Origin of the sequence: Streptomyces cinereospinus (assembly GCF_042430725.1) — a bacterium.
Taxonomy (GTDB): domain Bacteria; phylum Actinomycetota; class Actinomycetes; order Streptomycetales; family Streptomycetaceae; genus Streptomyces; species Streptomyces cinereospinus.
Genome location: NZ_JBHMCY010000047.1, coordinates 1 through 56948, shown reverse-complemented (window position 1 = coordinate 56948; position 56948 = coordinate 1). Strand labels below are relative to the sequence as shown.

General features: G+C 72.1%; 44 protein-coding genes and 3 pseudogenes (1 of these 47 running past the window's edge). 18 read left to right on the top strand and 29 right to left on the bottom strand.

What is annotated here, in order from left to right:
* Positions 1-350, top strand: the 3' portion of a protein-coding gene (locus ACFF45_RS23110; protein ID WP_381348348.1) for a TetR/AcrR family transcriptional regulator. It extends 217 nt beyond the left edge of the window; the window shows 350 of its 567 coding nt (coding positions 218-567); the start codon falls outside the window, past its left edge; its stop codon occupies positions 348-350.
* 29 nt (positions 351-379) lie between these two features.
* On the opposite strand, the gene ACFF45_RS23105 is transcribed toward ACFF45_RS23110, so the two are convergent.
* A complete protein-coding gene (locus tag ACFF45_RS23105; protein WP_381348347.1) occupies positions 380-916 on the bottom strand; it encodes a 2'-5' RNA ligase family protein in 537 nt (178 codons plus the stop codon).
* Positions 917-1355: 439 nt separating this feature from the next.
* On the opposite strand from ACFF45_RS23105, the gene ACFF45_RS23100 reads away from it, so the two are divergent.
* On the top strand, positions 1356-2375 hold the full coding sequence (locus ACFF45_RS23100; protein WP_381348346.1) for a LacI family DNA-binding transcriptional regulator: 1020 nt from the start codon (positions 1356-1358) through the stop codon (positions 2373-2375).
* Positions 2376-2751: 376 nt separating this feature from the next.
* Here ACFF45_RS23100 and ACFF45_RS23095 read toward each other — a convergent pair whose 3' ends face one another.
* The 6 genes from ACFF45_RS23095 to ACFF45_RS23070 all read right to left on the bottom strand — a co-directional run bounded on the left by ACFF45_RS23095 (position 2752) and on the right by ACFF45_RS23070 (position 13383).
* Positions 2752-5184, bottom strand: coding sequence for a beta-glucosidase family protein (locus tag ACFF45_RS23095; protein ID WP_381348345.1), 2433 nt, complete (start codon positions 5182-5184; stop codon positions 2752-2754).
* A gap of 176 nt (positions 5185-5360) precedes the next feature.
* Positions 5361-6449, bottom strand: coding sequence for a DUF1996 domain-containing protein (locus tag ACFF45_RS23090; protein WP_381348344.1), 1089 nt, complete (start codon positions 6447-6449; stop codon positions 5361-5363).
* 69 nt (positions 6450-6518) lie between these two features.
* On the bottom strand, positions 6519-8690 hold the full coding sequence (locus ACFF45_RS23085) for a discoidin domain-containing protein (protein ID WP_381348343.1): 2172 nt from the start codon (positions 8688-8690) through the stop codon (positions 6519-6521).
* A gap of 128 nt (positions 8691-8818) precedes the next feature.
* Positions 8819-11014, bottom strand: coding sequence for a pectate lyase-like domain-containing protein (locus ACFF45_RS23080; RefSeq protein ID WP_381348342.1), 2196 nt, complete (start codon positions 11012-11014; stop codon positions 8819-8821).
* A gap of 309 nt (positions 11015-11323) precedes the next feature.
* The gene (locus ACFF45_RS23075; protein WP_381348341.1) at positions 11324-12469 is read right to left on the bottom strand and encodes an aminotransferase; all 1146 of its coding nucleotides are present in this window, start codon (positions 12467-12469) and stop codon (positions 11324-11326) included.
* On the bottom strand, positions 12466-13383 hold the full coding sequence (locus ACFF45_RS23070) for an ornithine cyclodeaminase family protein (protein ID WP_381348340.1): 918 nt from the start codon (positions 13381-13383) through the stop codon (positions 12466-12468). The genes ACFF45_RS23075 and ACFF45_RS23070 overlap by 4 nt, the downstream gene beginning before the upstream one ends.
* Positions 13384-13445: 62 nt before the next feature.
* On the opposite strand from ACFF45_RS23070, the gene ACFF45_RS23065 reads away from it, so the two are divergent.
* Complete coding sequence (locus ACFF45_RS23065) at positions 13446-14018, top strand: helix-turn-helix domain-containing protein (protein WP_381348339.1); 573 nt, start codon at positions 13446-13448, stop codon at positions 14016-14018.
* A gap of 17 nt (positions 14019-14035) precedes the next feature.
* Here ACFF45_RS23065 and ACFF45_RS23060 read toward each other — a convergent pair whose 3' ends face one another.
* Both ACFF45_RS23060 and ACFF45_RS23055 read right to left on the bottom strand, forming a co-directional pair.
* Positions 14036-15667 (bottom strand): discoidin domain-containing protein, encoded by a 1632-nt coding sequence (locus ACFF45_RS23060; protein WP_381348338.1) that lies wholly within the window; start codon positions 15665-15667, stop codon positions 14036-14038.
* A gap of 79 nt (positions 15668-15746) precedes the next feature.
* Positions 15747-17918 (bottom strand): SGNH/GDSL hydrolase family protein, encoded by a 2172-nt coding sequence (locus tag ACFF45_RS23055; RefSeq protein WP_381348337.1) that lies wholly within the window; start codon positions 17916-17918, stop codon positions 15747-15749.
* A gap of 472 nt (positions 17919-18390) precedes the next feature.
* On the opposite strand from ACFF45_RS23055, the gene ACFF45_RS23050 reads away from it, so the two are divergent.
* The gene (locus tag ACFF45_RS23050) at positions 18391-19032 is read left to right on the top strand and encodes a TetR/AcrR family transcriptional regulator (RefSeq protein WP_381348336.1); all 642 of its coding nucleotides are present in this window, start codon (positions 18391-18393) and stop codon (positions 19030-19032) included.
* A gap of 65 nt (positions 19033-19097) precedes the next feature.
* A complete protein-coding gene (locus ACFF45_RS23045; protein ID WP_381348335.1) occupies positions 19098-20639 on the top strand; it encodes an FAD-dependent monooxygenase in 1542 nt (513 codons plus the stop codon).
* Positions 20640-20682: 43 nt separating this feature from the next.
* Here the strand turns inward: ACFF45_RS23045 and ACFF45_RS23040 are convergent, their stop codons facing one another.
* On the bottom strand, positions 20683-20970 hold the full coding sequence (locus ACFF45_RS23040) for a hypothetical protein (protein WP_381348334.1): 288 nt from the start codon (positions 20968-20970) through the stop codon (positions 20683-20685).
* A 100-nt stretch (positions 20971-21070) separates the two neighbouring features.
* Here ACFF45_RS23040 and ACFF45_RS23035 point away from each other — a divergent pair, with 100 nt between their 5' ends.
* The gene (locus ACFF45_RS23035) at positions 21071-21877 is read left to right on the top strand and encodes an alpha/beta hydrolase (RefSeq protein ID WP_381348333.1); all 807 of its coding nucleotides are present in this window, start codon (positions 21071-21073) and stop codon (positions 21875-21877) included.
* Between the two features lie 15 nt (positions 21878-21892).
* Here ACFF45_RS23035 and ACFF45_RS23030 read toward each other — a convergent pair whose 3' ends face one another.
* Complete coding sequence (locus tag ACFF45_RS23030) at positions 21893-24658, bottom strand: helix-turn-helix transcriptional regulator (RefSeq protein ID WP_381348332.1); 2766 nt, start codon at positions 24656-24658, stop codon at positions 21893-21895.
* 672 nt (positions 24659-25330) lie between these two features.
* On the opposite strand from ACFF45_RS23030, the gene ACFF45_RS23025 reads away from it, so the two are divergent.
* On the top strand, positions 25331-26167 hold the full coding sequence (locus tag ACFF45_RS23025) for a prephenate dehydratase (protein ID WP_381348331.1): 837 nt from the start codon (positions 25331-25333) through the stop codon (positions 26165-26167).
* 365 nt (positions 26168-26532) lie between these two features.
* Here the strand turns inward: ACFF45_RS23025 and ACFF45_RS23020 are convergent, their stop codons facing one another.
* Positions 26533-27021, bottom strand: a complete 489-nt coding sequence (locus ACFF45_RS23020; RefSeq protein WP_381348352.1) for a TetR/AcrR family transcriptional regulator — start codon at positions 27019-27021, stop codon at positions 26533-26535.
* A 236-nt stretch (positions 27022-27257) separates the two neighbouring features.
* Here ACFF45_RS23020 and ACFF45_RS23015 point away from each other — a divergent pair, with 236 nt between their 5' ends.
* On the top strand, positions 27258-28787 hold the full coding sequence (locus ACFF45_RS23015) for an MDR family MFS transporter (RefSeq protein ID WP_381348330.1): 1530 nt from the start codon (positions 27258-27260) through the stop codon (positions 28785-28787).
* A gap of 190 nt (positions 28788-28977) precedes the next feature.
* Here the strand turns inward: ACFF45_RS23015 and ACFF45_RS23010 are convergent, their stop codons facing one another.
* The 5 genes from ACFF45_RS23010 to ACFF45_RS22990 all read right to left on the bottom strand — a co-directional run bounded on the left by ACFF45_RS23010 (position 28978) and on the right by ACFF45_RS22990 (position 34750).
* Positions 28978-30453 (bottom strand): hypothetical protein, encoded by a 1476-nt coding sequence (locus tag ACFF45_RS23010; protein ID WP_381348329.1) that lies wholly within the window; start codon positions 30451-30453, stop codon positions 28978-28980.
* The gene (locus ACFF45_RS23005) at positions 30450-30797 is read right to left on the bottom strand and encodes a hypothetical protein (RefSeq protein WP_381348328.1); all 348 of its coding nucleotides are present in this window, start codon (positions 30795-30797) and stop codon (positions 30450-30452) included. The genes ACFF45_RS23010 and ACFF45_RS23005 overlap by 4 nt, the downstream gene beginning before the upstream one ends.
* A gap of 637 nt (positions 30798-31434) precedes the next feature.
* Complete coding sequence (locus tag ACFF45_RS23000; RefSeq protein ID WP_381348327.1) at positions 31435-32313, bottom strand: helix-turn-helix domain-containing protein; 879 nt, start codon at positions 32311-32313, stop codon at positions 31435-31437.
* A 94-nt stretch (positions 32314-32407) separates the two neighbouring features.
* Positions 32408-33259 carry an alpha/beta fold hydrolase gene (locus ACFF45_RS22995; protein WP_381348326.1) on the bottom strand — a complete coding sequence of 284 codons (852 nt, stop codon included), beginning with the start codon at positions 33257-33259 and terminating at the stop codon, positions 32408-32410.
* A 423-nt stretch (positions 33260-33682) separates the two neighbouring features.
* Complete coding sequence (locus tag ACFF45_RS22990) at positions 33683-34750, bottom strand: alpha/beta fold hydrolase (protein WP_381348325.1); 1068 nt, start codon at positions 34748-34750, stop codon at positions 33683-33685.
* A gap of 561 nt (positions 34751-35311) precedes the next feature.
* On the opposite strand from ACFF45_RS22990, the gene ACFF45_RS22985 reads away from it, so the two are divergent.
* On the top strand, positions 35312-36754 hold the full coding sequence (locus ACFF45_RS22985; RefSeq protein ID WP_381348324.1) for an aldehyde dehydrogenase: 1443 nt from the start codon (positions 35312-35314) through the stop codon (positions 36752-36754).
* A gap of 141 nt (positions 36755-36895) precedes the next feature.
* On the opposite strand, the gene ACFF45_RS22980 is transcribed toward ACFF45_RS22985, so the two are convergent.
* Positions 36896-37720, bottom strand: coding sequence for an oxidoreductase (locus ACFF45_RS22980; RefSeq protein ID WP_381348323.1), 825 nt, complete (start codon positions 37718-37720; stop codon positions 36896-36898).
* A 492-nt stretch (positions 37721-38212) separates the two neighbouring features.
* Here ACFF45_RS22980 and ACFF45_RS22975 point away from each other — a divergent pair, with 492 nt between their 5' ends.
* Both ACFF45_RS22975 and ACFF45_RS22970 read left to right on the top strand, forming a co-directional pair.
* Positions 38213-38407, top strand: coding sequence for a hypothetical protein (locus ACFF45_RS22975; RefSeq protein ID WP_381348322.1), 195 nt, complete (start codon positions 38213-38215; stop codon positions 38405-38407).
* A 433-nt stretch (positions 38408-38840) separates the two neighbouring features.
* Positions 38841-39266 carry an organic hydroperoxide resistance protein gene (locus ACFF45_RS22970; protein ID WP_381348321.1) on the top strand — a complete coding sequence of 142 codons (426 nt, stop codon included), beginning with the start codon at positions 38841-38843 and terminating at the stop codon, positions 39264-39266.
* Positions 39267-39737: 471 nt separating this feature from the next.
* On the opposite strand, the gene ACFF45_RS22965 is transcribed toward ACFF45_RS22970, so the two are convergent.
* The gene (locus ACFF45_RS22965; protein WP_381348320.1) at positions 39738-40319 is read right to left on the bottom strand and encodes a hypothetical protein; all 582 of its coding nucleotides are present in this window, start codon (positions 40317-40319) and stop codon (positions 39738-39740) included.
* A gap of 478 nt (positions 40320-40797) precedes the next feature.
* Positions 40798-41358 (bottom strand): CGNR zinc finger domain-containing protein, encoded by a 561-nt coding sequence (locus ACFF45_RS22960; RefSeq protein WP_381348319.1) that lies wholly within the window; start codon positions 41356-41358, stop codon positions 40798-40800.
* Positions 41359-41879: 521 nt separating this feature from the next.
* On the opposite strand from ACFF45_RS22960, the gene ACFF45_RS22955 reads away from it, so the two are divergent.
* The 4 genes from ACFF45_RS22955 to ACFF45_RS22940 all read left to right on the top strand — a co-directional run bounded on the left by ACFF45_RS22955 (position 41880) and on the right by ACFF45_RS22940 (position 45471).
* The gene (locus tag ACFF45_RS22955) at positions 41880-42605 is read left to right on the top strand and encodes a molybdopterin-dependent oxidoreductase (RefSeq protein WP_381348318.1); all 726 of its coding nucleotides are present in this window, start codon (positions 41880-41882) and stop codon (positions 42603-42605) included.
* Complete coding sequence (locus ACFF45_RS22950) at positions 42553-43263, top strand: cytochrome b/b6 domain-containing protein (protein ID WP_381348317.1); 711 nt, start codon at positions 42553-42555, stop codon at positions 43261-43263. Before ACFF45_RS22955 ends, ACFF45_RS22950 begins: the two co-directional genes overlap by 53 nt.
* A 398-nt stretch (positions 43264-43661) precedes the next feature.
* The gene (locus ACFF45_RS22945) at positions 43662-45281 is read left to right on the top strand and encodes a tannase/feruloyl esterase family alpha/beta hydrolase (RefSeq protein WP_381348316.1); all 1620 of its coding nucleotides are present in this window, start codon (positions 43662-43664) and stop codon (positions 45279-45281) included.
* 19 nt (positions 45282-45300) lie between these two features.
* A complete protein-coding gene (locus tag ACFF45_RS22940; RefSeq protein ID WP_381348315.1) occupies positions 45301-45471 on the top strand; it encodes a hypothetical protein in 171 nt (56 codons plus the stop codon).
* Positions 45472-45747: 276 nt separating this feature from the next.
* Here ACFF45_RS22940 and ACFF45_RS22935 read toward each other — a convergent pair whose 3' ends face one another.
* From ACFF45_RS22935 to ACFF45_RS22920, 4 genes and pseudogenes are all read right to left on the bottom strand, one after another.
* Positions 45748-46176, bottom strand: a complete 429-nt coding sequence (locus ACFF45_RS22935; RefSeq protein WP_381348314.1) for an SRPBCC family protein — start codon at positions 46174-46176, stop codon at positions 45748-45750.
* A gap of 152 nt (positions 46177-46328) precedes the next feature.
* Positions 46329-47251: pseudogene (locus tag ACFF45_RS22930) on the bottom strand (alpha/beta hydrolase).
* A 245-nt stretch (positions 47252-47496) separates the two neighbouring features.
* Positions 47497-48300 (bottom strand): DUF6585 family protein, encoded by an 804-nt coding sequence (locus tag ACFF45_RS22925; protein WP_381348313.1) that lies wholly within the window; start codon positions 48298-48300, stop codon positions 47497-47499.
* Positions 48301-48344: 44 nt separating this feature from the next.
* Positions 48345-49448 carry a M20/M25/M40 family metallo-hydrolase gene (locus ACFF45_RS22920; RefSeq protein ID WP_381348351.1) on the bottom strand — a complete coding sequence of 368 codons (1104 nt, stop codon included), beginning with the start codon at positions 49446-49448 and terminating at the stop codon, positions 48345-48347.
* Positions 49449-49705: 257 nt separating this feature from the next.
* On the opposite strand from ACFF45_RS22920, the gene ACFF45_RS22915 reads away from it, so the two are divergent.
* From ACFF45_RS22915 to ACFF45_RS22905, 3 genes are all read left to right on the top strand, one after another.
* On the top strand, positions 49706-50590 hold the full coding sequence (locus ACFF45_RS22915; RefSeq protein WP_381348312.1) for a LysR family transcriptional regulator: 885 nt from the start codon (positions 49706-49708) through the stop codon (positions 50588-50590).
* A 231-nt stretch (positions 50591-50821) separates the two neighbouring features.
* A complete protein-coding gene (locus ACFF45_RS22910) occupies positions 50822-51949 on the top strand; it encodes a DUF6183 family protein (RefSeq protein WP_381348311.1) in 1128 nt (375 codons plus the stop codon).
* Between the two features lie 310 nt (positions 51950-52259).
* Positions 52260-52574: a WhiB family transcriptional regulator gene (locus ACFF45_RS22905; protein ID WP_381348310.1), complete on the top strand. Its 315-nt coding sequence runs from the start codon at positions 52260-52262 to the stop codon at positions 52572-52574.
* A 226-nt stretch (positions 52575-52800) separates the two neighbouring features.
* Here the strand turns inward: ACFF45_RS22905 and ACFF45_RS22900 are convergent.
* From ACFF45_RS22900 to ACFF45_RS22880, 5 genes and pseudogenes are all read right to left on the bottom strand, one after another.
* Positions 52801-53247: pseudogene (locus tag ACFF45_RS22900) on the bottom strand (type 2 periplasmic-binding domain-containing protein); the annotation flags it as partial.
* 259 nt (positions 53248-53506) lie between these two features.
* Positions 53507-54292 carry an MBL fold metallo-hydrolase gene (locus ACFF45_RS22895; protein ID WP_381348309.1) on the bottom strand — a complete coding sequence of 262 codons (786 nt, stop codon included), beginning with the start codon at positions 54290-54292 and terminating at the stop codon, positions 53507-53509.
* A 288-nt stretch (positions 54293-54580) separates the two neighbouring features.
* On the bottom strand, positions 54581-55564 hold the full coding sequence (locus ACFF45_RS22890; protein WP_381348308.1) for a helix-turn-helix domain-containing protein: 984 nt from the start codon (positions 55562-55564) through the stop codon (positions 54581-54583).
* 71 nt (positions 55565-55635) lie between these two features.
* Positions 55636-55824, bottom strand: a pseudogene (locus tag ACFF45_RS22885) (IS5/IS1182 family transposase); the annotation flags it as partial.
* A 17-nt stretch (positions 55825-55841) separates the two neighbouring features.
* Entirely contained in the window at positions 55842-56645 is an 804-nt protein-coding gene (locus ACFF45_RS22880; protein WP_381348307.1) for a class I SAM-dependent methyltransferase, read from the bottom strand.
* Positions 56646-56948: the final 303 nt, after the last annotated feature.

Genomic DNA, 56948 nt, shown 5'->3' with positions numbered 1-56948 from the left:
CCACCGAGCACGCACAGCCGACCGGCGATCTGCGCGCGGATCTGGTCCGGGAGCTGCTCGACTTCGCCGGCGACCTGTCCCAGGGCCATCTGACGCGGGTGCTCGGCGGAGTCTTCGAGCGCGCCGGAAGCGACCCGGCCGTGGATGAGATGCGCCAGCAGCTCTACGCCGAGGGTTCGCGCTCGCTGGAGGCGATCCTCAGTGCCCACCTGCCGAAGGAGTCGGTCGAGCCGTGCGTGGCGCTGCTGACCGGCGGCGTACTCGTCCGGGTCGCCCTTCAGGCCTCGCCGGCGACCAGGGAGTTCGTCGAGGACCTCGTCGAGAGGGTGCTGGCCTCCGCAGGGCGGTGACCCCGGCCGGGGCAGTCAGTGTCATACCTTCACCCGGGCGGAAGCGGAGTGACGGTGCGGGTGTGCGAGTCGTAGACGCGGGCGGTGACGAAGCGGCCGCGTACGGGCGTGCCGTGCAGGCCGGGCGGCAGCAGCTGGTCGTCCGGCACGTTCCACGCCGGTCGGCGGCTGCGGCCGAGGGTGATGTGCGGCCGCCAGGTCTCCGGCAGGAGCAGGGGGTGGTCCGGCTCGCATCCCGTGGTGAGGAGCACCTCGTACACGGCGGCGTGCACGGCGAGGAGGTCGGGAACGGGCCGAACCCGCCAGGCCAGCACGTGCGTGCGGCCGGAGAAGCGCACGAGCCCGTCGAGGACGGCGGGACAGCCGAGGCCGCCCAGCCGCTCCCGCAGCTCCTCCTCCGCCGCCGCGGTCAGGGCGCCGGCCACTGCCAGTGTCAGATGGGGCCGGTTCGTCGGATGGCCGTGGTGCTTCTGGCTGGGCTCTCCCCGCGCGGCCAGATGCTCCCAGACCCGCCGGACCCTCCGTTCCGTCGCCGGGTCGAGGAGCAGCTCCACCGCGTACGTCATACCGCTCCGACGGGCCGCGCCGGGCGTCCCGGAGGGCCGCCGCACGGAGCCGGGAAAGGCCCCCACCGCGCACGCGGCGGACGTGCGGGAGCGCCGCAGGGTCCCGGGTACGTCCTCACGGCCGCCGGGTCCGGCCCCCGGGGGTCCGGAAGACGCCGGAACCGGGGACCGGCACCCCGCACCCCGTCGCGGGAGGTGACGTCGGGGTCGTGTGGGATCACGGGTGAAGCCCTTCTCCCTGTTCCGGTGGGCAGGTGTTCTCGGCCGGGCGGGCGGGGGCCCGGTCGTCTCCAGCGTGCACTGGCCGGCCGGCGAGGACCTGTCGGACCCGGCCGGCCCGGTGCTGCCGGGCCGGCCGCAGCGGCCTCATCCGCGGACGCCTGTCTCAACCAGCCTGCCTCTGACGACACCACGGCAACGAGGTCAGTAGAGTTCCGGTATGCACAGGCAGGCCCCGACGCTTGAGGATGTCGCGCGAGAGGCGGGGGTCTCCCGCGCCACCGTGTCGCGGGTCGTGAACGGCGTGCGCAACGTCGACCCCGGTATCCAGGACCTGGTCCGCAGCGCGATCGAACGGACGGGCTACACGCCGAACCGCGCCGCCCGGGCGTTGGTCACCCGACGCACCGGAACCGTGGCCCTCATCGTCTCCGGCGCGGGCGACGCCTTCGTCGGTCACGTGTTCGCCGACCCGTTCTTCGGCCGCGTCGTCAACGGCGTCGTGGGCTACCTGCGGCTGCACGCGATGCAACCGGTACTGCTGTTCGCCGAGTCGGAGGCGGCCAGGAAGCAGGTGGTCGACTACGTGCGGCAGGGCAGCGCGGACGGCGCGCTGGTGGTATCCGTGCAACCGGACGACCCGCTGCCGGACATGCTCCTCTCCGCCCGCGTCCCCACCGTGCTGTTCGCACGTCCCGCCCGGACGGTGCCGGTCAGCTGCGTCGATCTGGACCACCACGCGGGGGGACGGCTGGCCGCAGAGCACCTCGTGGCCCGCGGCCGCCGCCGTCTCGCGGTGATCGGCGCTCCGCCGGATCTCAGGGCCGGCCGGGAACGCCTCGCCGGATTCCGCGCCGCCCTGGCGCGCGCCGGGCGCGACAGCCCTCCGGTGGCCGAGGGCGCCTTCACCCTCGACAGCGGGGCGAGGGCCATGGCCGCGCTGCTCCGGGACCACCCCGCGGTGGACGGCGTGTTCGCGGCCAACGACCTGATGGCCCAGGGCGCCTGCCAGGTGTTGCGGGAACTGGGCAGGCGCATACCGGAGGACGTCGCCGTCGTCGGGTTCGACGACGCGGACATCGCCGTGACGTGCCGGCCACCGCTGACCACCGTGCGCCAGCCGGTGGAGGACATGGCGGCGGCGATGGCCAGGCTGCTCGGCGAGCAGGTCCAGGGCACCCGTACCGAACCCCGCACCCTCGTCTTCGAACCGGAACTGGTGGTCCGCCAGTCCGCCTGACCCGGCGCGCCTGGGCCGGGCGGACCCCACCCGGCCCGGCCGCCGGGCGGGCCCTCGCGGCAGCCGGCGACAGGGCACCCGGTGCGAACGCGGCCGGGCGCGGGACTCCCGGTGGGCACGGTGCGGGTCGCCGACCGCTCCCGGAGTGCGACGCCGCACGGTGCGCGCACGTCGGCGGGGGAAGCCGCGGTCGTGGACGGGACCGGGCCACCGGCACGGGCGGCCCGCCGCGCTGCGGGGCGTCGTCACGGCTCCGGCGCGGCCACCGCGGCCCTCACGGCCAGATCCCCGGACACCGGTCGAAGGCCCGGCGTCCGGGGGTGTCGCCATGGCAGCACGCGACGGCCCGGCGAACGCGCCCCCGGGCCCCCGCCCCTCAGAGGCCGCCGACCGTGACCTCCCCCTCCCACCGCGGGTCCCCGGCCGACCTGCCCACCAGGAGCCGGTAGGGGCCGGGCTCCGTGGACCAGCCGTGGTCCGCCTCCGACCAGTGCCGCAGGGCGCGCGGACCCACCACCACCTCGGCGCTCGCCGTCCGGCCCGCCTCCGCCCGGACGGCCGCGTGGCCGGCGAACCAGCGCACGGGACGCTCCACCGCCGAACCGGGCCGGGCCAGGTAGACCTGCACGACCTCGCGCCCGGCGCGGGCGCCGGTGTTGCGCACCGTCACCCGGACGGTGAACGGCTCGCCCGCCACGACGTGCGCGGGGGCATCCACGGCCACGTACTCCCACGTCGTGTAGCCGAGCCCGTGGCCGAACCAGTAGGCGGGCTCGCGTCCCGCCCGCAGCCACGCCCGGTGGCCGATGTGCAGGCCCTCGGTGTAGTCGAGCCGGCCGTCGACCGGCCGGGTGCGGGTGACGGGCGCGTCCGCCAGGGACGCGGCCCAGGTGGTGGGCAGCCGGCCGCCGGGTTCGGCGAGGCCGAACAGCACGTCGGCCAGCCCCGCGCCGGCTTCCTGGCCCGGGAACCAGGTGAGCAGGACGGCGCCCGCTTCCTCACGCCAGGGCAGCTCGACCGGGCCGCCGCTGTTGACGACCACGACCGTGCGCGGATTCGCGGCGGCCACGGCGCGGACCAGCTCGTCCTGGTGCCCGCCGAGCGACAGTCCGGCGCGGTCGTACCCTTCGGTCTCGGTGTGCTCGGTGGTGCCGACGACCACGATCGCGGCGTCGGCCCCCCGGGCCGCCCGCACCGCGTCGCCCAGCGCGGTCGCCGGGTCCGGTTCCGGCGGCGCCGCGGTGACCACGGTGGCGCGTCCTCGGCCCGGCACCAGTTCGCGCCGAGCCACCACGTGCACGGGCCGCTTGGCGGACAGCACGGCCCGCGCCGTGTGCACGGGCGGGTTCACGTGGACGACGGCCGGGTCGTCCGTGTCACCGGGGAACTCCCCGTCCACCAGCGTGCGGCCGTCGACGGTGAGCGTCATGCGCCCGAAGCCCCCGACGCCGAACGTCCACTCCCCGGCCTGACGGGGAGACAGCAGCGCGCCGATCTCCACCGTGTGGGCGCCCGGGGGCAGGTCCGGCTCCAGCAGCCGGCCCGAGAGCCGGTGCTGCGCGTACAGCTCCCGCCCCGACGCGTCCAGCACCCGCAGGAGCACGCCGGGAGCACCCGACCGCGGGTCGCTGCACCGGTCGGTGCCGAGCGGAGCCGGCGGGGCCCCCGGCGCCGGTCCCGGTGCGTACACCACACGGGCCCGGCCCCGCAGCCGGGCCCGGATGCCGGCCAGCGGGCTGACCACGTCGGAGCAGAAGACGCCCGCGCTGCCGCCGCCCTGGACGCGGGGGGACGCGGCATGCTCGCCGACGACCGCGACGGTGGACAGCTCGGCGGCATCGAGCGGCAGGACGGCGCTGTTGCGCAGGAGGACCGAACCGGCACTGACGGCGCGGCGCAGCAGCGCCCGGGTGTCGCGGGACGCCGTCGCCGGCACCCGGCGCGGGCGGTGCGGCTCCAGCGCGCCCACGCGGTCGGCGAGCCGGAGCAGCCGCCGCACCTTCTCGTCGACCGCCTCCTCGGCGACCAGGCCGTCCCGCACCGCCCGCACCAGCGACGGGCCCCAGGGGCTCTCCGGGCCCGGCATCGCCAGGTCGAGGGCGGCGCGGCCGGTCTCCTCGGTGGTGCGCACGGCCGCCCAGTCGGAGACGGCGACCCCGTCGAACCCCCACTCGCCCTTGAGGGGTTCCGCCAGCAGCGGGCTGGCCGTCATGGTCGTGCCCGCGACGGCGTTGTAGCCCGCCATGACCAGCCACACCCCGGCCTCGACGGCCGCCTCGAAGGGCGCGAGGTACACCTCCCGCAGCGTGCGCTCGGACGCCCGGACGTCCACGGTCAGCCGGTCGGTCTCGGAGTCGTTGCCGACGAAGTGCTTGGCGGTGGCCGCCACCCCGCGGGCCTGGACGCCCCGGATCAGCGCGGCCCCGGTACGGCCGGTCAGCTCCGGGTCCTCGGCGAAGCACTCGAAGTGCCGGCCGCCCAGCGGGCTCCGGTGAAGGTTGAGCGTGGGGGCCAGCACCACGTCCACCCCCTTGCGGGCCGCCTCGTCGGCGAGCAGGCCGCCGAGCCGCTCGACCAGTTCCTCGTCCCACATCGCGCCCAGGGCGGACGCGGAGGGCAGCAGTACCGAGGTGCGCCGCTCGTCCCATGCCTCGCCGCGCACCCCGGCGGGCCCGTCCGACGTCACCATCTCCCGCAGCCCGATCGCGGCCTCGCCGGCGGTGCGCCAGGTCGTCGCGCCGGTGAGCAGGCGCACCTTCTGTCCGAGGGTCAGCTTGTCGATCAGCCGATCCAGTTCCTCGTCGTCCATTCCCGCCCCACTTCCTGCCCCTCCACGACTGGAGAGCGCTCTCCCAACCGTCCGACGAGCGTCTCCTCCCCGTCAAGACCCTCCCGGCCGCCGGTGGCCGGGAGGTGCGGGCAGGCGGAAGGGGCCCGGCGGCACCCGTGCGGAACGGGTGGCCGGGCCCCTGGAGAACGGCTGGATCAGGGCAGCCGGTGATCCGCGTTCAGCACCGCACCGCGTTCCGGATGGTTCTGGTCGTAGCCGCGCGTGTCGCACTGGAGGCCGCCCACGATGCAGTGGTCGACCAGCGCCTTGAGGGTGCGCTCCTCCCAGGCGTTGAAGAAGTCGTAGTGGAAGGAGTAGCCGCGTCCGCTGGCCAGGCGGACCCCGCTCATGTCGCCGTTGACCGGGAAGGCCATCTTGAACTCGATCATCGGCAGGGCGACCGGGTGGGAGGCCGGGCACATGTTGTCGTTGGTGCCGGGCTTGACGACCGGGTAGGCCATGTGGCTCTTGTGGTCGGGGGTGTCGAGGTACTTGCCGTCCCAGCAACTGGGCGCCTGGAAGCGGATGTTGAGCTGGACGTCGGGCCGGCTCGGGCAGCTCGCCGGGAAGTCGACGTTGAAGAAGCTGTCACCGCATTCCCAGCCCTCGACGAAACCCTTGTGGCTGCGGAACTCCTGGGCGCTCTGCATGGGGTCGCCGACGACGTACCGCAGTCCCCTGGGGAAGGGCCGCACGCTGGTGTAGTCGGTGACACCGGACTTGTAGTAGATGACCTGCGGGCCGACGGGCAGGATCTTCCGGTCCCCCTTGTACAGGGACGGCATCCAGTACGCGGAGGCGTCGGCCGGTGCGTTGCAGGTGGTGTTCCCGCCGTAGAGGCTCGCCGTGGTGCTGCCCGCGTGCGTCGTCCTGTTGCCCATGAACGTGTGGTCGTGGGACTTGCCGGGCTGTCCCGGGTACAGGATCGGGTCGTCCGGCGCGGTGTGCGTGACGGAACAGTTGGCCTGGAACTCCTTGTGGTAGCGCGGCGGCGGCGTCGCGGTGGACGGCGTCACGCCGGTGACCTGGGGCACGGCCGGTATGTATCCGTCGCCGTCGGGGTCGTCGCCGGACGCCTGGGTCGACACCGCCATGGTGTGCCCGGTGTGCACGGTGTGACCGGCGGCCGAGGCAGCCGGGGCGCCGTCGGGACCGGCCGCCGTGGCGACGGTGCCGACGCCGAGCACGCTCGCGAGGAGTGCGCTGCCGAGCAGCAGCGCGGGGAGTTTCGAACGCCGTTTCATGGGGCCTCCTGCCCGCTGAAATGCCGTGTGTGGGGGGGTACGGAGGGCGCCGCCGGGCGCCCTCCGCCGTCAGCTGTAGATGCCGAACTCGTGCAGCGAGTAGCCCCAGCCGGTGCCACGCGCCGTCAAGTGCAGTCGTACGTGCCGTGCGGTCGCCGCGACGTCGACGGTGTCGATGTCGCCGTTGCCCGTGGTGGTGGAGTGGACCGTGCGCCAGGTGGAGCCGTTGTCCGACACCTGGACCTCATAGGACCTGGCGTAGGCGGGGTCCCAGACGAGCTGGAGCGTGCGGACGAGGGTGGCGGCGCCGAGGTCGACCTGGATCCACTGCGGGTCGCTCCAGTCGCTGGCCCAGCGTGTGTCGGCCCTGCCGTCGGTGGCCTTGGCGGGCTGGCACGGGCAGTCGCCGTAGGAGGCCTGGAAGGAGGACGCGGTGGTGGGCTTGTTCAGCGCCACGTTGGTGCCGTTGACCGGCGGGGCGACGACCCTGACCGACTTGGTCTCGATGCCGGCGTTGCCGCGGCCGTCCTCGGCCTGGATGTACACCTTCCACACGCCGAGCCGCTCCGGGGCCGTCACGGCGAAGGTGCCGTTGCCGGTGGCCCGCCACCGGGCCTCGACCAGGCGCTTGTCGCCGTTGGCGTAGTTGCCGCTGAGAAAGATCTTGTACGTGACCGGGTCGCCGTCGGGGTCGCGCACGTCCGCGCGCACCGTGAACTCGCCGCCCGCCGGGGCGGACGAGGCGGGGCTGACGGTCATGTTGGAGATGACGGGCGGGGTGTTGTCGCTCCCGGCCCCTCCGGTGTAGGCCCGCTTGACGGCGTAGTAGGACAGCCTCTTCAACCCGTCGGGCACGAGGTTGAACCAGATGCCGCCGAAGTCGTGCTCGACCCCGTAGTGGAAGAGGGTGGCGCCGAGCGCGACGCCCCGGTGGCCGGTGACGCAGTCCCAGGCCTTGGTGTAGCCCTCGGCCTTCTGCACGTCGGTCGGCTCGTCGGGGACGCCGTTGGCGTCGTCCGGCACCTCCCACTCACCGGCCGGTCCGCCCTCGGTGATGATGTACGGCTTGGTGTAGCCGCCCTGCTCCCAGTCCTCCTGGACACCGCAGATGTCGCCGTAGGAGTTCATCGAGTACAGGTCGAGGTCGGGCGCGTTGCGCTTGTAGTACGGCCAGGCTCCGGTCCAGGCGTCGGTCGAGGTGACGGGGTGGTCGGGGTCGATGCTGTGGATCCTCTTGGCGACGTCGTTGACGAAGCTGGTGTAGGCGTTGCGCTGCGCCTCCAGCTCCGCTCCGCTGTAGCAGTTCTGCAGGCCGAGGACCGACTCGTTGCCGACGTTCCACATGAGGGTCGCCGGGTGGCTCTTGTACGTCTCCACCCACCGGGCGAACTCGGTGAGCATGTTGTTCTTGTATGTCGTGTCGGTGACGTAGTTCACGCAGCCGCCGGAGCCGGGGCCGCCGCCGGGCTGGAGCCAGAAGCCGTTCACGACGCGGATGCCGTTCGCGGCGGCACTGTCGAGCAGCGGCCTGGTGCCGCCGTCGGTGCCCCAGGTACGGATCGTGTTGACGCCCATGGACTTCACGTCGGGCATGTACCTCGGGGCGTCCGCGATGGCCGGACCCCAGGTCAGGCCCTTCACCGTGTACGGCTGGCCGCCGACGGTCAGCTGCCAGTTCCCCTGGGAGCCGGTGACCCTGACGGCCCCTCCCTGCGCGGGAGGTGTGCCGTCCGTGGTCCCGTACACCTGGAACTCCCACAGGGAGTAGCCGTAGCCGCCGGACCGTTCGGTGCCCAGCATGCGCACGTACCGGCCGGCGCCGGAGACGGCGACCTCGTCCGTGCCTCCGTCGCCGCCGGTCACGGACCTCAGGGTCCGCCAGTCCGTGCCGTTGTCGGACGCCTGGATCTGGTAACTCCTGCCGTACGCGCCCTCCCAGGTCAGCACCACACGGCTGAGGTCCGCCCGCTGTCCGAGGTCGACCTGGAGCCACTGCGGGTCGCTCCACTGGCTGGCCCAGCGGGTGCCGGTGAGGTTGCCGTCGACGGCCGCCGAGGCGGCCAATCCGGCGCCCTCCTGGGACGAGGCGGTGGTGGGCCGGCCCTGGGAGAGCAGGGTTTCCGCGGCCTCGGCGGGCGGGGCGGTGAGGGCGAGGGACGACGCCACCAGGGCGCCGAGGACGAGGAGGGGGACGCCGGCGCGGCGGCCGGCTGGTCTGCGGTACGTAGGGACTGCGGACACATCTGCTCCTGCGGGTTGGGGAGAGCCGACGGGCGGCGCTGCTGCGGCGCCGCGTGATGGCCCTCCGGGCCGGGTCGCGGGGAAGTCATCCGGCCCGGAGGGGAGTGGGTGGCCGACGGGCGGCTCGGTCAGGGGTAGGACACGACGGTGGACGGCACGGTCGAGGTGCCGGCGGGCACCGTGGAGGCGCCGGTGTCGTTGATGACGTGGTTGTAGTGGCCCATGCCGCCGAGGGAGACCACGAGGAGGCTGTGGAACTTCACCCCCGGTTTGACGGGCGTCTTGAAACCGTGGTCCTGGCGGATGTTCGGGTCGACGTTGTAGTTGCAGTAGCTGCCCAGACCCCATGCCTCGTGGGTGTCCACCGAGTCGTCGACCCGGTAGGCGGCGTACCCCCTCGTCGCACCGTTCTGGATGGCGGCCTGGTTCGGGGCGTCGTACGCCTTCTCGTTCTGGTAGAAGATCGTCCGGCCGCGCTCGCCGTACCACTCGACGTCGTACTTGTTGAAGTGCTCGACGAACAGGCCGGTGGCCAGGACATCGTCGCCGTTGACGCGGACGCCGTAGTCGGCCCGGTTGGTCTCCCAGCCGACGCCCTCGCCGTGGTCGGCCCGCCACACCCAGGTGTGGTCGATGATCGTGTCGTGGTTGTTGACCACCATGCTGGTGGTCGCCTTGCCGGCGCCCGCGCCGCCGATGCGGATGTAGACGTCCTGCACGGTGGTGGGGTTCGCCGCGTGGTCGGCGGACGCGCCCTGCGGGCCGACCTCCAGCAGGGTCGGGGAGTTGACCGGCCCGGCGTCGATGAGGAAGCCGGCGAGCTTCACGCCGTCGACGTCGGCGACCCTCATGGCGGTCACCCCGTTGTCCGGGATGATCGTGGCGAGGCCGAGGCCGAGCACGATGGTGTTGGCCCGGTCGACGTTGATCGTCCGGTCGACGTGGTAGACGCCCGGGGTGAACAGCAGGTGCAGGCCCTGGGCGAGCGCGGCGTTGATGGTGGCGGCCGTGGCGCCGGGCTTGACCACGTAGAACCTGCTCAGCGGGATCGACTCGCCCTGCGGGGTGCCGTTCGCCCAGGTGGTGCCGCGCGCGTTGGTCCGCTTGGCGGGCGCGAAGACCTTGTACTCGGTGCCGTCCAGGTAGAGGAAGGGCTTCTCACGGGAGATCGGCGTCGTGTCGAGCGTGGTGTAGCGGGGCTCGGGGAAGCTGGTGGCGGGAGCGCCCTCGACACCCGAGAAGACCTGGTTCCACACGCTGTTGGACCAGCCGCCGATGGAGCTGTCGCGCGTGTACCACTGCTGCTGCGAGTAGTTGCCGATCTGGCCGTCGATCTTGCTGTCGGCGATGTAGCCGCCGCTGGCCCAGCCGTAGCCGTTGGGCGCGAGGTTGAGGCCGCCCTTGACGTGCATCCGGCGGAACGAGGCGGCCTGCGAGACCGCCCACCGGTTGGTGCCGTTGACCGGACTCACGGCGAGGTTCTCCGCGGCGCGCCAGAAGTTCTGGGTGGCGTTGCCGTTGAACCAGCCGGCGTCGACGGTGATGTCACCGTTGATCGTCGTGTCGTCGGGGCGCAGACCGAGGCCGGCGATCTGGGTGTAGAAGCCGATCTGGGCGTTGAGGTTGCTGTAGGTGCCCGGCTTGAAGAGGAAGGCGTGCCGGCCGGAGCCGAACTGCGCCGACTCCTGCTCCCTGAAGACCTGGTCCAGCTTGGCCTGGATGCCGGGCGTGGACGGGTCGAAGACGTGCACGTTCGGCCCGAGGTCGCCGCCGCCCGGGATGACCGGGCCCGGGTCGTCGCCGGTGGTGCCGTATACCTTGAACTCCCAGAGCGAGTAGCCGTATCCGGTGGCGCGGGCGGTGCCGAGCATGCGGACGTAGCGGGCGGTGCCGGAGACGTTGAGGGTTTCCGTGCCGCCGGCGCCGGTGGTGGTGGAGTAGGCCGTCGACCAGTCCGTGCCGTTCTGGGACGTCTCGATGCGGTAGGACCTGGCGTACGCGGCCTCCCAGCGCAGTTCGACCTGGCTGAGGGAGGCGGAGGCGCCGAGGTCGACGCGGATCCACTGCGGGTCGGAGGCGGCGCTGGACCAGCGGGTGCCGTTGTCGCCGTCGACCGCCGCGGTGGCCGGGGTGCCGTAGTGCTCCTGGCTGGAGGCGGTGACCGGTTTGCCCTGGGACAGCAGCACGGGCGCCGCCTGGGCCTCCTTGGCGGGGGTGAAGGCGAGCAGGGCGGCGGCCAGCGCGGTGACCACCACGCCGACGACACCGCGGCGGCCGGGTCTGCGGGGCACCGGCGCTGCCGGAGGTATGCCGACTGTGGACATGCGGGGACTCCTTGACATGGATGACACGGAACCGAAACGGGAGAGCGCTCTCCCGCACCATGCCCGCCCCGTCAGTCCGGGTCAAGAATCCGGACATCACTTTTCTTTTGACTTTCATTAAGTGGCAGTGGTGATCGACGTCGTCCGCCCGCTGCCGGCCTGGTACGGGATCCGTGCCGCGGACGTGGCCGGGGCGCCCGCCTCGCTCACCGTCGACCCCCACGAGCGGCACCCGGGGCCGTGCCCGCCCATGGGGATCGTCGGGTGCACCGGCGCCTGCCCGCGTTCACGCCGCTCGCGCGAGACCGGCTACGCGTGCGGCCGACGGGCCTCCTCGGCGGCGCCGTCGAGGAAGCGGCCGACCAGGTCGAGGCCGGTGCGCAGGGTGTCGGTGTCGTCGGCGAAGCCGATGCGCACGGTGTGCTCGACGCCGAACGCGGCGCCGGGGGTGAGCAGGACGCCGGTCTCCTCCAGGAGGCGGGTGCAGAACGCGTGCGAGCCGATGGGGGCGTCGTAGCGCAGGAGCGCGGTGGTGCCCGAGGCGGGTCTGACGTAGGTGATGTCGTTGCGGCCGGCGATCCACTCGTCGAGGACGGCGAGGTTGGTGCGGGTGATGCGGTGGGCGCGGGCCAGCATCGTGTCCTTGTTCTCCAGCGCGACGCAGGCCAGCAGGTCGTCGACGCGGCCGACGCTGATGGTGGTGTAGTCCCGGTGCGCGGCGACGTCGGGCAGCAGCGCGGTGGGGCCGGCGATCCAGCCCAGGCGGAGGCCGGCCAGGGAGTACGGCTTGGACATGCTGCCGGTCGAGATGCCGCGTTCGTACAGGTCGGCGATCGAGGCGGTGAACCCGTCGCCGTTCTGGTCGACGCCCCGGTAGACCTCGTCGCACAGCACCCACGCGCCGGCGCGTCCGGCGATCTCGGCGATACGGGTCAGGCCGGCTTCGTCGATGAGCGCGCCGGTGGGGTTGTTGGGGTTGTTGACCGCGATGAGTTTGGTGTCAGCGGTAACGAGGCGGTCGAGTTCGTCGCAGTCGGGCAGCCAGCCGTTCTCCTCGCGCAGCGGCAGGCGGTCGACGCGGGCGCCGTAGCTGTCCGGGATGGAGTAGTGCTGCTGGTAGGTGGGCACCACGGCCACGACATGGTCGCCGGGTTCCACGAGGGTGGCGTGCACGAGGGCGTTGGCGCCGACGGCTCCGTGGGTGATCAGGACGTTGTCCGGGCCCTGGGAGTCGTACAGGCCGGCGACCAGGCCGCGCAGGCGCGGGCTGCCGGGGATCGGCCCGTAGGTGAGGGGGGTGGCCTCCAGCTCGGCGAGGATCTCCTCGCGGCGGCCGGACATCCCCAGCAGCTCGCCGGTGGTGATCGAGCGGACGCAGGTCTCGGCCAGGTTGTACGCGCAGGTCTCCTCCCACTGGTCCATCCAGCGCTCGACCTCGAACTCGCGGATATTCATCCAGACCGTCCCTCGGTGGTCGCCTCGTCGTTGCCGTTCTCGTAGGCGGCCCAGGCGACCGCCGCGTCCTCGATGCCCAGTCCCACGGACCGGAAGTACACCGGGCGTTCGCCGGCGGGGCGTGGGGCGCGTCCGGCGACCAGGCCGGCCAGGTCCCCCCGCACCGTCGCGGGGTCCCAGCCGGACGCGGCGGCCTGCGCCAGTTCGGTGGCGACCTGGAGGCTGGTGCGCGCGTCCACGTACACGTCGAGGTCCGGCACCGCTGCGGACGGGATCTCCCGCGCGCCGGGGGCGTTGGTGGAGATCGAGGTGACGACCACCCCCGCCGGCAGGTCGCGGGGGTCCAGTACGTCGCCGGCCGCCGACGTGCACAGCATCACCAAGTCCGCGCCCGTGACCGCCTCTTCGAGGCTGTGGACCGCCTGGACGGTGTCGTCGGCCTCCTCGATCCCGAGCGGGGAGAAGGCGCGTACGGTCATGCCGGGGCGCACGTGACGCAGGTAGCGGGCGTGCGCGCGGCCGACGCGGCCGTAGCCGACGACGGCGGCCGTGCCGGCGTCCGGCGGCAGGAGGAGGCCGACGGCGAGCACGGTGGTGGCCGCGGTGCGCTCCACGGTCAGGCCGGACGCGTCGAGCAGGGCGAGCGGCTGCCCGGTGGACAGGCTCACCAGCAGCGTCCAGGCGGTGACGACCGCGGGCCCCGCCGGCTGCGGCAGGTACGGGGAGACCTTGACCGCGTGGATGCCGGCCGCGGGCAGTACGGCCGGGTAGTGGATGACGTCACCGCCGCCGGGCAGGTCGACGACGAACTGGCCGGGGCCGGCCGGCCCGGCGTGGGAAGGATCCCCGAACGCCTCGCGCAGCGCGGCCAGCACGGCCTGCTCGGAGACATGGGGAGTGGTGATGACTCGCATAGTGAGCAATATATTGCTCACCATGAGGGTGAGGCAAATTTCTGTGCACTATAGTGCTCAGTATGAGCAGTGAGGTCTCCGCCGGCAGCAGCACGCAGGAGTTCGTCACCCGCATCGGCGGGCGCATCCGGACGCTCCGCAAACAGCGCGGCTGGAGCGTGCAGCGGCTGGCCGAGTCCGGCGGGATCAGCCGCAGGATGCTCACCGACATCGAGCTGGGCCGGGCCAACCCCAGCCTCGCCACCGTCGACCGGGTGGCCCGTGCCCTGGACACCGACTTCGCCGCCCTCTCCCTGCCCGACCACGACGCGGCGGACGAGCAGGTCGAGGGAACCCTCGTGTGGCAGGCCCCGGACGGCAGTCAGGCACTGCTCCTGGGAGCGACCCGGTCACCGCGGGCCGAGCTGTGGCGATGGACCCTGGCCCCCGGCGGCCGCTACGACGCCGAGCCCGACCGCGCGGGCGCGCAGGAAGTCCACCACGTCCTCTCCGGCCGCCTGACCCTCGCCCTGGAGGACGGGCCCCACGTGCTGGCCTGCGGACAGAGTGCCGTCATCGCCAGCGACCAGCGGTACGCCTACCGCAACGACGGCAACGAGCCGGCCGTCTTCGTGCGGGTCGTCAGCGGCGCCTGATGCTCACGGCCGTTCGGTCACCGCTCCGCGGGGAACTGGACCTCCGTGCAGCCCGAGTACGTGCCGATTCCCGGTCGTTGGTAGCCGCCCTCGCGGTGGACGAAGTGCACGCGCAGGGACGACGCGTGGACAGGGGAGAACGTGACCGTGTTGGCGCCCGCGCGCGGTCCTCCGGGGGTCCAGCGGGCTCCGGTGACCTGCTCGAAGCGGCGTCCGTGCAGGTACTCGACGATCATCTGCCGGGGCGGCTGCACGCCGCCGCCGTCGTCGTAGACGTGGACGGTCAAGCCGGAGAGCCGGCGTGCCTGTGCGAAGTCCAGTTGCAGCCAGTCGACGGTGTTGGGGGAGTTGTAGGCGGTCCAGCGCGGATCGTCGGCCACGACCCCGTCCACCGCGGCCCGCGGTGAGTCGTACGCCCACGTGTGGGAGGCCGATGCGGAGATCGGACCGTCCGACTCGCCCCGCAGGTCCGCCGAGGTGGCGAGCCCGATGGACTGCGCGCCGGTCGTCGACTGGGCGTTGTAGAAGTGGTGGACGACACCGTCGTGCTTGATCACCCACGGTTTGGTCGCCTGGTGGAAGTCCCACGGCCTGGTCGAGCTCGTCAGCTTGGGTCCCCGCCAGGGCGTCCAGTTCACCAGGTCGTAGGAGCAGGCGAACGAGTCGAAGCGGCCGTTGGGCGTGTGGTCGATGGTGCTCCAGAAGAACATCACCCACAGCTCGCCCATGCGGACGACCTGCGGATCGCCGATCAGCGCGATGCCGTGCCACTCGTACGGTGTGAGAACCGGGGCCTCGCCGTGGCGGCGCCAGCGGACCATGTCGTCGGAGACCGCCATGCCGATGGTCTCGTTGCCGTACCCTCCGGCGCCCGTCGCGTTGTAGTACATGACGAAGCTCGCCCCGAGCCGGGCCTCGGGGTCGTGAACGACGTTGCTCTTGAAGAGTTTCGACCGCTCCCAGTAGCGGGTGTCGGGGTCGTCGGGCCCCAGGACCGCGGCGTCGCGGCGGGTCCACGGACGCGGCTGGTGCGGGGTCCGGGTGCTGGCGACACCGATGGACAGCGGTCCGCCCTCGTAACCCGGTTCGGCACCGCCCAGGTAACTCATCCAGTAACGGCCGGCGTAGGTGCGCAGCTCCGCCGAACCGCCCCATTCGGTGTCCTGCAGCGCGATGTACCCGGCGGCCTGCTGCCGGTCCCAGGCACCCGGCCGGAACGGCAGAACGGTGCCCTCCGGCGTCCAGGTGAGCAGGTCGGGACTCGAGGCGAGCCGGGTCTCGTAACCCTGCTGGCGGTATACCAGGTACACCATGTACCAGCGGTCCTCGTGACGGAAGACGCTGGGCGAGTCGACGAGCTCCGCGTCCGCGGGCGTGGGGAGCACGGGACCGTACCGGTAGGGCGTCTTGACCTCCTCGTACACCTCCCGCATGACCTCGTCCGGGACGGCGGTCGATCGGCTCCGCCCGGCACCTGCGTGGACCGGCACGCCCGCGCCGTGCGCCGTACCCGGGTACAGCGCCATGCCCGCGGCGGAGGCGCCGACCACCCCCGACCAGCGCATCAGCCGGCGGCGCGGCACCTCCTCGCCGGCCGACGACGTCGGCCCCGTGCGGTCCGGCTGTCCGGCCTCGTGGCTCGTGTCCACCGTCCGTTCCTCCTGCCGTGGTGTGGCGGCGCCGACGGCCCGTCCGGCGGAGGGCCGTCGGCGCGGCGTCGTGGGGTCGTCAGCGGCTCTGGTCGAGCGTGACGGCGAACAGCTTCAGCTGCGGGTGGTCCGGCAGCGTGATCGAGCGGACCGTCCGGTCCGGGTCCGAGGGGACGGTGCGTGCGTAGATGGTGACGGAGGGTCCATCGCGGCCGGTGCCGGCGCGGTACCGGTACGGCGCCGCCACGGCGACGTCCTCGCCGGGCTGCGGGCCGCCGCCGGCCCAGTCGCTGAACCGCAGGGGCAGGGGGGCGGTGGTGCCGTCGGTGTAGGTGATGGCGCCGACCGCCTCCGCCGCGCCACCGGAGGCGGCACCCAGCACGCGCAGGTGGCGGACGCGCACGGCGGGCAGGTCGAGGGTCTGCCCCCGGGCGGTGACCGTGTTCCTGGCCCCGTCGGCGGAGGACGGGAAGACGAACGGCGCCCCGGCGAGCACGGACGGGCCGGCGGCGGGCACGGTCTCGGCCGCGTAACTCCAGCCCAGACCATCGAAGTCACCGTCGTCGGGACGCGCCGCGGACGCGATCGAGTCGCGGTCGTAGGCGCCGGTCAGGTCGAGCGGGCAGGCGTCGCCGGACGGCCCGCAGCCAAGACGCCGGACGTCCAGGAGCGCTGTCGCCGTCTGCCTGCGGCCGTCGCGGGTGCGGACGGTGAACAGGACACGGTGTTCGCCGGCCTCCAGGGCCGCCGGCACGGGGATGTCGTGTGCCACGTCGGCCTGGGCGAACCGGCCGTTGCTGCGCACGGTGAACGGGCGCCTGTGCTCCGTGCCGCCGAGAGTCGCGGTGACCGTTCCGCGGACCGTGCCCGGGCCCTGGACGGTCGTGCGGGAGACGAAGGAGACGGAGGACGCCTGGCCCGCGATCGTGACGGCCTCCTCCGGCGCGGCGGCGACCGACAGCGAGCGTCCGGGCCGGTGGTACGGCGCGGGCCGGACCGGTCCGGGACGGCCGAGCGTACGCAGGTCCACGGCGTCGGCCATGGCCTGGAAGCCGGCGTCGTTCGGGTGCAGATGGTCACCGCTGTCGTAGCGCGCCAGCATCCGCTGCGGGTCCGCCGGGTCGCGCACGGCGGCGTCGAAGTCGACCACCGCGTCGAAGACGCCGCTGCCGCGAATCCACGCGTTCACGGTCTCGCGGGCGGCCTCCTGTTCCGGACCGTACGTCCACCACCCCTTGAACGGTATGAGGGTGCCGCCCAGAACGCGCAGACCGGCGGCGTGCGAACGGTCGGCGATGGTGCGCAGCCCCGCGATGATCCCGTCCGCGTCCCCCTGCTGCGGGATCTGCTGGATGTCGTTGATCCCCAGGAGCACGATCACGGCGTGCGCGCCCGCCCGTTGCAGCACGTCCCGCTCCAGCCTGGCCTGGGCGCTGGGCCCGCCGCCCTCGGTCAGCACGCGGTTGCCGCTGATGCCCGCGTTGAGGACGCCGAGCCGGCCGGCGGGGCCGCGGCTCGCGCGCAACCGCGCCGCCAGCAGGTCCGGCCAGCGCCGGTTGGCGCCGGGCGTCGAGACCTCACCATCGGTGATGGAGTCCCCGAGGGCGACGACCGCGCCGCTGCCCGCCGCGGCGTCCGCCCGGCCCGGCTGGACGTCGACCTCGGTGACGTAGTGCCAGGACTGCGTCGTCGACGGCAGTCCGGCCCCGTCGAGGTCCCCGGCGTGGTCCGTTCCGTCCGTGGCGTAGTAGGACGTGGCGAGGCCGGTGCTGTGCTGGGTGACCGGTCCGGACGGCTCGGGGGTGTAGGTGGTGACGAAGAGGTCGGCGGCTTCGGCGACGGGGAGGCCGACCGGGTCGCTGTAGACCTCCGCGCCCGCCGGGACGGTCACGGCCCGCTGCCCGTGGAACGTCAGGTCGCGCAGAGAGCCCGGCGCGACCGCGGCGCTCCCGGGCGCCTTCTGCAGGCCCACCGTCGTGTGGGCGAAGCGAACGGGTCGCGTACCGAGGGCGTTGGAGAGTTTCACCCGCACGCGGTCGCCGCCGACGCTGGTGTGGACGAGGTTGCGGATGGTGTATCCGGCGTACCCGGTGTCGCTCACCGTGCCGCTCGCCGCGGTCGCCCACGTGCCGGTCCAGCTCCGCCGGTCCGCCGTTGCGTGCGTCTCGTGGCCGGGGGAGGCGGCGGCGGAGGACAGCGGAAGCGCCGCAGCCGTCAGCAGTGACGCGACGAGTGTCGCGAATCTTCGCATGGACGTTCCCTTCGAAGACGGTCGGTGCGTCTTGGGGTGGCAGTGCTGCCGTGGTCGTGCGAAGAGCAGGAAGAGCAGGTGGAGCGCTGTGGCGACAACGTTGTCAGGCCCTCGCAAGCTATCCACGGAGCCCTCGAACGGTCAACCCCTCGCACTGCGCCTGCGCCGGCGGGAGGACGCTCGTCGTTCCGGTCGCGGAGAGCCTCACCGTCCCGTGAGCGGGGCGCGACCGCACGGCGGACCTACGGCATGCCGCGCGCCGCGACGCCCCGGCTCCGCCCGGCCGACGTGGGCCGTGACCAGGTCCGCGCGTCCGGCCCGCTCGTGGACCGGGCCGCCGCTGTCGCCGACGCGGCCGCAGGCCGCGGACCGCCGCCTGGCCGCGACGCCGGCCTGGACGGGGCGCACGCAACCATTTTTTTGCCGATATGAAAATCTTGCCGCAGCGGCAAGATTGGTCCAGGATGCCGGTATGGCACCTGTGGACGAGACCCGCGCGACCGGGCAGCCCGGACTCCGTGAGCGCAAGAAGCGGCAGACCCGGGCCGCACTGAGCCAGGCGGCCATCCGCCTGTGCGTCCTGCACGGCTGGGCCGACGTGACCGTCGAGCAGATCGCCGCGGAGGCCGATGTCTCCGTCCGCACTTTCCGCAACTACTTCGCGAGCAAGGCCGAGGCGATCGCCGCGAGCCACCTGGAACGGATGCTCCTGATCGCCGACGACCTGCTCGCCCGGCCGGCCGGCGAACCGCTGTGGGACTCGCTGCGCCACGCCGTACTGGGCCGGTTCGCGCCACCGGGCGAACCCCAGGATCACGCGCCGCACAACGAGCGCTGGCGCGCGGGGGTGCGGCTGATGCTGACCGAACCCGCGCTGGCCGGCGAGATCGCCAAGGCCGGCGCAGCCGCCCAGCAGGGGCTGGCCGCCGCCGTCGCGCGGCGCACCGGCACCGATGCCGAACGCGACGTCCACCCGAAGCTGGTCGCGGCCGCGGTCGCGGCCGGCTGCGCCGTGGCCGTGGAGCACAGCCTGCGCGCCGATGAGACGGTGCCGCTCGGCGCCGTCCTGACTCAGGTCCTCGAGCAGCTCGCCGCGGGCCTGCCCGTCCCGTAGCCCGAGGCGTCGGCCGGCTCGCCTCCGGTTGTCGCCCTTCCCCTTCGCGGTGAGGAGACCCGACCGTGACAGCCGACGTGATCATCGTGGGAGGCGGCCCGAACGGGCTGATGCTGGCCTGTGAGCTCAGCCTGGCCGGCATCCGCCCCCTCGTGCTGGAGCAGCACCTGGAACCCGCCACCGAGCCTCGGGCCAACGGTCTGCTGGGCCAGGTGGTGCGCCTGGTCGACCACCGCGGCCTGTACGAGCCGCTCAGCGGCAGCCCCGAACCCCCGCAGCCCAACTCGGCCTACTTCATGTTCGCCGCCATGGCCCTCGACCTCGGTCTGCTGGACGCCAGTCCGGTCTTCGGCCTGGCCGCTCCGCAGCACCGCATCGTCGAGGTCCTGCAGGAACGCGCACATGCCCTCGGCGTCGACGTGCGGCGCGGCCACCGGGTCACCTCCGTCACCCAGGACGAGGACGCCGTCACCGTCGACGTCGCTGGCCCCGAGGGCGACCAGCTACTGCGTGCCCGGTACGTGGTCGGTGCGGACGGTGCCCACAGCGTGGTTCGCAAGCTCTCCGGAATACGCTTCCCGGGCGTCAGCTACGACCGCCGCACCAACCGCTCCGCCCACGCCACCGTCCCGGCCGACCCGATCGACCCGGACAGCGGCGCCCTCGTCCCTCCCGGCCATGGACCGGTCCTGCCCTTCCTGCCGTACCGCACGGACCAGGGCGGCTTCTCCTACGCGCCGTTCCCCGGCCGGCCACCGCTGGTCAGCACCACCGAGTGGGACCAGCCCGGCACGGAGGAGCCGATGACCCTGGACGAGATGCGGGCGAGTATCCGGCGGGTCCTCGGCGTCGACGTGCCGCTCGGCCCGCCGGCCGGAGCGGGTCCGCATGTGCTGCGGCGTCAGACCGGCGGTAACACCCGGGTCGCCGACCGGTTCCGGGACCGCAGGGTCTTCCTGGTCGGCGACGCCGCCCACGTCTACGCCTCCGGTGGCGGCCCCGGTCTGAACCTGGGGCTGCAGGACGCCGCCAACCTCGGCTGGAAGCTCGCCGCCGCGCTGCGCGGCACCGCATCGCCGGGCCTGCTCGACACCTACGACACCGAGCGCCGCGAGTCCGCCCGCCGCATGGTGCTCAACGCCCGGGCGCAATCCGCGCTCGACGCGCCGGGAAGCGATTCCACCGCCCTGCGCGAACTGTTCGCCGAGTTGCTCACCGACCGGCAGGTGGTCCAGCGCCTCGCCGACCTCATCGCGGGCAGTGACGTGCGCTACGACATGGGTGTCACCGATCCCCACCCCGCGGTCGGCCGCTTCGCGCCGGAGCTGCGACTGGTCACCGGGTCGGGGACGGTCCGGCTCGCCGAACTCGCCCGGAACGCCAGGCCGTTGCTCGTCGACCTGACGGACAACCAGTCACTGGCACCGGCGCTGACGGAGGGGCAGGACGCCGTCGACCTCGTCGTCGCGCACGGCGGCCCGGACGGCCTCACCGGCCTGCTGATCCGCCCCGACGGCTATGTGGCCTGGGCCTGCGGCTCACCCTGCCCCGACGCGGCTGAGCTGACCGGCCTGCGGGCCGCCGCGCAACGCTGGTTCGCGTGCTGAGCAGCGGCCGCCGTCCGCGCCGCCGACGAGGTCCTCCGCGCGGTCAGTCGCCCTGCGTGCGACGGGCCGGGAGCAGGTCCGCGGCGGCCTCGTCCCATGCCACCCCGGCCAGCTCCCGACCCGCGGGAACCACCTCATAGGTGCGTTCCAGCCACTCCGCCGGCGGGGGCACAGGCAGCTCGAAGAGGGCCGCCAGGTCACCCGAGCACAGGTCCGCCGGCGGGGGCACAGGCAGCTTGAAGAGGGCCGCCAGGTCACCCGAGCACAGGTGGAGCCACGACCTCGCCCGCTCCCTGGAGGCGGCACGGCGCCGCTGCGGAGCGCGGAACATTCAGTCATTCGACTGTCGTCCGGCGCCCGCGTCTCGACCACCCTGGAGCTGTCGCCCGTGTGCCGGTGCCGGGTGGTCGTCGTGCTCGGAGGAACCAGCCGTGAACCGTACTCCCGTCGTCTTCATCCACGGTGCGTGGCTGCACGCGCTCGCTTGGGAGGCCTGGGCGGAACGCTTCGCCGGCCGCGGGTTCCTCGCGGTCGCGCCCGGCTGGCCCGGGGAGGCGGCCACCGCCCGGGACGTGCGCCGGTCGCCCGAACCGCTCGCCGGCCTCGGTCTGGAGGCGCTGACGGACCACTACGCCGACATCGTGCGTTCGTTCGAGGTGTCGCCGGTGATCGTCGGGCACTCGGCCGGCGGGCTCATCGCGCAGCACCTCATCGCCACCGACGTCGGCCGGGCGGCGGTGGCCATCGCGCCCGCCCCGATCAACGAGGTGACCCTGCCCGGGGCGCCGATCCCGCTGCGGACACCCGGAGACGAGGGCGGCACCGACCCCCTGGTGACCCTGTCGCCGGAGCAGTTCCACAAGGCCGTCGCCAACACCGTGGCCCCGGAGGAGTCCGGCCGGCTCTTCGAGCGCTACGCCGTGCCGACGCCGCGCCGCCTGCTCACCGACCTCGGCTGCGGCGGCGCGGCGCGCAGCCCGCTCGCCGGGGCCGACACCGGCAACGCGGGCCGCGGGCCGCTCCTGCTGATCTCGGGGCAGGAGGACCTGATGGTGCCCGACTCCGTCACCCGCGCCGTCTACAAGCAGTACGGCGACTGCACGGCCGTGACCGACCTGAAGCAGTTCGCCGACCGCGCCCACTCGCTGGTCGTCGACAGCGGATGGCGTCTCGTCGCCGACTACGTGCTCGGCTGGCTCGCGGAGCGCGGCGTTCGCCCGCTCGCCGAAGCGGGCTGACCGCCCCTGGAGTGCTCAGGCGTTCTGATCGCTGGAGAGCTTGCCCAGCGCGTCGCGCAGTGCGGCACGGGAGGTGATGCCGAGCTTGGGGAAGACCCGGTACAGGTGGGAGCTGACCGTGCGCGGCGACAGGTGCATCCGCTCGCCGATCTCCTTGTTGGTCAGGCCGCCGGCGGCCAGATCGGCGATCCGGCGTTCCTGCCAGGTCAGTGCCGCCAGGTGTGCCGAGGAGGCGGGGGACGGCGCACCGGCCGTACGCAGTTCGGCGTGGGCGCGGTCGGTCCAGGTGGTGGAGCCGAGCCGTTCGAAGGTGTGGGCGGCGAGGGTGAGGGTGTGGCGTGCGGCTTTGCGTCCTTGGGTGTGTCTGAGGTGGATGCCGTGGGCGAGGTGGACGCGGGCGAGTTCGAAGGGGAAGTGGGTGGCGGCCGGATGGGTTTCGGCTCGCTGGTACATGCGGTCGGCCTCGGCGGGGTCGGCGGTGGTCATGGCGAGGGCGCCGTAGGTGGTGAGGGCGAGGCGGGGGGAGATGCCGGGAAGGCCGGCGTGCTGGGCGGCCAGGGCGTGGGCGCGGGCCTGTTCGGCGCGGCCGGTGTGGAGGGCCGCTTCGACCAGGTCGAGGAGGGTGCGGCTGGCCTGGTGCGCGTAGGGCTGGAAGGTGCCGGGGGGTGTGATGCCGATGGCGTGCAGGTAGGCGGCTTCGTAGTCGCCCTCGGCGAGGGCGGCGGTGGTGCCGATGGCGTCGGTGATCTCGGTGAGGAATCCGACGCCGCGGGGGCGGGCCCAGGCGTCGACGGTGGCCTGGAGTGCGCGGGCGCGTTCGACCTGGCCGCGCAGGGCGGCCAGCAGCCCCAGGTAAGCCCGCGTGTGCTGGACGAAGAGCCCGTGCCGGTGCGCCGTCGTCAGCTCCAGGCTGCGCTGTCCGGTCCGTTCCGCCTCGTCCCACTCGCCGACCGCGATCTGGTCCAGCATGACCAGGTGCAGCATCGTCATGGCGTCGGCCAGGGCGCCCGTCTCCGCCTCACGGTCCGCACTGCGCTGGATGAGCGGCCGGTACTGGCTGAGGGTGTCCACGTGGTAGGCGGCGACCCCCAGCCGGGTGATGTCCCACGGTTCGAGCCGGTGGCGATCGGCGAAGGCCCGCTCCACACGCTGCCGCACGCCCGGGCCGCGACGCACCACGTCGCCCCAGGCGTCCTGGTAGATGCGCGAGTGCGGGGACACCAGGTCGCCCAGGGGGGCCAGAAGTTCGTGCGTCCGCTCCCAGGCGGCCGTGTCACCGGCGTACTGGTTGATGGCCAGCAGCAGGTCGATGAGCCGCGTGAGGGTCTCGTCCGGCTCACGCACGCCCTCGTCGCGCATGCTCTCGATCGCCGCGAACACCTGCCGCTGCGAGGACCGCACGTCCCCGTCCTCGAAGAGGGCGACGTAGCCCGACGCGATCACCGAGGCGGGGGAGTCGTGGCTGCCCGGCGCGGTGTCCGAGCGGATCAGCTGCTGGGCCTGGCCCAGCAGGCCGGAGTGTCCGGCGACATAGGCCGCGCTGCCCAGCCGCCTGGACCGCTCCCCGTGGCTCTCGCTCAGTTCCGCGGCCCGGGTCAGCCAGGCCACGGCGGCCAGCGCGCCGCCCCGCAGGGTGGCGGAGTCCGCGGCCGCCTCCAGCGCGGCCGCGGCCTCCTCGTCGGGGTCGACCGTCGAGGCCGCCAGGTGCGTCGCACGCCGTTCCAGGTCGTCACGGTGCAGCCGGGCGAGCACGGCGTGCGCCGCGCGCCGTTCGTTGGGCGTCGCCATCTGGACGACGGTCGAACGCACCAGGGGATGACGGAAGACGAAGGCGCCGCTCGCCGCGTCGATGTCCAGCAGCCCGCAGGCCGCGGCCTCGTCGACGTCCAGCATGCGGTAGCGCGTGCCCCGGGTGTGCCCGGCGGTGGAGCCCGCCTCGACGCCGTCCAGGGCGCCGCGCAGCAGTTCCGTGCGCACGCTGTCCCCCAGGCCCTTGATACGCGCGCCGTACATCTGCTGCAGGCGCTGGGGCAGTGTGACGCCGGTGAACCCGAGTACCGACTCGGGTCCGTGCCCCTCCCGGCCGCCGCGCACGTAGGGCGGCAGTTCCAGCAGGGCCAGTGCGTTGCCCCGGGCCTCGTCCAGCACCAGACGGCGGATCCGGGCGTCGAGCCCGGGATGCCGGGCGTCCAGCAGCTGTTCGGAGGCGTGCGCCGACAGGGTGGGCACGGCGAGCTCGGACAACGCCGCGGTGTCGAACCCCGAGGGCACGTTCGAGCGCAGTCCGACGACGAGCCGCACCGAGCTGCCGGTGAGCCGGCGCCCCACGAATCCGCAGACCTCCGTGCTGGCGGCGTCCAGCCACTGACCGTCGTCGAGGACCACCATGAGGGGCTTGGGCGACGCGGCGAGCGACAGCAGGTCGAGTACCGCGATGCCGAGGGTCATGACCGAGGGGGGTGAGCTCTCGCCCCGGCCGAAGACGACGTCGAAGACCCGGCGGTGCGCGTCGTCCAGCTGGTCGATGTGGGACGACAGCGGGTACAGGATCTGGTGCAGACCGGCGAAGGGGAGTTCCGACTCGGCCTCGACGCCGGTCGCCCGCACCACCCTGTGCTGGTGGGCGTTGGCGAGGTCGACGACGTGATCCAGCAGGGCGCTCTTGCCCACACCCGCGTCACCCCGCAGCACGAGGGCCCTGCCTCCCGGCGCCGTGACGAACTCGGAGAGCACGTTCTGCTCCCGTTCACGGCCGATCACGGCCCCGCCGACCGACTCCATCGTCCCCCACTCCCTGCGCCGCCGAACCGGCGCCCGGCCCGGACGCTGACCCCCGTGCCCGCGGATCACCGGGCGCAATGGCGGGGGTACTGCGTCGTTCCGTCACGCGGTGGTGGCGGCTGTTCTGCGCGGTTCGTCTCCTGGGAGCCGCCTTGCCACCCGCGGCCCACCCGGCCAGCAGACTAAGGGGTTCCGGTCATCCCCGTCTCCTGTGATGGCCGAAAAAATCCTTGTTGAACGCTCTTGCGCGCGTGTGCCGCCAGGACAGAGGCGCCGTGCACGGTCCGGCGACCGGTGTCCGGCGACGCCGCGGGCGGCCGCCGAACCGGCGGCCGCCCCGCAGGCGTGCAGGGGCCGCGGGAAGCGGCCGTGTCCGGCGCTCCGCGGGCGGAGCCGGCCGCGGTGCCGCACGGCGAGCGGTGAGCCTCGCGGCGGTCCCGCCCGGTTCCCCGCCGCGCGGTACGGCTCGCCACGCGGGCCGGGCGGGTCGCGGACGGCGCGCGCCACGTCCTCGCGGCGGCGTGCCGGCACGGGCTGACGGCGGGCGGGAACGGCGAACGACCCCCTGGGTGAGCGTCATCGGGGCGCGTTCCCCGATACTGCAACAGGCGCGGTACGCAACGGAGCTTCTGCCGCCCGACGACAGAACCTCCCGCAGGAAGGCCGAACACGGTGACGACCGTCGCATACCAGGGTGAGCCCGGTTCCAACTCGGCGACCGCCGCACACGCCCTCTATCCAGCGAGCGACGAGCTGCCCTGCACCGGCTTCGAGCAGGCCCTGGACGCCGTGACCCTCGGGGACGCCGACGTGGCGGTCATCCCGGTGGACAACTCCGCGGCCGGACGCGTCGCCGACGTGCACCACCTGCTGCCGGAGTCGGGACTGTTCATCGTCGCCGAGTACTTCCTCGCCATCCGCTTCGACCTGATGGGCGTGCCCGGCGGCACCGAGGACCGGGTGGAGTGCGTCCGCAGCCACGTGCACGCCCTGGGGCAGTGCCGGAAGGTACTGCGCGAAGGCGGCTGGCGCACCCTCGTCAGCGACGACACCGCCGGAGCCGCGCGCGAGGTGGCGGAGCTCGGCGACCCGCGGCACGCGGCCCTCGCCCCGCCCGCCGCTGCCGCCCTCTACGGCCTCGACGTACTGCGCTGCGAGGTCGAGGACGACCCGGACAACACCACGCGGTTCGTGGTCCTGTCCCGGGACGCCGCACCCGCGCCGGACGCGGGGAAGCCCACGATGACGAGTCTGTTCTTCACCGTGCGCAACATCCCGAGCGCGCTGTACAAGGCACTCGGCGGGTTCGCCAGCAGCGGGGTGAACCTCACCAAGATCGAGAGCTATCAGATCGGCGCCGGGCTGGGCGCCAGCCGCTTCTACGTCGAGGTCGAGGGACACCCCGACGACGAGCGGGTCGCCCTCGCACTGGACGAGCTGCGGTTCTTCTCCTCCGAGGTGCGCGTCCTGGGGGTGTACCCCGCGCATCCGCACCGGCTGGAGCAGTGATCCGGGCGGCCGCGCCGGGCGGCGGGGCCGGGCAGCGCGGGTCGCCCGGACCACGCGGGCCCCTGCGCCACGCCGGGGCGGCCGCCCGGCCGGGCACGCCGGCGGCGTCGCCGAGGCGGCGCAGACACCCGCTCCGTCCGCCCTGCGCACGGCGCCGCACGTCGCCCCGGAGCTGACCGGCACGCAGACCGGTCCGGAACGGGTGCCGTGGGCAGGCACGCTCGGCCAGTGCGCCGGCCGCGCCCGGGCCGCCGCCGGGGCGGGAACGCACGCACTCTTCGTGGGCTCCGGGCAGACGCCCGCCTCCCCGGCCCCGATCTCCTGGGAGACACCGGGACGTGTGCTCCCCAGGGGGTCTCCACGTGTCAGGGGGTCCCGATGCCGCGCAGCAGGGTGTCAACGACGATGTCCGCCGCCCGGGCCGCGGACAGCTCCGGAAGCTCCCGTGACACCAGGTGCATGAGCTGCGGCAGCAGGGCGCTCGCCCAGCCCCCGGGGAGGCCGGAGCGCAGCAGTCCCTCGTCCGTGGCGCGGTCGAGGAAGGCCGCCACCTCGTGGGCCAGGGCGTCACGGCGCGCCCGTACGGCGTCGTCGGCGAGCATGCGGGTGAGGTCGACGGGCCAGGTGCGGTTGACGGCGATGATGTTCTCGACGTAGCGGTGCAGGGCGACGGCGACGGGCGCTTCGCGCAGCCGGGCGTCCTCGATGGCCTCCTCGATGGCGGCCAGGCGCGCCGCGTAGACGGCGGCGAGGAGGTCCTCGCGGGAGGCGAAGCGCCGGTAGACGGTGCGCCGGTCCACGCCCGCCTCGGCGGCGATCGCCGCGATGCTCACGCCGGGGTCGGTGGCGAGCATGCGGGCCCCGGTGGTCAGGACGGCTTCCAGATTGCGTGCTGCGTCGGCTCTCACCCGGCCGATTCTAGCCGCGATCTGTGACCGCTCAATCAACTAACGCCTCTTTGAAGTGAAGCTGTCGGCTGCAAGTGCTACATTGACGTGACAGTTAGGCGCGATATCGCCAGCGAAGTGAGACGTCAACGTCGTGCGCCGCGGGCGAAGCGCTCCTGCCTCCTCAGGAGAAAGGCACGTCGATGCCGAAGACACAGTCCGCACCGCCCCGGGCGGGTGGTGTCGCCGCCGCGATGAGCGCGCTGATCCTCGCGGTCCTGCTCGCGGCCCTGGACCAGACGATCGTTTCCACCGCGCTGCCCCGGCTGGCCGAGGACCTCGACGGGTTCGACGACATCGCCTGGGTCAGCGCCGCGTATCTGCTCGCGTCCACGGCCGCGACGCCCCTGTGGGGCAAGCTCGGCGACATGTTCGGCCGCAAGCGGCTCTATCTGGCCTCGACGACGATCTTCCTGGTCGCGTCGGTGGCCTGCGGCCTGGCGCGGAACCTCCCCGAACTGATCGGCGCCCGGGCGCTCCAGGGCGTGGGCGGCGGCGGCATGATCGTGCTCACCTTCGCCCTGGTCGGTGACATCGTCGCGCCGAGCGAGCGCGGCCGGTACCAGGGCATGTTCGGCTCGGTCTACGGCGTCGCCAGCATCGTCGGCCCGCTGCTGGGCGGCGTCTTCACCGACCAGCTCTCCTGGCGCTGGGCCTTCCTGATCAACCTGCCCGTCGGCGCCGTCGCCCTCGTCGTCGCCGCCCGCGCGCTGCCCGCCGCCCCCCGGGGCGCCAAGGCCCGCGTCGACTACGCCGGCGCCACCATCCTGGCGGCCGTCGCCACCGGCCTGGTCCTGATCACGTCCTTCGGTGAGCGCTGGGGCTGGGGTTCGCCCGCCGTCGTCGGCCTGATCGTCGCCACGGTCGCCCTGGCCGCCCTGCTGGTGCCCGTCGAGCGCCGCGCCGCCGCCCCGGTCCTGCCGCCGGCCATGCTCGGCTCGCGGACCGTCGTCTTCTCCTCGCTGATCGGGTTCTTCGCCAACGCCGCGATGTTCGCCGTCCTGGTCTACCTGCCGGCCTACCTCCAGATCGTCGACGGCGTCTCGGCCACCCTGTCCGGTATCCACATGCTGCCGCTGGTCGCCGGTCTGGTCGTCAGCCAGTCCCTGGCCGGCCGCTGGGCCGCCCACGTCGGGCGGCTGCGGACGATCCTGCTCGGCGGACTGGCCGCCAACCTCGCCGGACTGCTCCTGCTCGGCACCATCGGGAGCGGCCCCGGAACCCTGGTGCTGGGTGTCTACTTCCTCATCACCGGCGTCGGTATCGGCATGGTCCCCATGGTCGTGCTGACCACCGTCCAGAACAGCGTCCCCGCCGCCGACCTCGGTGCCGCGAGCGCCGTGGTGACCTTCGCCCGCTCCATCGGCGCCGCCTTCGGAGTCGCCGTCTTCGGCACCCTGCTCAACACCGGTTTCGCCGACCGCGCCCAGCATCTGCCGACCGACGGCGGCTTCGACCCCGCCCGCCCGGACACCATCGGCCACCTGCCCGCCGCCCTCCGCGACACCGCCCTGGACGCCTTCGCCCACGCGACGGCCACCGGCTACCTCTGGATCACCCCGACCCTCGCCGTCGGCATCCTCCTCGCCCTCTTCCTGAAGCCGTCCGGCAACAAGGGCGACACCACCGACGCCTGCGACCCCGCCGCCCAGGAGACTGCTCCGGCCTCCTGAGCCACCGGACGGCACACCCGCACCAGGGCCTGTGCGGTGTCGCGGTCAAGCGGCTGTTCGCCACAGTTCTGCGAGCCGAATCATCGAGGCACGAAGTTCGAGGCCGGTAAGGCAGCTCTGGGACGTCTTCCGCACCGACAAGACCGGTCACGGCGTCGCACTACTCATTGATCACGACATCACACGGGCTTCAGTCGAAGTCGCCGAGTGCAAGGCCGTAGTGCTCCGCCAGGACCGCGCGGAGCGTCCAGTCGTTCCGCCCGATCAGGCGGTCGTCCGCGATCTGTTCGAGTTCGAGGCGAGTGCGGTGCATGAGCAGTTGAAGTGTCCGTACCAGAGGGAGCGCGGTGAACAGGATGTCGTCGCTCGTCTCCCTCACCCGGTCGGCGCCGATGAGGCCCGCGTGCAGCAAGCCCGCGCACGCGCCGACGAGCGTGTGCGCGTCACCGCCGTGCGTGAACGTCCCGGTCGGGCCACCCAGCGAGGCGACCAGATGTTCGAGTTCGAAGATGCCGAATCCCGAGAGAAGCAGAGGGGACGCGTGTTTCAGCCGCTCCGCGGCCAGCAGCCTGGCGTGTCCGTCCAGAACATAGTGGAGCAGGGCGGGGACGGCATCGTCCGGGTCCTCGCAGTAGCGCAGCAGTCGATCGAAGGCCCGTTCCAGTACGTGCTCGGCCGTCGCTCCGTCGGCGGCGGGCTGGAAGGCGACCCCCACGGCTTGTGCTGTCGCCGTCAGAAGATCGGTGCAGGCATCCGGCCACCGCGACCGAGGCCGGCTCACCTTCCCCTCGACGGCGAGGGACATGAGCGTCTCCATCCGTACGACCGGGAACCAGCTCGTGTACAGCGGCGCGATCGTCATCGTCCAGGACTGCCGCGGATGGCGGTGGACGCCCGGCGGATTGCAGGCGATCTCCGCCAGGGCGCAGAACATCGTGAGCCATCCGGCCCCGGACACGGGAAGGCCGCCCGCGAACTGCAGAAATGCCGCGTAGGGCCCTTTGGCCTGCGCGTTCGCGACCTCTACCGCGGTCCGCGAGATCCAGGGGTCGCCACCGCTCCGCTCGACGGCCATGGACAGCCAGGCCGTGGAAAGGAGGTGGGCGTGGGTCTCCAGGAGGTAGTGGACCCGTTTGTAGCGGATGAAGGGGGGCGAGGGCATGGCCGGCTCGGAAAGGAAAACCGGGGGAATGCCGAACATCTCGTCGAGCACGAGTCCCAGGAGGCGCCACTCCGCCATCGAGGACAGCGTGGGGAACGGGCCGAAGCCTGAGATCGCGTCACGTTTCTGCTGGATCATCGCAAGCGCGCGCCGGTTGAAGGCGTTGGGGTTCTCGGTGGACGCCCCCTCCAGGGCGGTGCTGCCGACGGTGAGAGGGAGGCGTTCGCGGCGCCGCCCGCGCTCCTCGCGGGCCACCCGGAGAAACCCGTTGGCCAACAGGAGTTGGGCGTTGGACAGCATACGGTGGAGATATCCGTACGTGGTCGCGTGGTACTGGTAGAAGTGCACCCACTCGTGGTACAGAGTCACCAGCTGACGCCAGTTGTTCCGGGTCGGCTCGAAAATCGAGCCGAGCGATGTGGGGTCGAAGCCAAGGTCCAGCAGCCCGGTGTCCGAGTCGAAGGCTCCGCCGGTGCCCGGAGTGCACAGCGGCTCTCGTATCACCCGGGATCCGCCTCGTCGTCCGGGCACAGCCAGCCGACACCACGCTTGGCCGCGTACACCGCGATGGCGCAGGCGAGGCCGCTGCTGACGGACGGGGCGGCCGTCGCCAGGAGCGCGGAGGTGATCACTGCCGCGAGGTCCGCTTCGGGCATGTTCACGATGTCCTTGCGGGGGCAGACGGTGCTTCGGACCCGCGCGAGCTGTTCGGCGGCGATCCCGCGGCCCCGTTCGACCAGTCCCGAGGGACTGTGCAGAGCGCCCCGGGGATCGGACAACTGGGCGATCTCCATGAGGAGTTCCTCGTCGTCCAGTAGGAGCAGGGCTGGGACATCCTGGTCCGTCACATGTCCTCCGATCATCCCGCGTGGGCTCATCGCCACGGCCGGCACCCCCCGGCGCCCGGCGTCGGCGGCCGATGCGACAGTACTGGCGAACGCCCCCCATGCGCGCCGGAATGCCGCAACTTCGGAGTGACTGACTGAACGCGGTATCACACAGGCCCCAAGGCGACCCCGCGACCACCGTGCTCGTGGCAGGAGGGGGCCGCCGGGTCGGTGCGGTGTCCGGTCGAGCCGGGTGCCATGCGGTGGTCGTGTCGGCCGAAGGCGGACCGCTGATCACGGCACGGCGGGTGCGGGGCCTGGCCGTCCGTGCCCGAGAGGCGCACCGTGCGGTGCGAGCCGGCGTGTGCTGGACCGACGTGGTGCGGAGGACGGCTGAGCACGGTCGGCCGCACGCTGGGCGGCGGTCGGAGCCCGTTGCCGCGCCCGGCCGGGGTGCGCCGCCGACCGCGAGTGACGGTCGGCCGCGCTCACGGCCGGAGAAGAGCCGCAACCGGTGACACCGCAGGGTGAACCCGACCCGTTCCGGTCGGTACCCGGAGGTGTCGCCCGCTTCCACGGCGGCGGCACCTACTTCCCGGACGAGCACCCGGCCGGGGGAGGCCACGCGGATTCACCCCGGCCGCCGCGCGGGCGCCGGTCACGGAGTCAGGTCCCGCGCCGGGGACGGTCCCGCTCGGTCGGCGCTCCAGGAGGTGAGGATGCGCAGGGCGTCGTGGGAGGGGCTGCCGGGTTCGGCGGTGAGCACCATCAGACGCTGCCCGGAGCCGTCGGGACCGGCCCAGACGTCGCAGTCGAGGGTGAGGTCGCCGACCAGGTGGTGGCGGTAGTGCTTGGTGCCGTGGGCGGCACTGTTGACGTGGTGCTCGGCCCACCAGGCGCGGAAGTCGCAGTCGCGCAGGGTGAGGTCACCGACGAGGCGGGCGAGGTCGGGGTCGTCCGGTTCCGCGGCGGCCTCCATGCGCAGGGCGGCGACGGAGTCGCGGGCGTCACTCGCCCAGTCGCGGTGCAGCTCGCGCAGGGCGGGATCGGTGAAGAGGAGGCGGAGGTAGTTGCGGTGGCCGGCGGGCAGGGCGGCGAAGTCCGTGTAGAGGGCCGCGGCGGCCGGGTTCCAGGCGAGGATGTCGAGGCGCCTGCCGAGGACGAGGGCGGGTGTGTGCGGCAGTTGGTCGAGAAGGCGGCGCATGGCGGGCCGAGGGTGCTGGACGGCGTGGCGGGCGCGGGGGCGCGCGTCGGCACGGCCGGCGAGTTCGTAGAGGTAGCGCTGCTGGTCGTCGTCGAGGCGCAGGGCGCGGGCCAGGGTGGCGAGGACGGGGGCGGAGGCGCGTACGCGGCCCTGTTCGAGGCGGGTGTAGTAGTCGACGCTGATCGCGGCGAGCGCGGCCACCTCCTCGCGGCGCAGCCCCGGGACCCTGCGGGTGAGCTCCGCGGCGGGCAGGCCGCACTCCTGCGGCGACAGCCGCGCCCGCAGCGACCGGAGGAAGGCGCCCAGCGCCCGGGAGTCCGGATGTGAGGTCATGATGCCCTTTCTCGCTCGGATCGCACATGTGTGAGGTGTACCGGTGGGTCGCCCGGGGGCGCAGGGTCCGGGTGGCCCCACGCCCCGAAGGGGGTCAGCGGACGGTTGCCCGGGCGGCCTGTTCGATGACCTCGGCGACGAGGTGGGGGTGGGAGACGGCGACCGAGTGGGAGGCCGCGACCTCGGTGGTGCGGGCGTGGGCACGCTGCGCCATGAAACGCTGTACGGCGGCGGGGATGTTGAGGTCGCGGGTGGTGACGATGTCCCAGGTGGGCTTGGACTTCCAGGCGGCCGAGGTGGCCTTCTCCGCAAGGGCGGCCTGGGCGATCGGGCGCTGCGCCGCGGCCATCAGCGCGGCCTGCCGGGCGGGGACGTCGGCCGCGAACTGCCGGCGGAACTTGTCCTGCTGGATGTACAGGTCGGTGGCCGTGGAGCCGTCGGCCTGGCGGTAGGTGACCGGGTCGAGGGCGTCGGGGAGGGTGGAACCCGGGTACTTCTCGGTGAGTTCCAGAGCGTTCTCACCGGGGGCCGGCAGGAAGGCGGCGACGTAGACCAGGGCCCTGACCTCCGGGTCGTCGGTGGCGGCCTGGCTGATGACGTTGCCGCCGTAGGAGTGGCCGACGAGGACCGTGGGGCCTTCCACGTGGTCGAGGACCGTGCGCAGGGCGGCGGCGTCGGAGGCGGGGCCGCGCAGCGGGTTGGCGGCGGCGACGACCGGGTAGCCGTCGGCGTGCAGTTCGGCGATGACGCCGTTCCAGCTGGAGCCGTCGGCGAAGGCGCCGTGTTCCAGGACGATCGTCGGCTTGGCGTGCCGGCCGGCCTCCGCGCTCCCGGGCGCGCTGCTGGCGGTGCCGCTGAGGGCGAACGCGCCGAGTGCGAGACCCGCCGTGAGCGTCGAGACTCCGGCTGTCACCAGTCGCTTGCGTCCACCCTTGATGCTGACCACGGCTTTTCCCTTTCAGGTATGTCGACGACGGGTATGGACCGGCTTCGCCGGTACGTTTGTTCGTCACCGTTTTGACTGGTGTCGAATTGTCAGGCGTTCAGTCACCTGTCAAGACGGTGACGAGGTCGAGTGGTGGGGGTCTCCGGCCGGTCGCAGGAGACCGACGGCGCGTGTGGAGGGGGTGCGGCGCCGGGCGGCCGCGAGGAGTGCGGGGCCGCTCCTCCCGGCCGTGCGTGTCCGGCGCGGCGCAGACGGAAGGGGCCGGCCGCCGCGATGCCGGACGCCGCCCGCGCCGGGGGCCCGTGCCGGACGGATCCCGCGTACCGGAGTGACACGGTGCCGGGCCGCCGCCCTGTGCAGTCCGGGCTCCGCACGGACTGAGGGTGCCGGACGCGGACGCCGGGCCGACGTCGGGTGCGGCTGTCACAGGTGATCGGCGTCGACCACTGCCTGGGCGAAGGCGGTGGGCGCCTCCTGCGGCAGGTTGTGGCCGATGTCCGCGATGGTGCGGTGCGCGTAGGGGCCGGTGAAGCGGCTGCGGTAGCTCGACCCGTCGCCGGGCGGTGTGAAGGGGTCCAGGGCGGCGTCGAGGGTGACGGTGGGGACGTGGATGGAGGGCTGGGCGGCGAGCTCGCGCTCGTAGCTGTCGTAGCGGGCCTCCCCGTCGACCAGCCCGATGCGCCAGCGGTAGTTGAACAGCACGATGGCGGCGTAATCGGGGTTCTTGAACGCCTCGGCGGTGCGCTGGTACGTGGCGTCGTCGAAGTTCCAGTTGGGGGAGACCAGGGTCCACACGTAGCGGCACAGGGCGAGGCGGTCCTCGACGTTCTCCATGGTCTTCCTGCCCCGGTCGGTGGCGAAGTACCACTGGTACCACCAGTTGTGCTCGACGGCCGGGGCGGCGGGCTCCAGCTGCATCTTGCGGTCGGTGATGAGGTACCCGCTGGTGGAGACCATCGCCTTGACGCGCTCGGGCCACAGGGCGGCGATGATGTCGGCGGTGCGCGAACCCCAGTCGAAGCCCGCGAGCACCGCCTTGTCGATCTTCAGTGCGTCCATCAGGGCGATGATGTCGAGCGCGATGGCCGACTGCTCGGCGGTGCGGGGAGTGTGGCGGGACAGGAACCGGGTGCTGCCGTGACCGCGCAGGTAGGGAACGATGACGCGGTAGCCCAGGTCGGCGAGGAGCGGGGCGACGTCGACGAAGCTGTGGATGTCGTACGGCCAGCCGTGCAGGCAGAGGACGACCGGGCCGTGGGCGGGACCCGCCTCGGCGTAGCCGATGTCGAGGACACCCGCCTTGACGTGCTTGAGCTTGCGGAAGCCGGTGTGGGTGCCCGGAGTGATGGCCGGCACCGCGGGAACGTGTGTGCCACTCGGCTCGCGCGACGCGCCGGCGGCGAACGCGGTGGTGTGCAGGCCGGCCAGTGAGACCGCCGTCGCGCCGGTGCCCAGGCCGACGGCCTTGCTGAAGGTACGCCTGTTGATCATGTGAAGCCCTCCGTCGTGTGTTACCGGTGACCGGCTCGCGCCCGGAACCCCCCTCACACCTGCGGTGCGAGGGGCCACGGCGCTCCGGCGCGATGACCCTCGCACACGGTTCGTCACCTGTCAAACAGGTGACGAACCGTGTGCCGCATGAGTGTCGGGTGTGGGGCCGGCTCCTCGCGGCCCGGCTCGACGCCGTGTCGGAGTCGAGCCGACACCCATACTCTGGACGGCGGTGAATGCGGGCACATCCGTCAGATGACGGTGTGACGCGAGCGGTGCGAGAGAGGTCCGCGACCCCTGGGGGTTTGGGTCATTCGACTGACGCGACCGCCTGCCCGGAGCGGCTTGACTGCCGCCGCGGCCGGTACCGGCCGCGGGTGTCCACGTGGTGGGTGCCGATTCCTTGCCTCGCGGAAGGCGCCATCAGCGGAGCACCATCAGTGAGGAGGATGACTTCGATTTCGCCATGATGATGTGCAGATAAGCATGTGAAGTGCTACGCTGAAGTGACATTTGATCGAGAGTTCCGCACGAAGCACGGACAACGGAAGAGGACAGCGCATGATCACCTACGACCGGCTCTTCATCGGTGGTTCCTGGGTCGAGCCGAGCAGCCCGGAGCTTGTCGACGTCGCCTCGCCGCACGACCAGTCGGTGGTCGCCCGCGCCGCCCAGGCGCAGCCCCCGGACATCGACCGCGCGGTCGCCGCGGCCCGCGAGTCGTTCGACGAGGGGGTGTGGCGGCTGACCCCGCCCGCGGAGCGGATCGCCGTCCTGCGCCGGTTCAACGCGCTGCGCGAGGAGAACGCGGAGCGGATCGCGCACCTGATCTCACTGGAGAACGGCTCGGCGGGCTGGTTCACCCGCGCCGGACAGCCCGGCCTGACCCGGCAGGCGAACGCCTACCTGAAGGCGGCGGAGGAGTTCGCCTGGGAGGAGACCCTCGTGCCCTCCGACCCGGCCGCGACGGTGCGCAGTGTGGTGCGCCGTGAGGCGGTCGGCGTGGTGGCGGCGGTGATCCCGTGGAACTCCCCGTTCTCCTCCGCCACCTCGAAGATCATCCCGGCACTCGTCGCCGGCAACTCCGTGATTCTCAAGGTCTCCCCGGAGAACTCCCTGAGCATGGGCTTCCTGGCCGAGTTGCTGGAGCGGGCCGGTCTGCCCGAGGGCGTCATCAGCGTCCTGCCCGCGGGACGTGAGACCAGTGAGTACCTGGTGTCGCACAAGGACGTCGACAAGATCGCTTTCACCGGTTCGACGCGCGCCGGCCGGCGCATCGCGTCGATCGCGGGTGAGCAGCTCAAGCGGGTCAGCCTGGAGCTGGGCGGCAAGTCCGCGATGATCATCCTGCCCGACGCCGACATCGCCGAGGCCGTCGCGGGCGTCAGGTTCGGCTCCCTGCTCAACAACGGCGAGTCGTGCATCGCCCAGACCCGCATCCTCGCCCCGCGCAGCCGGTACGAAGAGGTCGTGTCCGGACTGAAGGACCTGGTCGAGTCGCTGAAGGTCGGCGACCCGAGCGACCCCGACACGTTCATCGGCCCGATGATCCGCCCCGACCAGCAGGAGCGGGTGCGCAACTACATCCGGCTCGGCATCGAGGAGGGCGCCCGCCTGGTCACCGGCGGCCCGCAGATCCCCGAAGGGCTGGAGAAGGGCAACTACGTCACCCCGACCGTCTTCGCCGACGTCGACACCTCCATGCGGATCGCCCAGGAGGAGATCTTCGGCCCGGTCCTGGTCGTCATCGCCTACGACGACGAGGACGACGCCGTCCGCATCGCCAACGACTCCGAGTACGGCCTCTCCGGTGGCGTCTGGTCCGCCGACGAGGAGCACGCCCTCGCCGTCGCCCGCCGGGTGCGCACCGGCACCATCACGGTCAACGGCGCCTCGGTCGCCTTCGACGGCCCGTTCGGCGGCTTCAAGGCCAGCGGCATCGGCCGCGAGTACGGCGCGGTCGGTCTCGGCACCTACACCGAGTACAAGACCATCACCGTCTGATCCCGGTCGTACGGCGCGGACCGAGGACGACGGACGTACGGCGGGCATCGCCGGGCAGATGCGGCCCGAGGCGCGCCGGTGGCGGTCCGACCGCCACCGGCGCGCCTCGCGGTCACCGGACGCCCGCCGGGCGCCCGGGTGTCAGACGGACGCGGACTCGCTCACCTCGCGCCACTGGGCGTCCTGCGCCGCGAGCCGGTCGGCCATCTGCCGGGCGACGGCGACGGCGTCCTTGCCGAGCAGGAGGCGCAACGGGGGTTCCTCGGCCTCCACGACGTCCATGAGGATGCGGGAGACGAGGCCGGGGTCGCCGGGCTGCTTGCCGTCGGCTCCGCGGATGGCGGCGATGGCTCCGCCGACGACACCCTGGTACGGGGCGCTGACGGACGGGGTGGCCATGGAGGAGCCGGCCCAGTCGGTGCGCATGCCGCCGGGTTCGGCGACGGTGACCTTGATGCCGAGGGGTGCCACTTCCTGGGCGAGGACTTCGGAGAAGCCGCCGACGGCCCATTTGGCCGCCTGGTAGGCGCCCAGCCCGGGCACGCCCACGCGTCCGCCGACGGAGGAGATCTGGACGATGTGTCCGAAGCGCTGTTCGCGCAGGACGGGCAGCGCGGCGCGGGTGACGTTGACGACGCCGAACAGGTTGGCGTCGATCTGATCGCGGAAGGCCTGGTCCGACATGTCCTCGATGGCCGCCATGTCGGCGTAGCCGGCGTTGTTGACGACCACGTCGAGGCGGCCGAAGGTGTCCACGGCGGTCTGAACGGCTCGTCGGGCCGCGTCCGGGTCGGTGACGTCCAGGGTCGCCAGTCTTACCCGCTCGCCGTACCTGTCGGCGAGGTCGGTCAGGGACTCGGTCCGCCGGGCGGTGGCCACGACGCTGTGCCCCTCCTCCAGGACGGTCTCGGCGAGGGTACGGCCCAGTCCGCGGGAACTGCCCGTGATCAGCCAGGTCTTGCTCATGTTGATCCTCTGCATCGGTGAGCGCGGCACGCCGTACGTCGGCGGTTGCTTCCAATGTCGGCGCACATCAGACGTACGGCGTCCGTCGTTTGACTGCCGGATGTCCGCACCCCGGCGGCGAGCGCGCCAGTAAGTCGTCGGACGGATGTGTCGTGCTGCGGGCCGGCGGCCCGGGCGCGTTAGGAGCCGCAGGTGGCGCGAGGCGCAGGCCGCAGCCGGCGGTCTGCACCGCCGGCTCCGGGACGCGGCAGCGCCTCGATCGCGCGCCGCTCACTCGCGAGCAGTCCGGTGGTGTCGCGTCGCACCAGGGCGCGGGCAGCACGTGACCCGCGACGGTGCGCGGGTGCGCCGGTCTCAGGTGTGCCACCTCCAGGTGCGTGCCTCCATTGCGTCACCGGCTTGACAGGTGACGCAATGGTCGTGCACGCTGATACCGGCCGCCGGAGGCGACCAGTACAAGGCGATCCACGACCACCGATGTGGAGCATGGTCATGAACAACGACATCGCTATCGACGTCGACGCGGCGGCACGGCAGGCCCGCTTCGGCAAGCTTCCCGAGCGCATCCGGTTCGACGACATGACGACCGACGTGGAAGCCGACCCCCGTGGTGCGGGCGGCGCGACCTACAACCCCGAGAACTCGTGGAAGTTCTACTCCTGCGTGGCCCTCGACCTGGGCCTGTAGCGCAGTCACTCCGGTCGCCACCGCCGTGCCGCCGCCCCCGTGCGCCGGCGCGGCGAGAGGCGAAGCACGCGCCCTCGCTCTTCGCCTTGTCCCGTGGGAGACGGCACCCTGATGAACGACCCGTGCTCGGCGTGGCCGATGTCGGTCTCAAGCGCACGCCCTGCGCGCACAGCACCTGGGCACCCGCGGGACACGGCCGCGCCGCCGCCGCGCCCAAAAGGCCCAACCGGTAGCCTCCGCCGCTCTTCGACTCCATCGACCGGCCGGGCCCCGTCCACCGCCGGCCATGGTCCCGGTACTCCGCTCCGCGCCCCGGCGGCGGCGACGCGTTGGGTAGCCACGTGTGCATTACCACCTCAACCGGTGACGGAGTGACATGGTTCCGGCCGGAATACGTCCCACACCCTTGAACCCAGATGGGGAGCGAGAAGCCATGGCAGTCACCTACACCGCCGTTGTCGACGTCGACGGAGAGGGCCGCAACGGCGGTCATGTCCGCTCCTCCGACGGTCTGCTGGAGACCAAGCTCGCCCTTCCCGAGGAGCTGGGCGGCTCGGGCGCGGCCACCAACCCCGAGCAGCTCCTGGCCGCCGGCTGGGCCGCCTGTTTCCTCGGCGCCCTGCGCCGCGCCGCGACCCAGCGCAAGATCCGGCTGACCAGCACCACCATCACGGCCGAGATCACCCTCACCCACGGCGACGACAGCGCATTCAACCTCTCCGCGGTCCTCGCCCCCGTCCTCGGAGGCGTGGACCAGGCCACCGCCCGGGAACTGGCCGAGGCCGCCCACGAGATCTGCCCGTACTCCAAGGCCATGCGCGGCAACGTCCCCGTCACCATCGACGCCGGCGCCGTCTGACCCGTCCCCCGAGGCCGCAGGTCCCGTGTCCTCCATGCCCCCGCACGGGACCCGCGCCTGTTCGTGCATACCCACCCAGGAGAGCGAGGCCACGGCATGGAGTCCAGGAAGCGCACACACGCGGGCGGGCTCACTCGTTCGGCCCCCGCCGGTACCGTCATCGACACCGGCCGGCGCGCGCTCCGGAGCACGGACGGTGGCGACGTGCCGGCATGGCCGAGCGACACCGAGGTGTGGAACTGGGCGCAGAGTGTCACCCAGGGTGAATACGGTCCGCCTCCGAGCTTTCCCCGTGAACGTCGGCCAAGGTACGTGTGACTATGCCTTCGTCATATGTGTCGAACACGCCGCTCTCGATCCCCCGGCGCAGTCGTACGGTCTGGCTCTTCTCACAGCTCCCGCGGCGGACCGGACCGCACCAGGCGCACACTCGCTTCGGCCGGGTCCGCCGCACGCGGACGAGTGGACGTGTCAGCTCTTCGCACCCTTCTTGACCACGGTGTACATGACGGAACGCTGCTGCTTGTGGCGCTGGATGCGTCCCTTGGCGACCAGCGACTCAAGGGTGTTGCGCACCACCTGCGGGGTCGGAGTGCGGTCCGGGTGCTTCACCAGGAGCTCGTCCCGCAACTCCTTCGCCATGCGCGGCCCGTCGTGCCCGTCGAGCAGTTCCAGCAGGAGATCGCCGAGCAGGGGCTGGCGCGACGTCCCCTTCGCGCCGGCCTGCGCCGTGTCACCCGCCGGGGCGGTCCGGGCCGAATCCGCCGGAGCGGTCCGGGCCGAATCCGGGCGCCGCGCGGCGGCGCCGGTCGAGGCACGCTTCCCCTTGGTGACGACGGGCTCGTCCTGCAACTGCTCGGGCAGCCGGGACGGGTCCGAAAAACCCTGGTACCGCTGCGCGAGGTTCAGGATGTCCGTAAGAAGGGCCTCTTCCTGTCGCAGCACCGAGATCTGCTCCGCCAGCTCCTGCTGCCGACGGCGGTTCTCCTCCAGGTCCGACGCGGCTTGGTCAACCAACCGCGATCGGAGGGGGGCGGTTGACTTGTTCGTCACAACCGGTTCACTCCCTCGATATGAATGGTGCTGCGCATGGTACCCACGGCGAGGACCCTGTGCAGATAAGTATCGACACCCGGCGGTACGTCGGACATGTTCGCTTCTCACAACTGCCCGGTAAGTGTGTCGTCGAACCGTCCGTGCGGCGCGCTCCGCCCGGTCAGAGACAGGAGGCGGCTCGCTCGCGGGCCGTGGAGGCGGCTCCTTCGGGAGTCCCGTAGCTGCGGACGTCGGCGGGCAAGCAACACGGTCGGCGATCCCGCACGAGAGGAGCGACGACACGTCCGGCGCCGGCAGGAACAAGGCCTGCTCGTCCGCTGCAACCGCGCCTGCCTGGGGATGTCCGTGCCGATTGCGGCAGGCAGGCGGATGGTCGGTCTCGGACGCGCGCAGGGGCCGGCGGCGTTCGTCGCCTCCCCGTCGCTGTTCCCGGCCTGCCGCCGCCGGGGCGCCGCCCACTCCGGTCAGGGCGTCCTCACGCGGTCACGCCGGACGCGGTCTTCTTGCGGGCGCGGTAGGCGGCGGCCTTGTGCTTGTTGCCGCAGGACTCCATACCGCACCACTGGCGCCGCATACCACGGGACCGGTCGATGTAGACGCGCGTGCACTCGGGGTTGCCGCACTCCTTCAGCAAGGGGACGTCCGGGCCGCTGAGCAGCTCGACGGCCTGCCGGGCGACGGTGGCCAGGGCCTGCTCGGGCGTCGCCTCGGTGTGCCGGCCCCGCACGGTGAGCTGCGGCGTCACGGGGACCGCGCGCGCGGCGCCGTTGAGCACGGCGAGCGCCTCGCGGTCGAACTCCTCACCGAGGCGTCGGTCGGTGATCAGCCGGTAGAGGGCCTCGCGCACCCTGATCGCCTCCCGGACGTCGTCCTCGTCGCCGGGCGTGATCGTATCGACGAGTCCGGACTCCAGGTACCAGGCGTTCAGCCGCTCCGGGGTCACGAACATCTCGAAGCGGGTCGAGCGCCGGGCGCGGAGGGTGGCGGCGAAGTCGAGCGCCGGGTGTCCGCAGACGAAGGCATGGTCAAAGTTCACGTAACCATTTTGACAGGTGACTCCCGTCGAGGCAAGGAAACGCCACCCGGACGGGCGGCGCCGTTGGTCGGGGCGGGCCGCCGGGCCGAACCGTACCTTTCGCGGCGGGTGCGAGTGGGGAGCGGGACGGTGCCTCCTCCGGCAAAGGGATCGGTGGCGGTCGGCTCATCGAGCTGCCTGGGCGGACGGTGGAAAGAAGTGCGACGAAACGGACCGCGTCGACTGCACTTCCGGGCGCCGGCCGGTGGCCCTCGGGTCCCGATCTCACCCTGAGATGTCGTCTTCGTCCATCGCGTCTGCGACTCCCGGTGGCGACGAGTGCCCCACAGTGCAGGCGTGTGCATGGGTGCCTCGGTCGTTGGCAGTTGAGAGTTGACAGGTGTCGGGCCAGGTGTCACGATCGTCACCTGTTGAACCGGTGATGGAGGTCGTGCGGTCCGGCGACGCTCGCACATGTCGGACCCGTTGCGCGACCACACACCCCGCCGGTGAACGTCACCAGGCCAAGGAGCACACTGACTATGGCAGGACAGTCGAAGCCAGACGCCGAGGGCGGCGCGCCGGTGGGGCGGCGGGTGCTGCTGGGCATGCTCGGAGCGGGCGCCGCGGCGCTCGCCACCGCGCCGTACCTCCAGCGCGGCTGGGAGGGGTTCCTCGGCGCCGCGTCCCAGGTCGACTCGACCGGCCTGACCGGCCTGCTCCCCAACCCGGGCGGTTTCCGGTACTACAGCATCGTCGGCTCGGTGCCGCACAAGGACGACACCGACTACGCGCTCACGGTCGGCGGCCTGGTCGCCGAGCCGAGGACCTACACGCTCGCCGACCTGCGCGCGATGCCGCAGACCCGGGTCGTCGCCGACGTGGTGTGCACGGACGGGTGGCGGGTGGACGACACCCCCTTCGAGGGGGTGAAGCTGGCGGACATCCTGGACGCCTCCGGGGTGCGCTCCTCGGGCGCGGCGGTCCGCTTCACGTGCTTCGACGGTGCCTACACCGAGAGCCTCACCCTGGAGCAGGCCCGCCGCTCCGACGTGCTGGTGGCGCTGAAGATGCAGGACGAGCCCATCACCCATGAGCACGGCGGTCCGGTCCGCCTGTTCGTGGCGCCCATGTACTTCTACAAGTCGGCCAAGTGGCTGTCCGGCATCTCGGTCACCGACAAGGTCGTTCCCGGTTTCTGGGAGGAGCGTGGATATGCGATCGACGGCTGGCTCGACGGCGCCGACCGGCACAGCGGCGCGGCCTGAACCCTCGGGCCCCTCTGCCCCCTCGGGCCGCATCCGCCGCTTCAGTGCCGCCGAACGCTGGGTGCACCGGATCACCGGCTACCTGATGCTGGTGTGTCTCGTCACCGCCGCCTGCCTGTACCTCGGGCCGCTCGCCCAGCTCGTCGGCCGACGGCACCTGATGGCGACCCTGCACGAGTGGTCGGGCATCCTGCTGCCGCTGCCCTTCCTGCTGGGGCTGTCCTCGGCCGCGTTCCGCGCCGACCTGCGCAGGCTGAACCGCTTCGCGGTGTACGACCGGCAGTGGCTGCGGGCCGTCCGCAGACGACGGACCTCGCCCGAGGCCCGCCCGGCCGGGAAGTTCAACGCGGGTCAGAAGCTCTACGCGGGGTGGATCGCCGGAGCCGTCCTCGTGATGATGTTCACCGGCTTGCTGATGTGGTTCACGGGCCTGCTGCCCTTCGTCTCCCGCACCAGCGCGATCTTCGTCCACGACCTGCTGGCCTGGGCGATCACCTTCGTCCTCATCGGGCACATGCGCAGGGCCCACGAGGACCCGGAGGCACGGCTCGGACTGCGTACCGGGTTCGTCAGCCGCTCCTGGGCCGAGCGATACCACTCCCGGTGGCTGCCCGAGGCGCACGCCGGCGGCGTGTCCGACGCGGCGGACGAGGGGTGAGGCGTCCCCCGCGAGGCGGGTGGTGCCGGCGGGAAGGGCTGCGGAAGGTCCGTCTCCAGCCCGAACGGTCTTGCCCCGGCCCCGCGGACACGGACGCCGAACCCGTCCCATGACCTAACACGTTTGTTGCCGGCCCAGGCCGGAAATCCGTGATCCCGGACCGTCAATCGACTGTTCTCCGGTGTGCGCGTGGGACTCCACAGTGGTTGCAGGACATCGCCGCGACGGACGGAGGCCGGAGGGATACCCACTTCCTTTCGTCACCCCTTGAAGCGGTGATACGTTTCGGTCAGTCTTCGGTGCGCCGTGAGCTCACGGCTCCGACCGCCGCTTCCCTCATTCGCCGTACACACGTGTCGCCGCGCGACCGAGTGCACATCTACTCCTGGACGGATCTCATGAGACGACGACTTCTGACGGTTCTCGCGGCCGGTGTTCCGCTGGCCGCCGCCGTGTACCTCCCGACCGCTTCGGCGGAGCCCCGGAGCTCCACCGACGCCACGCCGCTCAACTGCCGCACCACGCCGGTGAAGGCCCCGGCCGGCACCGAAGTGGAGTCCGTGACGGCGGTCCGCCGGGCGGGCGGCGTCATCAAGGGCACCGGCGTCCTCGGGGGCGAGGTCAGCGGCGTGCCGGCCTTCTGCGAGGTGACCGTCACCCTCACCCACCCGGGCGACGGCGACCACGCCAAGGTCACGACCTGGCTCCCCGAGCGGGGCTGGAACGGCCGCTTCCAGGCACTCGGCGGCAGCGCCTTCCTCGCGGGTGACAACGGTGTCGGACTCGGCACGGCGGTCAAGAACGGCTACGCCGCGACCACCACGGACGCCGGCGTCAAAGACGCCGTCGACGTCAGTTGGGCGCTGAACAGCGAGGGCGAGGTCAACAAGGCCCTGCTGGAGAACTTCGCCTCCCGCTCCCAGCACGAGGCGGCAGTCGTCGGCAAGGCGGTCGTCGCCTCGGCCTACGACAAGCGCGCCTCGTACTCCTACTTCACCGGTTGCTCCACCGGTGGACGCCAGGGCTACGCGGAAGCGCAGCGTTACCCCGACGACTACGACGGCATCCTCGCCGACGCGCCCGCGATCAACTGGGACGAGTACGTGGTCGCCACCCTGTGGCCCCAGGTCGTCATGAACAACGAGAAGACCTACCCGACCGGCTGCGAGCTGGACGCCTTCACCGCCGCCGCCGTCAAGGCCTGCGACAAGCTCGACGGTGCCCGGGACGGCCTGGTCAACGATGCGTCCCGCTGCGACTTCGACCCGCGTCGGCTGATCGGCACCAAGGTCGAGTGCGACGGCCAGGAGCTGACCGTCACCGCGGCCGACGCGGCCGTGGTCCGTAAGATCTGGGACGGTCCGCGCACCGCCTCCGGCACGAAGCTGTGGGCCGGAGTCCCGGTCGGGGCCGACCTGAAGGGCCTCGCGGCCACCGTCAGGAGCGATGACGGCACCGTCAAGGGCAATCCCTTCCCGGTGCCCGCCTTCTGGGTGTCCAGCTGGCTGAAGAAGGATCCGTCCTTCGACGTCTCGACCATCACCTACAGCCAGTTCACCCAGCTGTTCGAGCAGTCCCAGGCCGAGTACGACGGGATCATCGGCACGGACGACCCGGACCTGTCGGGTTTCCGCGCGTCCGGCGGCAAGCTGCTGACCTGGCACGGCCAGGCCGACCAGTTCATCCCCACCCAGGGCACCGTGAGGTACCGCGAGCGGGTCGAGCGGGAGACGGGCGGCGCGCGCAAGGCCGACGACTTCTACCGCCTCTTCCTCGCCCCGGGCACCGACCACTGCGGCCTCAACGGCCAGTCCGGCTCGGCCGACGGCCTCGCCGCCCTGACCGCCTGGGTGGAGCACGGCAAGGCGCCCAGGACGCTGCCCGCCACCCTGATCAACGCCGACGGCGAGCAGGTCGAACGCAACCTGTGCGCCTACCCGGCGGTGTCCCGCTACCAGGGCTACGGCGACCTCGACGCAGCCTCCAGCTTCCGGTGCGTCTCCCCCTTCCGGCACTGACCGGAGAGACCGGACCAGCATGAGCACGCACGGTATCGCGGGTGCGGGAGGCGAGACACCCGTACCCCATGTGTTCGGAGGCGACGGTCCCGCGCTCGACGTGCTCTCGGTGTACGCCGGCGGCGGGGTGTGGTGCACCCTTCAGGCGCTGCTGCCGGGCCGGACGTCCCGGCAGCAGCGCACCGTGTGACCCTGCTGCTCGATACGGTCTCGACCCGCGACCCGCGACCCGCGACCCGCGACCCGCGACCCGCGGGCCGCGGGTCGAGTCGCGTCCGGGCCGTGGGCAGGTGTGCTCGGCCGCGCGGGTGTCATCTCCCGGGGTGTCCCTTGAACGCCGCGCCCGGCGGCGTCCCCCCGGTACCGCGTCCGCCGGTGCGCGAGGCGCGTGCTCGGGCATGACGAAGGGGCCGCCGTTGTCCACGGCGGCCCCTGGCGTCACTTGGCATTCAGCGGTCCCCGGGCGTCACTTGGCCTTCAGCGGTCCCGCGAAGGACTTGCGCAGGGACGGGGGCGCCGCCAGGGGCAGCAGCGAGGCGAGCATCTTGCCCTTGAGCGTGCTGGGCTGCCGGGTCAGCTCGACGTCGACCCGGGTGCCGCCGTCCTCGGGGGTCATTCTGAAGACCCAGCCGCCGCCCGCGCCGAAGAGCTTGGAGTCGAGGGTGGTGACGGTGACCGTGTCACCGCCCGGCGCCCACTCGTAACGCGCGCGCTCCCAGGCCGCGGCGGTGCCCTCGGTGACCTCGGCCCATGTGTCGCCCAGGCCGTGGACCTCGAAGTGTTCCGTGTCGATCGTGGGCCAGGCGTCCGCGCGGGAGGGGCCGAAGTCGGTCAGCACCCCGAGCACGTCCTGCGGGCTGAGCTGGGAGACGAGATGGAACCGTACGACTGCCATGGGTCTGTCCTCACCAATAAGTAACTGTTCTGACCGGTGACGAGAGGCTCCCATGCGTCATCGTCACCTGTCAAGGGGGTTACTTTGAGCGAAGGTGTGGCCGGTCGCCCCTCAAGGTGTCCCGGCCGGCCGGGACACCTCTCCCCGGCGGGTCACGCCGTGGTCAGGGCGGCGATGAAGAAGTCGGTGAGCTTGTCGACGGCGGGGTCGACGTACTCCTTCTTGTCGTAGAGGTCGACGTGGCTGGCGCCCTTGATCCAGTGGATCTCCTTGGGGCCGGTGGCACGCCGGTGGGCTTCGACGGCCATCCAGGCGGTGACGGCGCGTTCGCCGATGATCTGGAGGACGGGCCGGTCACCGATCAGCGGGACGGAGCGGAAGGCGTCGCTGGAGGCCATCTTGTCGATGCTCTCCCAGGCCAGGAACTTCGCGGAACGCTCGTGCTCGCCACGGGAGGTGCAGTAGTACTCGAAGCCCTCGACGCCGTGCTCGCCGCCGAGCGCGCCGGCCTGCTCGGCGGTCTCGGGGAACATCGTCATCACACCGGGGTCCTCGCCGCGCGCGGCCCGGTTGCGCGCCGCCGCGGCGGCGTCCAGCAGGGCCTGGAAGACGGCCGGGTCCTGGGCGCCGTCCGCGCCGAAGCGGAACTGGCGGGCGGGCTCGGCGGTGGAGACGGTCGCCACGGCCCTGACGCGGTGGTCACCGCCCGTGGCGGCCAGCGAGTAGCTGCCGGAGGCGCAGACGCCGAGCAGGCCGATCCGCCCGGCGTCGACCTCGTCGAGGGGGTGAGGTAGGAGACGGCCGCCTTGAAGTCCTCCACGCGCTGGGCCGGGTCCTCGAGGCCGCGCGGCAGACCGCCGGACTCGCCCTGGTAGGCGGCGTCGAAGGCGAGGGTGACGAAGCCGCGCTCGGCCATGCGCCAGGCGTACGTGCCGGAGGTCTGCTCCTTCACGGCGGTACCGGGGTGACCGACCACGAGAGCCGGCCACGGGCCCTGCCCGGCGCCCTCGGGCGTGTAGAGGTGCGCGGCGATCCGGATGCCGGCGCTGTCGAAGGTGATGTCGGTCATGGCCATGGGAACTCTCCTGGATGGAGCTGTGGTGGTCGTCGCACGCACCGTTCGGTGCGGCCCGTCGCCCGCACGGTCCGTGCCGGGCACATGTCCACAGTCCCCCGCCCGCACCCCCGCCGGAAGAGACAGGTTTCTGCCCGGGAAGAACCTCTCCCCCCTTCGGTCCCGCCCGCGTGAACCCGGAAGTGGGCCGGCGACGGAGACGCTCCACCGGTCCACGCAGGCACGGCCGGTTCACACCGTGCCTATCACCTGCCGCGGAGGTCAGAGGCGACGGTCAGGAACACGAGGACGTTCGGCACGGTCCTGACCTGGACGTGCGCCCAGGCCCTGGCCTGTCCGTACGCGTGGACGACCACGAACCCCTCGCGGACATCGATCGCCTCGACGGCCGGCCAGGGCAGGGTTCCTTTGCGTTTGGCGGTGATACCTGCGGCGTTCAGCTCGAACGGGCCGAAAACCGCCCTCTGCCCCTCCCGGAGCGCCTCCCGCACCCGCTGGGCTTGGGCGCGGGCGATCGCCTCGGCGATCAGGGGCACCCAGGTCCCGTAGTCGGCGAAGGAGTCCGAGATCTGGACCTTGGCGCCGTCGGGTGCCACCAGGGTGGAGGTGTGCGCGCTCCGGAAAGCGGTCTTCGTGCCCTGGTGGTTGACCACTTCCTGGACTGTCTCCTGGTAGTGGACCGCTTGGTCCCAGCGGACCGCGAACAGCCGCCCGGCGCCCATGTCCACGAGCAGACCCTCCTCGAACAGGTGCAGGCGCCGACTGCCGACCTTCCTGCGGAAGTTCGGGCTGCGCAGCAGGGCAGCGATGGCCAGTACGGTGATGAACAGGGGATACGGCGCGAGTGCCCAGGACACGAAGACCCACAGCAGCACGCCTCCTGTCGCCAGGCAGGCGATGGCGGTCACGGAAGCGGCCATGAACAGTCCCCGGCTCCCCTCCTTCACGTTGACCTCCTTCCTCGGCAGGAAGGTGCGTTCGAGCCGGCCCAAGCCGTTGCGGAAAGCCAGTCCGGCGACTTCGGGGGACGGGGAACCCGGCACGCTCATCAAGGGCCTCTGCCTTCGTGTCGGAGCGGCTCGTCGAGGCCGCATCAGCCAGTCGTGTGGGCAATGAGTCGAGCGAGCAGGCGGGCACGGGGAACCAGTCGCGCGATCTCGACGTACTCGGTGTCCGCGTGGGCGCCGGCGCCCACGGCGCCCAGTCCGTCCAGGGTGGGACAGCCCACCGCCGCGGTGTAGTTGCCGTCCGAGGCGCCGCCGACGGCCGTCCCTCGCAGCGGCTCCTGGCCCAGTTCGGCGGCGAGCCGGGCGGCGAGGGCGAACAGTTCGGCGGAGCACTCCGGTTCCATGGGCGGCCGTTCTCTGCCGCCCAGCACCTCCAGCCGGGCTCCGGGCGTCCGGGCGGTGAGGCCTCGCACCAGGTCGTCGACCCGGTCCTGGGCCGCCCGCGTCGGCGCTCGCACGTCCACCGACACCCGCGCCAGCGCGGGCACGGTGTTGCGCGCGCTGCCGGCCGACAGGAGGGTGGGCGTGACGGTCGCGCGGCCCAGGACGGAGGGGGTGCCGTCGACGGCAGCCATCGACGCCCCGAGGGCGGCGAGGGACAGCACCTGGTGAGCGGCCTCGACCGCGGCGTTGACCCCCTTGTGCGGTTCCTGACCCGCGTGCGCGGCCCTGCCGCGCACCACGACCTCGTAGCGCGAAGTGCCCTTGCGGGCGGTCTTGAGCGCACCCTCCTCGTCCGCGGCCGCTTCCAGTACGAAGGCGGCCGCGCACCCCTGCGCCGACTCCTCGATCAGCTCCCGGGAGGTGGCGGAGCCGACTTCCTCGTCGCCGTTGATCAGCACACACACCCCGTCCGGGGAGGGCAGGGAGGCCAGCGCGTGCAGCATCTGCACCAGGCCCGCCTTCATGTCCAGGACCCCGGGGCCGCGGGCGATCCCGCCGGTCACCGACCAGGGGTGGTCCTGGAGCGAGCCCATGGGCCACACCGTGTCGTGGTGTCCCAGCAGCAGCACCTGCGGGGTGCCGAAGGTCCACCGCAGATGGGTCACACCGCCGGTCACGATCTTCTCCGGCCCGGCCCCCAGCAGCCTCGCCCCGAGGGCGCCGACCGCCTCCGCGCTGCGCGCCACCGCGGCGTGATCGGCCGAGTAGGACTCGCACAGCACGAGTTCCTCCAGATCGGCCAGCATCGTCGGCAAGGACAGCGTGGTCCCCCGGGTCACCGGTTCCGCCCCCTCTCGACTCCCTGTCGCAGCGACACATGTCCCCCTCGGACTGCGCGGGCCACGGGCGTGGGGGCGTCCCCCTCCGCAGTCCCGGTGTGTGAACGACGTTAGGGTGGCAGCAGGCATTCCACCAGCGACTGGATCGCATGGGATCTATGCGCTGACGGAATGTGCCAGGGAAAGATGGACAGGCTCGGAGCAAGATCTTGGAGGGGGGATACGTGTTCGAGATCGACGCGCTGCGGCTGCTCACGGCCGTGGCCGAGACCGGATCGTTCACGAAGGCGGCGGTCCGGCTCAACTACACGCAGTCCGCGGTGTCCCGGCGGATCGCCGCGCTGGAACAGCAGGCGGGCGGGCCGCTGTTCGAGCGGCTCCCGCGGGGCGTGCGGCTCAATCCCGCGGGGCACGCGCTGCACCGGCACGCCGTGGACGTACTCGACCGGCTGGCGCGAGCGGAGCGGGAGTTGACCGCGCTGTACACGGGGCACGGCGGGCTGCTGCACGTGGGCGCGTTCGCCACGGCCAACATCTCGCTGGTGCCCACCGCCCTGCGGGCGCTCCAGCAGGACAGGCCGGAAGTCGATGTCGTCGCGGTCGAGGGCTGGACCGCCACGCTGATGGAGCGCCTCGCCGACGGGGCACTGGACCTCGCCGTCGTCAGCGACTACCCGTCCGGGCTGCCGTCGGCCGGCGGGGTCACGACGACCGTGCTGTGCGAGGACGAACTCCTCGTGGCTCTCCCGCGCGGGCACCGCCTGGCCGGAGCCGGGACGATCGACCTGTGTGAACTGCATGACGAGGCCTGGCTCCACAGCGCGTACGGCGACCGGCCCACGATGCTCGCCGATGCCTGCGCACGAGCGGGCTTCACCCCCAGGAAGATCATTCGAATCGCGGAGTGGACCGCGAAGTTCGGCTACGCGGCGGCCGGGCTGGGGGTGGCGCTGGTTCCCTCGCTCGCCGCCTGGGCGATCCCCGACGAACTCGTCCTGTGCCGCCTCACCGATCCGGCCCTGCGCCGGACCGTCCACGTGGCACTGCCCGACACCCCGCTGTCGGCGGCACTGGAACTGCGGGACCTGCTGCGCGGCGCCGTCGACTGAACCGTCCCCGGAATCAGCCGGGACGCACGGTCGGTGCGGGTGCCACGGCCCTGTAGCGATCACGCCGGGGGTGTCACAGCGGTTGTCGGCCGGCTACGGAGTCAGGCAGCGCCGGTTGCCCGTACCGTCAGTGCGGAGAAGACGACGAAGTCAAGCAGTGCGAGGCCTGACACTTCTGTGACCAGGGAAAGGCGTTGGTCTTCGGGTTCGCGGCCCCGTACGCTCCAGCTCGTGACCGACCGCGTACAGGAGATCGTGACCAAGCTGCCGGGGCTGTCGAGCGTCACCGACGTCTGGAAGGAGGCCGGCCGCCGTCTCGCGCGCGGGGACGCCACCTTCGTCGCGGACCTCGGGATCGCGCTCGCCGGTGCGTACAGCTCCGACAGCAGGCGGATCCGGCAGTACCGAAGCGTCTTCGACCACCTGCTCCGGCTGCTGGCCACCACCCCCGGTTCCGGCAACGTCGCCCAGGCGCTGCGAATGGTCTCCTCCGCGGAAGTCGCCGACGGTCAAGTGGACCGTTACGCGGCCTCCTTGTTGGCCTCCAGTCACCCGGCAGAGGAACTGGCCGTGGCGTTCAGCGGTGAGGCCTCGGAGGAGCTGCGTGCCTGCCTCGTGCACGAACTGGTGCTCAGGGGCGTCGGCGTCTTGGAGATACCGGGGATCGCGCGGTGGGCGGCATCGCCGCACTGGAGACACCACCCACTGGGATGGCTGCCGTTGACGCTGTCCGAGGTGGAAGGGCAGCCGGATCTGCCGAGCCACGGCGTTCGCGGCAGCAGCTGCTCGATGCCGTACGGCCCGCCGGAGAACCGCGACGTGGCAGTCGTCGCCGCAGTACACGTTCCATCGGTCGAGGAGACGACGACCGAGACCGCGGCCATGGGCATCAGCGCGGCGGTGGCGAACTGGGCGGAGGAGTCGAACGGCCGTATCGAGGCTCGCGTCTTCGAACTGGTGGATCCTCTGAAGGACGAGTCGGTACCGGGCCTGTTGCCGGCGCTGGGTCTGGAGTGCCTGGAAGGCGTACGGAAGAAGACCGGGTTCTCGGTCGCGGTTTGTCCGCCTGAGTGGGCGTGGCGGCTGCTGTTCGCCGCCGCGTCCACAGGAGGGGCCTACAACTTCGGCGTCCGCGGTGCCTACGGCCGGCTGGCCGCATGGCAGGCCCTGGCCCATCTCTCCGGGGCCGTGGCGGGGGAACCCGCAGAGGCGGTAGAGGCACGTGCTCGCGCGTGCACCTGGTATGGCTTCAGCGCCGGCACGGAGTGGTTCGAGCACGTGGCCTGGGACCTCGGCCTGGCCGTGGTCTCTCCGGAACGCCGACGGCTGGCGGTGCTGGCCGCGACGGACACCGACTGATCGGCCGCGAGGCGTACGCGAAGGACCAGGGCGCTCGGGAGTCGCTCGTCGCGGTCTCCGGCCATGGGAACCCGACCGCGGGTGACCGGGCCTCGGCAGAGCGGCTGCGGCCCGCCACCGCTGCCCACCGCGGGTGCGCCCCCGAGTGGGCAGGAGTGGGCGCACGGGTGCGGCAGCCGTTCCCCGGACCCGACCGGTCGCCATGTGGGCCGTGTGTGCCTAGCATGGACGGCACAACCTCTGCCGGGCCTGCGGCAGCGTCATGCCGCAGCCATGTGGCCGGCTCAGCCGGCCCGCGCGGAGGTGTGTCGTGTCCGATGAGCGCTGGTCCCTTCATCACGGCGTCGGCGATGGGACTCTGGACAACGGTCGCGGTTGGCGAGGTGATGCCGCCTGCATCGGTGAGGATCCGGAGTTGTTCTTCCCGCTGGCCGAGCGGGAGGGTGATCCCCAGGTCGCGCGGGCCCGCGCGGTGTGCCGCCGTTGTCGCGTGCTGCTGGCCTGCCGGTCCTGGGCCATCGAGCAGGGCGAGGACGCCGGTATCTGGGGCGCGACCACCGCCAGGCAGCGCCGTGCCATCAGCCGCGCGACGCGCAGCGCGATCAGCGAGCGGGCAGCGCGTTAGCGTCTGGAAGATCTGCTCTCGCGGGTGGTCGTGGGGCGTCGACCGAGCGTGCGTCCGTCCGGCCGGCACGGAGGAAGATCGCCGCTCGCGGTGGATCAGCCGGACGGCCAAGGAACCGGACGGCCAAGGAGCCGTTCCAGCTGCGGCGGGTGAATGTGGTGCCGATGTCCGCCCAGGGGCAGACGGCCAAGCTTGCCACCTCGCTGACGCGGGCGCGCGCTGCCGGCTACTCGGTAGGAGCTGCCGTTGGGTGGCCACCCTCTGAGCTGCGAAGACGTGGAGCGGCACGGATCAGGTCAGCAACTGTACGCAGGCGGCTGTACGGCCGCCAGGCGATCACCGTGGTCACGGGGGGGGAGCGTCCAGGACCGGCACGGCGGCGAGATCCTGACGCAGGTCGGCGCCTGACGACTCGGGAATGACCACGGTGCTACGGCCGAGCGCGATCAGCTGGAAGACCTGTGTCAGGTTCCGTACCTGTGCGCCCGGCCCTCCGGGGGTAGCCGCCGCCGGGAGCGGGCCAGCGCGCCATCGGCGGCTCCGGCAGTGTGGCGACGTCGGCCATCCGGACCTGGGAGCGGGCGGCGAGCGGGTGTGAGGCCGGCAGGATCGCGACCTGTCCCTCGGTGGACAGAATTCCGGTGTCGAGACCGGCTGCCGAGTCGAAGGGCAGCACGGCCGGCTGGTTGATGGTGGCCAGTGGGGTGAAGGCACCTGTCGCGGCGGCGGTGCGGTCCTACAGGCTGTAGGTGAAGGTGCCGCTGATCCGAAGCCGGCCGCCGACCTGATCCGGCATCCGCCGCCACCAGGCCGGACCGCACTCTTCAGCTCGACCGGTCCGGCATATCGATGACTCCGCCCCCGGCGCGCTCACGCCAATCGGCGCGGAGCACTTCCCCGACGCGCACCCCACGACGACGTACCGCTGTCGATCACGGTCCGCACACCGCGCTCGCACCCCACGACGACGTACCGCTGTCGATCACGGTCCGCACACCGCGCTCCGGCCAGCGCAGGAGGTGCGGCAGTCCGGCACGGGTGAAGGCGTCGACGATGCCGTCGCGCCCCTCGGTGAAGTGGTCCCAGGCGTCGTAGTGGACGGGCACGACCGTCTCGGCGCCCAGCGACCGCGCCAGCCGCGCACCCTGCTCACCGTCCATGGTGATGGGATCGGCCCCGAAGAACGGAACGACCGCGGCGCCGAAGTGGAGGACGGCGGTCCCCACGGAGCAGCGCCTCCCGATCTCGTCCAACTCGTCGTAGTAGACGGTGTCGCCGGAGACGTAGAGGGCCTTCTCCTCGCCGGGTGTCCGGATCAGGAAGCCGATGACGTCGCCGGCGTGCCGGCCCGGGGTGGCGGTGACGAGCAGCGTCCCCCGCTCGCCGGTGATCTCGTGGGTCTCCCAGGGGGCGAGTCCCACCGCGTCCCCGCCGAGCCTCCCGGCACCGCTGACGGTGGTGAGGACGGTCCGGCCGTCGAGCAACGCCCGGCCCGCGACGTCCAGGTTGTCGGGGTGCTCGTCGTGGCTGAGCAGGATCGCGTCGAGCACCGGCAGATCCGCGGGCTCGACCGCCGGGCCGACCAGGCTGCGCAGGGTCACGGGTCCCGTCGGGTACTCCACGGGGGCGTGATCGAACACCGGATCGGTCAGCAGGTTCAGCCCGCCCGCTTCGAGGAGAACGGTCGCGGTCCCGATGCAGGTGAGGGTCGTCTTCATGGCTCTCCCTGGAAGAGTGCGGGACCGGCGGTTCCGGCCCGGCGGCGGGGTGGGCGCCCCCGTCGTCCACCGGGTGCGGTGCGCCCGGTGGACGAGTACGGGGAGCGCTCGTCCACGGCGGACAGCGTGCGCCGGGGTCGTCCGACGCGTCATCAGTCGGATGACTTCACTTGAGGCCCGTGCCGCGGCCCCTGGGAGGCAGTCACGACCGGGGGCACCGGGGTGCCCGGTGGACCGTCGGGTGAACCGCCCCCTGTCCCGCGGCTCCGGCGGTACGCCGCCGTGCCGTCAGCGCGGTTCTGTGCGGGGGTTCGCCGCCCGCGGTGGAACCGGCCGGTCCTCCTCGCGGGCCATGCGCCGCCAGTCACGCGGGGAGACACCGTAGGCGGCCTTGAAGCGGTGGCTGAAGTGGGTGGGGTCCGCGAAGCCCCACCGTCTCGCGACGACGGCGACACCGCGACCGCTGCTCGACGGGTGCGCCAGTTCCTCCCGCGCCCCCTCCAGCCGGCGGCTGATGATCCACTGGGTGAGGCTGAAGCCGGCCTGCGCGCAGAGCTTGTACAGGTAGCGCTCGGAGATGTGGTGGGCGGCGGCGATACGGGCGGGAGTCAGGTCGGGTTCGGACAGGTGCCGCCGTGCGTAGGCCCGTATCCGGGTCACCCGGGTTTCGGCGAGGACGGCCCGGGCCCTGCGGTCCTGACGGGCGGCGGAGGCGATCAGGGCGCGCGCCAGGCCGAGCGTGATCTCCTCGAGACCGGCGCTCGCCGGATCACCGAGGAGGTCCTCGATGTCGCCGGTGAGACGGGCGATGTGGTCGGTCAGCATCGGGTACAGCGGACTGGACGGCAGGTTGACCAGTGCGCCGCGCACCACGTCGATGGGCAGGGTCAGCTGGTCGAGGGGGATTTGGACACAGCGTGAGGCGCCGTGGCCCGACCACGCGTAGTCGTAGGGGGCCGACAGATCCATCAGCATCAACTGCCCCGGAGCGACCAGCCGTTGGTGGTCCAGGTGGTCCTGGTGTCCCTGGGACCGGGTCTGCACCGCGAAGGCGATCACGGGCGCCGCGTCGGTCCTTCTGGCCTGCCTGGCGGTGCGCACCAGGCGGATGCCGGTGGAGTCGGTGCTGAAGACCTGCATGGCCGTCATGTGCCACACGTCCATCCGGGCGTTGATCCGAGCGCCGGACTCCTCCTGCACCACATAGCAGGGAACGGTGGCGTCCCCTGTCGAGTTCTCCTGTTCGCATCGAGCGAATCCCGGCGGGGCCATGAACGCGGTTGTCTCACTGAGCTGTTTCCAACCTCAGTTTGAGCAGGTCGGATGCAGGGTGAGGACCGCCTGCTGGTGATGCGAGTCGTGGAACATCGCGGCTTGCGCAGGAGCCGCCAGGTCTCGAGGGTGGCCATGGCCTGCTCGACGAGCGTAAGGATCCTTGCATGCGAGCGGTTGACAGCCTGCTGACCTGCGGAAAGCGTCTCCCAGCGACCCCAATAGGGCAGCCGTACGGTGCCGCCGGCGCCCCGGTAACCCAACGACGAAAGGCGGATCAGCGCGCCGGCTCAGACGTGCCTCGCGCCTGGTCGCGGCTGGCGACCACCAGGTATCCATCGCTCTCGGGATCGAAGGTGGTGGACTGCATCGTGAGCCCGACACTCCGCAACTGTGCCACGAGGTCCTCGTACCGGTAGGGCCAGACGGACAACCGCTCCGAGCAGGCTCGCACTGCCCCATCCGGCTCGATCTGGGCGACCACGATCTCGAGGAAGTGTTCCTGCTCCCAGCGCTGCTCGATCTGCCAGTAGTAGCTGACGACCGCATCGCGGTCGTTGCGGCGGATGAGTCGATCGCGGACGTCTACCCGTGAGCCGGCGGAGCGCACGAGCTCCCAGTTGCGCGACGTGAGCACGAGGCGTCCGCCCGGATTCAGCAGCCGCGACATCGCTTCCAGTGCGGTCAGGCGCCCGGCTGCGCCCTCAGCATGCCCGAGCGAGTTGCCGACGCAGAACACCAGATCGAACGTGGAGGCCTCCAGGTGGTCAGGCAGCTCGTCCCAGCTCGCGCGGATGGCTCGAAGCGAGACACCCTGCTCGTCGGCGGCTTTCTCGGTCCGGCGAACCATCCCGCTGCTGGCGTCTGCGGCGACCACGTCAAGGCCAAGACTCGCGAGACCGACGGCGAGCTGGCCGGTTCCACACGCGCAGTCGAGGACGCGCGCGTTGGGCAGCAGAGAGCCCACGACATCGCTGTAGTAAACCGCGGCTGCCTGGGCGGGGGTCAGCCTGTCGTCCCCGATCAGCCACTCGTATACGTCGGAAAGCGCCCCATAACCAGCCACCGCGATAACCTCCATCACTCGACGACACGCGGGCTAGACCGCGCCTGCGATTCGGACCTTGCGCCTCGCACTGTGCCGGGCCGTGTCAGCGAAGCATTGAGCAGGACCCAACCACTTCCGGCCGCTGAGACTCCACCGGATTTCGTGGGAAACCGCGACACGCCGCACCGACGCAGGTCCCCACTCCACCGGCGCCCCATCGGCCACGATGGGGACCGCGGCCGGCAAGCGCGCGTCCACTGCGGAGCGCTTTAGACGTCGTTTAAGGGCTTGCAGATCATCAAGGTGTTGCTTCCCGTCCCATGGCTCGTTGATGTG

Excerpts from the sequence above, each read along its gene's own strand:
- ACFF45_RS23105 (WP_381348347.1), bottom strand. The coding sequence starts at position 916 with ATGACGTACGCGGTGGAGCTGCTCCTCGACCCGGCGACGGAACGGAGG.
- ACFF45_RS23100 (WP_381348346.1), top strand. The coding sequence starts at position 1,356 with ATGCACAGGCAGGCCCCGACGCTTGAGGATGTCGCGCGAGAGGCGGGG.
- ACFF45_RS23095 (WP_381348345.1), bottom strand. The coding sequence starts at position 5,184 with ATGGACGACGAGGAACTGGATCGGCTGATCGACAAGCTGACCCTCGGA.
- ACFF45_RS23090 (WP_381348344.1), bottom strand. The coding sequence starts at position 6,449 with ATGAAACGGCGTTCGAAACTCCCCGCGCTGCTGCTCGGCAGCGCACTC.
- ACFF45_RS23080 (WP_381348342.1), bottom strand. The coding sequence starts at position 11,014 with ATGTCCACAGTCGGCATACCTCCGGCAGCGCCGGTGCCCCGCAGACCC.
- ACFF45_RS23075 (WP_381348341.1), bottom strand. The coding sequence starts at position 12,469 with ATGAATATCCGCGAGTTCGAGGTCGAGCGCTGGATGGACCAGTGGGAG.
- ACFF45_RS23070 (WP_381348340.1), bottom strand. The coding sequence starts at position 13,383 with ATGCGAGTCATCACCACTCCCCATGTCTCCGAGCAGGCCGTGCTGGCC.
- ACFF45_RS23065 (WP_381348339.1), top strand. The coding sequence starts at position 13,446 with ATGAGCAGTGAGGTCTCCGCCGGCAGCAGCACGCAGGAGTTCGTCACC.
- ACFF45_RS23055 (WP_381348337.1), bottom strand. The coding sequence starts at position 17,918 with ATGCGAAGATTCGCGACACTCGTCGCGTCACTGCTGACGGCTGCGGCG.
- ACFF45_RS23050 (WP_381348336.1), top strand. The coding sequence starts at position 18,391 with ATGGCACCTGTGGACGAGACCCGCGCGACCGGGCAGCCCGGACTCCGT.
- ACFF45_RS23040 (WP_381348334.1), bottom strand. The coding sequence starts at position 20,970 with ATGTTCCGCGCTCCGCAGCGGCGCCGTGCCGCCTCCAGGGAGCGGGCG.
- ACFF45_RS23030 (WP_381348332.1), bottom strand. The coding sequence starts at position 24,658 with ATGGAGTCGGTCGGCGGGGCCGTGATCGGCCGTGAACGGGAGCAGAAC.
- ACFF45_RS23020 (WP_381348352.1), bottom strand. The coding sequence starts at position 27,021 with ATGCTCGCCACCGACCCCGGCGTGAGCATCGCGGCGATCGCCGCCGAG.
- ACFF45_RS23015 (WP_381348330.1), top strand. The coding sequence starts at position 27,258 with ATGCCGAAGACACAGTCCGCACCGCCCCGGGCGGGTGGTGTCGCCGCC.
- ACFF45_RS23000 (WP_381348327.1), bottom strand. The coding sequence starts at position 32,313 with ATGACCTCACATCCGGACTCCCGGGCGCTGGGCGCCTTCCTCCGGTCG.
- ACFF45_RS22990 (WP_381348325.1), bottom strand. The coding sequence starts at position 34,750 with ATGATCAACAGGCGTACCTTCAGCAAGGCCGTCGGCCTGGGCACCGGC.
- ACFF45_RS22985 (WP_381348324.1), top strand. The coding sequence starts at position 35,312 with ATGATCACCTACGACCGGCTCTTCATCGGTGGTTCCTGGGTCGAGCCG.
- ACFF45_RS22980 (WP_381348323.1), bottom strand. The coding sequence starts at position 37,720 with ATGAGCAAGACCTGGCTGATCACGGGCAGTTCCCGCGGACTGGGCCGT.
- ACFF45_RS22975 (WP_381348322.1), top strand. The coding sequence starts at position 38,213 with ATGAACAACGACATCGCTATCGACGTCGACGCGGCGGCACGGCAGGCC.
- ACFF45_RS22970 (WP_381348321.1), top strand. The coding sequence starts at position 38,841 with ATGGCAGTCACCTACACCGCCGTTGTCGACGTCGACGGAGAGGGCCGC.
- ACFF45_RS22955 (WP_381348318.1), top strand. The coding sequence starts at position 41,880 with ATGGCAGGACAGTCGAAGCCAGACGCCGAGGGCGGCGCGCCGGTGGGG.
- ACFF45_RS22950 (WP_381348317.1), top strand. The coding sequence starts at position 42,553 with ATGCGATCGACGGCTGGCTCGACGGCGCCGACCGGCACAGCGGCGCGG.
- ACFF45_RS22945 (WP_381348316.1), top strand. The coding sequence starts at position 43,662 with ATGAGACGACGACTTCTGACGGTTCTCGCGGCCGGTGTTCCGCTGGCC.
- ACFF45_RS22940 (WP_381348315.1), top strand. The coding sequence starts at position 45,301 with ATGAGCACGCACGGTATCGCGGGTGCGGGAGGCGAGACACCCGTACCC.
- ACFF45_RS22935 (WP_381348314.1), bottom strand. The coding sequence starts at position 46,176 with ATGGCAGTCGTACGGTTCCATCTCGTCTCCCAGCTCAGCCCGCAGGAC.
- ACFF45_RS22925 (WP_381348313.1), bottom strand. The coding sequence starts at position 48,300 with ATGAGCGTGCCGGGTTCCCCGTCCCCCGAAGTCGCCGGACTGGCTTTC.
- ACFF45_RS22920 (WP_381348351.1), bottom strand. The coding sequence starts at position 49,448 with ATGCTGGCCGATCTGGAGGAACTCGTGCTGTGCGAGTCCTACTCGGCC.
- ACFF45_RS22895 (WP_381348309.1), bottom strand. The coding sequence starts at position 54,292 with ATGAAGACGACCCTCACCTGCATCGGGACCGCGACCGTTCTCCTCGAA.
- ACFF45_RS22890 (WP_381348308.1), bottom strand. The coding sequence starts at position 55,564 with ATGGCCCCGCCGGGATTCGCTCGATGCGAACAGGAGAACTCGACAGGG.
- ACFF45_RS22880 (WP_381348307.1), bottom strand. The coding sequence starts at position 56,645 with ATGGAGGTTATCGCGGTGGCTGGTTATGGGGCGCTTTCCGACGTATAC.